49 protein-coding genes, 1 tRNA gene and 1 riboswitch (2 of these 51 cut by a window edge) are annotated in these 57,671 nt (G+C 38.5%); of the genes, 15 read left to right on the top strand and 35 right to left on the bottom strand.

The window, feature by feature from the left end; genetic code table 11:
* From ACZ41W_RS00505 to recQ, 5 genes are all read right to left on the bottom strand, one after another.
* On the bottom strand, positions 1-442 hold the start of the coding sequence (locus ACZ41W_RS00505) for a DJ-1/PfpI family protein (protein ID WP_464312932.1). Its footprint begins 1,076 nt before the window's first position; only the first 442 of its 1,518 coding nucleotides appear in the window; its start codon is at positions 440-442; its stop codon lies off the left edge, out of view.
* 113 nt (positions 443-555) lie between these two features.
* A complete protein-coding gene (locus ACZ41W_RS00500; protein ID WP_464312931.1) occupies positions 556-1,215 on the bottom strand; it encodes a class I SAM-dependent methyltransferase in 660 nt (219 codons plus the stop codon).
* 36 nt (positions 1,216-1,251) lie between these two features.
* Complete coding sequence (locus ACZ41W_RS00495; protein WP_464312930.1) at positions 1,252-2,094, bottom strand: GNAT family N-acetyltransferase; 843 nt, start codon at positions 2,092-2,094, stop codon at positions 1,252-1,254.
* A 118-nt stretch (positions 2,095-2,212) separates the two neighbouring features.
* Positions 2,213-2,827 carry a TetR/AcrR family transcriptional regulator gene (locus ACZ41W_RS00490; protein ID WP_464312929.1) on the bottom strand — a complete coding sequence of 205 codons (615 nt, stop codon included), beginning with the start codon at positions 2,825-2,827 and terminating at the stop codon, positions 2,213-2,215.
* A gap of 171 nt (positions 2,828-2,998) precedes the next feature.
* A complete protein-coding gene (gene recQ, locus ACZ41W_RS00485; protein WP_464312928.1) occupies positions 2,999-4,816 on the bottom strand; it encodes a DNA helicase RecQ in 1,818 nt (605 codons plus the stop codon).
* Positions 4,817-4,884: 68 nt separating this feature from the next.
* On the opposite strand from recQ, the gene ACZ41W_RS00480 reads away from it, so the two are divergent.
* Positions 4,885-4,958: transfer RNA gene (locus ACZ41W_RS00480), tRNA-Gly, on the top strand.
* A 21-nt stretch (positions 4,959-4,979) separates the two neighbouring features.
* Entirely contained in the window at positions 4,980-5,387 is a 408-nt protein-coding gene (locus tag ACZ41W_RS00475; RefSeq protein WP_464312927.1) for a M48 metallopeptidase family protein, read from the top strand.
* 72 nt (positions 5,388-5,459) lie between these two features.
* On the opposite strand, the gene ACZ41W_RS00470 is transcribed toward ACZ41W_RS00475, so the two are convergent.
* The 3 genes from ACZ41W_RS00470 to ACZ41W_RS00460 are packed head-to-tail and all read right to left on the bottom strand — an operon-like array spanning position 5,460 to position 7,750.
* Entirely contained in the window at positions 5,460-6,509 is a 1,050-nt protein-coding gene (locus tag ACZ41W_RS00470; RefSeq protein WP_464312926.1) for a GGDEF domain-containing protein, read from the bottom strand.
* The gene (locus tag ACZ41W_RS00465; protein ID WP_464312925.1) at positions 6,506-6,961 is read right to left on the bottom strand and encodes a nucleotidyl cyclase domain-containing protein; all 456 of its coding nucleotides are present in this window, start codon (positions 6,959-6,961) and stop codon (positions 6,506-6,508) included. Before ACZ41W_RS00465 ends, ACZ41W_RS00470 begins: the two co-directional genes overlap by 4 nt.
* Positions 6,962-7,750 (bottom strand): GGDEF domain-containing protein, encoded by a 789-nt coding sequence (locus ACZ41W_RS00460; protein WP_464312924.1) that lies wholly within the window; start codon positions 7,748-7,750, stop codon positions 6,962-6,964.
* A gap of 284 nt (positions 7,751-8,034) precedes the next feature.
* Here ACZ41W_RS00460 and ACZ41W_RS00455 point away from each other — a divergent pair, with 284 nt between their 5' ends.
* Entirely contained in the window at positions 8,035-8,271 is a 237-nt protein-coding gene (locus ACZ41W_RS00455; protein WP_464312923.1) for a hypothetical protein, read from the top strand.
* 149 nt (positions 8,272-8,420) lie between these two features.
* On the top strand, positions 8,421-9,179 hold the full coding sequence (locus ACZ41W_RS00450; RefSeq protein WP_464312922.1) for a hypothetical protein: 759 nt from the start codon (positions 8,421-8,423) through the stop codon (positions 9,177-9,179).
* Between the two features lie 93 nt (positions 9,180-9,272).
* On the opposite strand, the gene ACZ41W_RS00445 is transcribed toward ACZ41W_RS00450, so the two are convergent.
* From ACZ41W_RS00445 to ACZ41W_RS00435, 3 genes are all read right to left on the bottom strand, one after another.
* Positions 9,273-9,833: a histidine phosphatase family protein gene (locus ACZ41W_RS00445; RefSeq protein WP_464312921.1), complete on the bottom strand. Its 561-nt coding sequence runs from the start codon at positions 9,831-9,833 to the stop codon at positions 9,273-9,275.
* A 525-nt stretch (positions 9,834-10,358) separates the two neighbouring features.
* Positions 10,359-13,145: an AAA domain-containing protein gene (locus ACZ41W_RS00440; RefSeq protein WP_464312920.1), complete on the bottom strand. Its 2,787-nt coding sequence runs from the start codon at positions 13,143-13,145 to the stop codon at positions 10,359-10,361.
* Positions 13,146-13,248: 103 nt separating this feature from the next.
* Entirely contained in the window at positions 13,249-13,647 is a 399-nt protein-coding gene (locus tag ACZ41W_RS00435) for a hypothetical protein (RefSeq protein WP_464312919.1), read from the bottom strand.
* Between the two features lie 641 nt (positions 13,648-14,288).
* On the opposite strand from ACZ41W_RS00435, the gene istA reads away from it, so the two are divergent.
* Entirely contained in the window at positions 14,289-15,836 is a 1,548-nt protein-coding gene (gene istA, locus ACZ41W_RS00430) for an IS21 family transposase (protein WP_464311844.1), read from the top strand.
* Entirely contained in the window at positions 15,826-16,602 is a 777-nt protein-coding gene (istB, locus tag ACZ41W_RS00425; protein WP_464311843.1) for an IS21-like element helper ATPase IstB, read from the top strand. Before istA ends, istB begins: the two co-directional genes overlap by 11 nt.
* A gap of 118 nt (positions 16,603-16,720) precedes the next feature.
* On the opposite strand, the gene ACZ41W_RS00420 is transcribed toward istB, so the two are convergent.
* From ACZ41W_RS00420 to ACZ41W_RS00395, 6 genes are all read right to left on the bottom strand, one after another.
* The gene (locus ACZ41W_RS00420) at positions 16,721-17,032 is read right to left on the bottom strand and encodes a hypothetical protein (RefSeq protein ID WP_464312918.1); all 312 of its coding nucleotides are present in this window, start codon (positions 17,030-17,032) and stop codon (positions 16,721-16,723) included.
* Positions 17,033-17,113: 81 nt separating this feature from the next.
* A riboswitch (SAM riboswitch) is annotated at positions 17,114-17,202 on the bottom strand.
* Positions 17,203-17,662: 460 nt separating this feature from the next.
* Complete coding sequence (locus tag ACZ41W_RS00415; protein WP_464312917.1) at positions 17,663-17,950, bottom strand: hypothetical protein; 288 nt, start codon at positions 17,948-17,950, stop codon at positions 17,663-17,665.
* Between the two features lie 643 nt (positions 17,951-18,593).
* Positions 18,594-19,208 carry a sigma-70 family RNA polymerase sigma factor gene (locus ACZ41W_RS00410; RefSeq protein ID WP_464312916.1) on the bottom strand — a complete coding sequence of 205 codons (615 nt, stop codon included), beginning with the start codon at positions 19,206-19,208 and terminating at the stop codon, positions 18,594-18,596.
* Between the two features lie 271 nt (positions 19,209-19,479).
* Positions 19,480-20,811 (bottom strand): hypothetical protein, encoded by a 1,332-nt coding sequence (locus ACZ41W_RS00405; protein WP_464312915.1) that lies wholly within the window; start codon positions 20,809-20,811, stop codon positions 19,480-19,482.
* A gap of 2 nt (positions 20,812-20,813) precedes the next feature.
* Positions 20,814-23,327, bottom strand: a complete 2,514-nt coding sequence (locus tag ACZ41W_RS00400) for a DNA cytosine methyltransferase (protein ID WP_464312914.1) — start codon at positions 23,325-23,327, stop codon at positions 20,814-20,816.
* A gap of 27 nt (positions 23,328-23,354) precedes the next feature.
* Positions 23,355-23,555, bottom strand: coding sequence for a helix-turn-helix domain-containing protein (locus ACZ41W_RS00395; RefSeq protein ID WP_464312913.1), 201 nt, complete (start codon positions 23,553-23,555; stop codon positions 23,355-23,357).
* 386 nt (positions 23,556-23,941) lie between these two features.
* Between ACZ41W_RS00395 and ACZ41W_RS00390 the strand changes: the two genes are divergently transcribed.
* Positions 23,942-25,081: a methyl-accepting chemotaxis protein gene (locus tag ACZ41W_RS00390; RefSeq protein ID WP_464312912.1), complete on the top strand. Its 1,140-nt coding sequence runs from the start codon at positions 23,942-23,944 to the stop codon at positions 25,079-25,081.
* A 20-nt stretch (positions 25,082-25,101) separates the two neighbouring features.
* On the opposite strand, the gene ACZ41W_RS00385 is transcribed toward ACZ41W_RS00390, so the two are convergent.
* A complete protein-coding gene (locus ACZ41W_RS00385; protein ID WP_464312911.1) occupies positions 25,102-25,554 on the bottom strand; it encodes a nucleotide pyrophosphohydrolase in 453 nt (150 codons plus the stop codon).
* 230 nt (positions 25,555-25,784) lie between these two features.
* On the opposite strand from ACZ41W_RS00385, the gene ACZ41W_RS00380 reads away from it, so the two are divergent.
* A complete protein-coding gene (locus ACZ41W_RS00380) occupies positions 25,785-26,705 on the top strand; it encodes a DegV family protein (RefSeq protein WP_464312910.1) in 921 nt (306 codons plus the stop codon).
* Between the two features lie 158 nt (positions 26,706-26,863).
* On the opposite strand, the gene ACZ41W_RS00375 is transcribed toward ACZ41W_RS00380, so the two are convergent.
* From ACZ41W_RS00375 to ACZ41W_RS00330, 10 genes are all read right to left on the bottom strand, one after another.
* A complete protein-coding gene (locus ACZ41W_RS00375) occupies positions 26,864-29,122 on the bottom strand; it encodes a bifunctional diguanylate cyclase/phosphodiesterase (protein WP_464312909.1) in 2,259 nt (752 codons plus the stop codon).
* A 34-nt stretch (positions 29,123-29,156) separates the two neighbouring features.
* The gene (locus ACZ41W_RS00370) at positions 29,157-30,896 is read right to left on the bottom strand and encodes a methyl-accepting chemotaxis protein (protein WP_464312908.1); all 1,740 of its coding nucleotides are present in this window, start codon (positions 30,894-30,896) and stop codon (positions 29,157-29,159) included.
* 239 nt (positions 30,897-31,135) lie between these two features.
* Positions 31,136-32,884: a response regulator transcription factor gene (locus ACZ41W_RS00365; protein ID WP_464312907.1), complete on the bottom strand. Its 1,749-nt coding sequence runs from the start codon at positions 32,882-32,884 to the stop codon at positions 31,136-31,138.
* Positions 32,885-32,972: 88 nt separating this feature from the next.
* A complete protein-coding gene (locus ACZ41W_RS00360) occupies positions 32,973-33,500 on the bottom strand; it encodes a 2'-5' RNA ligase family protein (protein WP_464312906.1) in 528 nt (175 codons plus the stop codon).
* The gene (locus tag ACZ41W_RS00355; RefSeq protein WP_464312905.1) at positions 33,493-34,614 is read right to left on the bottom strand and encodes a DUF6544 family protein; all 1,122 of its coding nucleotides are present in this window, start codon (positions 34,612-34,614) and stop codon (positions 33,493-33,495) included. Before ACZ41W_RS00355 ends, ACZ41W_RS00360 begins: the two co-directional genes overlap by 8 nt.
* Positions 34,611-35,102, bottom strand: coding sequence for a MarR family winged helix-turn-helix transcriptional regulator (locus ACZ41W_RS00350; protein ID WP_464312904.1), 492 nt, complete (start codon positions 35,100-35,102; stop codon positions 34,611-34,613). The genes ACZ41W_RS00355 and ACZ41W_RS00350 overlap by 4 nt, the downstream gene beginning before the upstream one ends.
* A gap of 58 nt (positions 35,103-35,160) precedes the next feature.
* Positions 35,161-36,210 carry a serine hydrolase domain-containing protein gene (locus ACZ41W_RS00345; protein ID WP_464312903.1) on the bottom strand — a complete coding sequence of 350 codons (1,050 nt, stop codon included), beginning with the start codon at positions 36,208-36,210 and terminating at the stop codon, positions 35,161-35,163.
* Positions 36,211-36,256: 46 nt separating this feature from the next.
* On the bottom strand, positions 36,257-37,243 hold the full coding sequence (locus ACZ41W_RS00340) for a GNAT family N-acetyltransferase (protein ID WP_464312902.1): 987 nt from the start codon (positions 37,241-37,243) through the stop codon (positions 36,257-36,259).
* Positions 37,244-37,246: 3 nt separating this feature from the next.
* Positions 37,247-38,182, bottom strand: coding sequence for a CPBP family intramembrane glutamic endopeptidase (locus ACZ41W_RS00335; RefSeq protein WP_464312901.1), 936 nt, complete (start codon positions 38,180-38,182; stop codon positions 37,247-37,249).
* A gap of 16 nt (positions 38,183-38,198) precedes the next feature.
* Positions 38,199-39,134 (bottom strand): NAD-dependent epimerase/dehydratase family protein, encoded by a 936-nt coding sequence (locus ACZ41W_RS00330; RefSeq protein ID WP_464312900.1) that lies wholly within the window; start codon positions 39,132-39,134, stop codon positions 38,199-38,201.
* 286 nt (positions 39,135-39,420) lie between these two features.
* Here ACZ41W_RS00330 and ACZ41W_RS00325 point away from each other — a divergent pair, with 286 nt between their 5' ends.
* Positions 39,421-39,903, top strand: coding sequence for a GNAT family N-acetyltransferase (locus ACZ41W_RS00325; RefSeq protein ID WP_464312899.1), 483 nt, complete (start codon positions 39,421-39,423; stop codon positions 39,901-39,903).
* A gap of 42 nt (positions 39,904-39,945) precedes the next feature.
* The gene (locus ACZ41W_RS00320) at positions 39,946-41,319 is read left to right on the top strand and encodes an MATE family efflux transporter (RefSeq protein WP_464312898.1); all 1,374 of its coding nucleotides are present in this window, start codon (positions 39,946-39,948) and stop codon (positions 41,317-41,319) included.
* 80 nt (positions 41,320-41,399) lie between these two features.
* On the opposite strand, the gene ACZ41W_RS00315 is transcribed toward ACZ41W_RS00320, so the two are convergent.
* The 3 genes from ACZ41W_RS00315 to heR form a co-directional block, all read right to left on the bottom strand.
* Complete coding sequence (locus ACZ41W_RS00315) at positions 41,400-42,488, bottom strand: copper amine oxidase N-terminal domain-containing protein (RefSeq protein ID WP_464312897.1); 1,089 nt, start codon at positions 42,486-42,488, stop codon at positions 41,400-41,402.
* A gap of 123 nt (positions 42,489-42,611) precedes the next feature.
* Complete coding sequence (locus tag ACZ41W_RS00310; RefSeq protein WP_464312896.1) at positions 42,612-43,721, bottom strand: serine hydrolase domain-containing protein; 1,110 nt, start codon at positions 43,719-43,721, stop codon at positions 42,612-42,614.
* 250 nt (positions 43,722-43,971) lie between these two features.
* The gene (gene heR / locus ACZ41W_RS00305; RefSeq protein WP_464312895.1) at positions 43,972-44,751 is read right to left on the bottom strand and encodes a heliorhodopsin HeR; all 780 of its coding nucleotides are present in this window, start codon (positions 44,749-44,751) and stop codon (positions 43,972-43,974) included.
* A 350-nt stretch (positions 44,752-45,101) separates the two neighbouring features.
* On the opposite strand from heR, the gene ACZ41W_RS00300 reads away from it, so the two are divergent.
* On the top strand, positions 45,102-45,758 hold the full coding sequence (locus ACZ41W_RS00300; protein WP_464312894.1) for an HAD family hydrolase: 657 nt from the start codon (positions 45,102-45,104) through the stop codon (positions 45,756-45,758).
* Between the two features lie 9 nt (positions 45,759-45,767).
* A complete protein-coding gene (locus ACZ41W_RS00295; RefSeq protein WP_464312893.1) occupies positions 45,768-46,040 on the top strand; it encodes a hypothetical protein in 273 nt (90 codons plus the stop codon).
* Here the strand turns inward: ACZ41W_RS00295 and ACZ41W_RS00290 are convergent.
* The 4 genes from ACZ41W_RS00290 to ACZ41W_RS00275 form a co-directional block, all read right to left on the bottom strand.
* On the bottom strand, positions 46,037-47,869 hold the full coding sequence (locus ACZ41W_RS00290) for an ABC transporter ATP-binding protein (protein WP_464312892.1): 1,833 nt from the start codon (positions 47,867-47,869) through the stop codon (positions 46,037-46,039). The genes ACZ41W_RS00295 and ACZ41W_RS00290 overlap by 4 nt on opposite strands.
* Complete coding sequence (locus ACZ41W_RS00285) at positions 47,862-49,679, bottom strand: ABC transporter ATP-binding protein (protein WP_464312891.1); 1,818 nt, start codon at positions 49,677-49,679, stop codon at positions 47,862-47,864. The genes ACZ41W_RS00290 and ACZ41W_RS00285 overlap by 8 nt, the downstream gene beginning before the upstream one ends.
* Before the next feature lie 181 nt (positions 49,680-49,860).
* Positions 49,861-50,610, bottom strand: coding sequence for a sensor histidine kinase (locus ACZ41W_RS00280; RefSeq protein ID WP_464312890.1), 750 nt, complete (start codon positions 50,608-50,610; stop codon positions 49,861-49,863).
* 105 nt (positions 50,611-50,715) lie between these two features.
* Positions 50,716-51,456 carry a LytR/AlgR family response regulator transcription factor gene (locus tag ACZ41W_RS00275; RefSeq protein ID WP_464312889.1) on the bottom strand — a complete coding sequence of 247 codons (741 nt, stop codon included), beginning with the start codon at positions 51,454-51,456 and terminating at the stop codon, positions 50,716-50,718.
* Positions 51,457-51,749: 293 nt separating this feature from the next.
* On the opposite strand from ACZ41W_RS00275, the gene ACZ41W_RS00270 reads away from it, so the two are divergent.
* The 3 genes from ACZ41W_RS00270 to ACZ41W_RS00260 all read left to right on the top strand — a co-directional run.
* Positions 51,750-52,436: a hypothetical protein gene (locus tag ACZ41W_RS00270; RefSeq protein WP_464312888.1), complete on the top strand. Its 687-nt coding sequence runs from the start codon at positions 51,750-51,752 to the stop codon at positions 52,434-52,436.
* Positions 52,437-52,687: 251 nt separating this feature from the next.
* A complete protein-coding gene (locus ACZ41W_RS00265; RefSeq protein WP_464312887.1) occupies positions 52,688-54,694 on the top strand; it encodes a methyl-accepting chemotaxis protein in 2,007 nt (668 codons plus the stop codon).
* Positions 54,695-54,957: 263 nt separating this feature from the next.
* Positions 54,958-57,671: the 5' portion of an S-layer homology domain-containing protein gene (locus tag ACZ41W_RS00260; protein ID WP_464312886.1), read on the top strand. It continues 256 nt past the right edge of the window; 2,714 of the gene's 2,970 nt are visible here — the first part of the coding sequence; it begins with the start codon at positions 54,958-54,960; the stop codon falls past the right edge of the window.

The following is a 57,671-nucleotide window of genomic DNA, read 5'->3' as shown; positions in this document are numbered from 1 at the left end:
CTGAATGCGGCGCAATCACCACAGGCGAATCTTCATACTGTGTTTTTTCGAAATACTTCGCAAGTGGATCATCCGATGCAATGCCCGTCGCACCAGCTGTACAGCGCACTCCCTCAAGCAAACCAAATCCAGCGAGAAGCTCAGCTCCGCCACAGATGCCCGCCACTATGCCGCCATGCGCTAAGATGGCTTCAATCAGCTGCTTCAATTCTGACGCTTCAAATAGTGGAAAGCTGTCCCCACCAGGAATCACGAACAAATCGATTTCACTGGGATTGAGCGACTCAATGTCAGAATTTACTAAAAACGTTTGCCCTTCTAAACTCTTATACGGTCTATTTTCAAGCGCAACATGACGCCAGTTCAACTCTCGAAGTTCTAAAAGCATCAAAGACACTTCAAACTGAGCAAACCCATCATAATAAAAAAGTGCAGCATTCATCTTAATCCCCCCTACCTCTATATAAATTCATTGATTATTTACATCCATTGATCATTTACATTCATTGATTATTTACATCCATTGGCACAACTCGTTATAGGCATAATTCCAACCTATATCAACTTTGTATCCTTTATCAGCACCAACTTAAATGCTTGTCCATTGATTTCGTTGGCCTCAACTCGAAGTCCATACTCCGCAGCTATGTGACACAACATGTCTGGGTTTAGCTCCCTTGTCGCCCATTTAGCCCCATAGGCCGTAAAATCCTTTTTCTTTGGAAGCTCAATTTGCACCGGTACGACAAACAATTGTTCATTCGCTACCTCTGCTTTTGGAATCACCGTATCCCAAATCACCAAACGACCTCCTGTTTTCAAAACCCGACTCGCTTCAGCAATCACCGCTCGATAATCCTCTGGCTTTAAATACATCAGAAAATAAAACGCCGTCGCACAGTAAAATCTTTCGTTTTCAAACGGTAAAGCACGCGCATCGGCCACCACTTTAAAAGGTCCATCAGGCGCTTCTTCTAGCTCATCTTGACGAATATCCACTGCGGTCACACTGCGTCCTAACACTTGTCCAATAACCCCTTCGCCACCGCCACCTAGGTCGATGATGCTTCCTCTCATTTCTGGCGCATCGCTCTTTCCACGATATTGCTCTAAGAGTTCAAACGACCTCATCGGAATGGATTGAAGCGGAACAACTTTCATCTTCGGGTTTAACTTCCCCATCATCCAAAACAAAGGTTTCATCATGATATGCATCTCAAACACCTCCCCAAAATGATTTATCACGTCTCATTACTTAAGCGACATCACCATCTCATATTGTGACAGCGCATCCTTAGAACTGCCCAAACGCTTCATTAAACTTTCCATACCCGCATGATCCGGAAAACTAAAACGTAGTCCGGTTAAATCAGGTTCCATTTGCAAAATGTGCCCCACCATTCTTTGCGCAATTCCTTTTCCCCTAAACGCTTCATCTATCGCGATAAACTGAATCGATGATTTAAAATGCGCAACCGCCCCTACGAGATGCCCTTTAGCATAGGCACCGTACTGCGAACCTGCTCGCTTTTCAATCGTCTCCATCTCATTTTGCCAATTCACATAGACATTTGGCAGCGATTCACGATACGCTTTTAACGTCTCAAACGAAATCGGTTTGATCTCAATCCCCTCGCCGAACGATTTCGGCTGCATCATCTGCTCCCTTAGCGACGTCAATACCTCCGGTTGATCGAGATGATAGTACCATAAATTTCCGCAAATCTGATATCCAAGCCGCTCATAAAGCTTCACTGCCCGATCATTGCCGTTGATCACCTCTAAAAATAGCCGATCACACTGCATCGCTTCCGCTTCTTTTTTATGTTCTGCCATAAGCCGCTTCGCTAGGTCCGTACCACGTTTGCTGGGAATGACACAGAGGCCACCACAGCGCATGGTCTTCTGATGGTCAAACATTCGAATGCCGCCTAGAACAACACCTACACCCTTGCCATTTGCCATTATATCTGCTTGATTTTTCACTCGATCACTTACCCTATCGCCGCTGTTAGAAACCTCGTCCAGTTCAATAGCAATAAACGAATGCTCCAGTTGATTGCCTTCCTTTTCAAAGAAATGGTCGAAAAACACCTCTTCTGTTAGTGAAATCTAAATCATATAGTCTGAAAATCCTTCTGTAAAAGTCTCATAAATTAAGTGTTGATCCACATCTGTGCATCGAAATAATTGAATCATATGCCCCTCCTTGCTATTCTCTTGTGTACTCCGTCAAATACGTCGTGACGATATCTACTGCAACGCTTATTTTATTTTCATCCAGTTCAAACTGCATGACGCCAGCTAAGTTTGCCACGCCATTGATAAGTGCAATGAGGATATAAGAAAACGCCTCTAAAGGAATCGTCTTCTTAAAATGCCCACTCTCCATACCGGCGACGAGGATGTTTTTAACATCTTGCTCAAATGCACGGTACCGTCTTTGATTGAGATCTGTCATTTCCTCTGTGAAATCTGCCGTTGCCCAGAACTCCGAAGCGAACTTAATCCATTGACGGTTATTTTCATCTAGAAAATTTCTCAATCGAATCCGAATATACTCCGAAATCCTTTCAACAGGTGACAAGGACAAGTCAATCTTTCCCGACAGCGTCGACTTGTTTAAGTCTGAATTTTCAACGATTGCAAAGAACACCTCTTGTTTGCTTTGAAAATACGTATAAAAGCATCCCTTGCTAATTTGCGCTTCTTTGATAATCTCATTGACGGACACCCGAGAATATCCTCTTTGAGCAAACAATTCAAACGCTACAGCGACGATTTCTTCTCTATTTTTTGACCATTTTTCATCATTTAGTTTTGGCATGTGAACTCCTATCACTCAGTACTATCTAATATCTAATATCTAATATCTAATATCTAATTTCTAAAATGTTTAATATCTTAAATGTCCGATACTCTATAATCAAAATGGACTAACATCGTCATTTCTCATTTAAAAAGACCAGTGGTCTCTTTTGCTATCAGAATAGCACACTCACTGGTCTTTGTCTAATATATTTTTATACTCCACAATCGCATTCATAAACGCTTCACCATAACTCTCAAACTTCTTATCTCCGATGCCCTTGATCTCTAAAAAGGCTTCTTTTGTAGTGGGTAGATACGTCGCCATGTCACTGAGAACTGAGTTGGCAAACACCACATAAAGCGGCACTTTCTTAGTTTGTGCAATTTGCGCCCTTATCCTAGAGAGTTCATCATAAAGCTCTGGATGTTTCGCATAGGTATTGGAACGTTTCTTCGTCGCCTTTTTCTCAAACGCCTCAAGGCGCGTTTGCTTCATCACGATGCGCTCTTCCCCTTTTAAAACGCTTCGCGAACTCTGACTTAGTTTGAGCACTGGATACTCATCTGCCGTCATGCCGATAAATCCTTTTGCGATTAAAAACATGATTTGCTCCTTAATCACCGCAGTGGATTCATCCTTTAACAGTCCATACGTCGATAGCGTATCAAATCTTAGTTCTTTTACCCGCTGTGTTTTAGCGCCTTTGAGAACATCCACCACTAGATTGATACCAAATCGCTGATCCATCCGATAAATACACGACAAGATTTTCTGAGCCGCCTCCGTACAGTCGATTTCTTCAGATTCATCGAGGCAGTTGCTACAGCTATTGCAAGACGTATAAGTGATGGCTTCGCCAAAATAGCGTTGAATTTCACCTCTCAAACACGTATTGGTATTACAATAATCAATTAAGCTCTGTAAATTCTCCATTTGAATGGTGTAGCGCTGACGATCGGTACAGTTTTGAGTGATGAGCATCTTTTGTTTCACAATGTCCGACGAATCATACATCAATATACAGTCGCTTTCAAGTCCATCGCGACCCGCACGACCGGCCTCTTGATAGTACGCTTCCATATTTTGAGGCATGTTATAGTGGATGACAAATCTCACATCGGGCTTATCAATCCCCATCCCAAACGCATTGGTTGCGACGATGATTTTCTTGTGATCCAGCATAAATTCATCCTGCACGCGATTTCGCGACTCGACATCCATCCCCCCGTGATAATAGGTCGCATCGATGCCATCTTTCACAAGCGCTGCAGCAACTTGTTCAACCGTTTTTCGCGTGGCACAATAAATAATCCCCGTCGCATCCTCAGGGATTTCTTTTAACCAATTGGCTAAGTATACGTATTTTTTAGGCGGTTTCACCACCCGATAGCTCAAATTATCTCGATCGACTCCAGAAACATAGACCTGAGATTCCCTGAGATTTAATAAAGTAATGATATCTTCTTTAACAGCCTGAGTCGCAGTCGCTGTAAACGCTGCCATCACTGGGCGTACAGGTAAACGATTCACCCACGAAGCAATCGATTGATAGCTCGGTCTAAAATCATGCCCCCACTGACTGATACAATGCGCTTCATCCACTGCCACAAAGGAGATGTTGATGCTATTTGACGCACGAATAAACGCTTCACTTTGTAGGCCCTCAGGTGCAACGTAGACAAGTTTATACACGCCTTCTCCAATGGCTTTTACCCTCTGGTTCATCTCAGACGTGGACAGCGAACTATTCAAAAAAGTCGCTGAGATCCCATTTTCTTCAAGTGCCTCCACTTGATCTTTCATCAGCGCAATAAGCGGCGAGATCACTACAGTGACGCCCTCAAACATCAATGCAGGAATTTGATAACACATCGACTTCCCGCCTCCTGTTGGCATGATCACCAACACGTCTTCTCGCGAATAGATCGACTGAATGATCGCCTCTTGTCGGTCTCTAAACGTCTCATATCCAAAATACTTTTTTAAAAGTTCATTTGCTGTCATGAAATAAAATTCTCCCTTTTCAATCCATCTATTTTCAGTTACAATAATTTCGTAGGAACATTTACGATGCGGGTGTAGCTCAATGGCAGAGCTCTAGCTTCCCAAGCTAGCTACGAGGGTTCGATTCCCTTCACCCGCTCCATTTTATTTTTTGAGGAAAACCATGTCAAAAGAAATGATCAAGCCACAAAAGGCTGATAAAGCACACTCTTCAGATTCTGACGAAGCACAAGCATTAGAAGCCCTAAAAACGAAATGCACACGGTCTTTAAAGGCGTATCTGACAAAAAAAATTGCTGAACTCCAGCCAGATTTCAAAATCAAACCCAGAGGGTTTGTCATCGAACACTCAAATGTCCGATGGGGCAGCTGTAACAGCAAAAGAGAATTGACCTTTAATTGGCGATTAGCGCTCCTTCCACAGGAGATCATCGATTATGTCATCATCCATGAGATGTGCCACTTGGTCCACCTCAATCACGATCGTTCATTTTGGCGCCTCGTGGGCAAACACTGTCCAAACTATAAAGAAGCCATGGCTTATTTGGGAAATACCAAACGGTCAGAATAAATCCTCAGAAAAATCCTCAGACCAGCTCTTAACTCGAGTTCTTAATTCAAGTACTCAGCTCAAGCTTTTATCTCAAGTCCCAATTTGATTTCTACCGTGTTCCTTCGCATAATATAGCGCATCGTCCGCTTTTTTAAAATAACTGCCTAAATTTTCGCTCACTTCACCATACGGAATATGCACAAGACCCATGCTTACAGTCATGGGTTTTTCTATGCCAAAATCGTGATGTGCAATCTCATTGAGAATACGCTGTGCAACCATATGACCACTGACTTTTTCAGTATGAATGAGCAATATAACAAACTCCTCTCCACCCCATCTAAAAGCCACATCTGTTGGCCGGATTAGCGATTGAATCACCTGTGAAAACTTCACTAATATTTCATCTCCACGCGGATGACCATACGTATCGTTGATCACTTTAAAATGATCAATGTCCAGCAAAAGAAAATCCATTTCACTTTTACCGACATATTGGTGGACCATTCGATCAAATTTTCTACGGTTTGGAAGCCCTGTCAGTTCATCTTTCTCCATAAAAAGATTGAGTTCGTTAGCTGCATGCAGTTCCCTTTCAGAAATTCTTTTCAAAAACTCAAAACAAAGTATCAGGATAGAGATGCCAACTAGTGTATAGATCATGTCCCCCCATGGAATCCAGTCGATATTGTTTTCGCGAGAAGACAGATGTTCTGTATAAAATTTTGCAACTAAAAGAACGCCTAAAATTGAATAGGTGGCAACAAACTGATATTGACGTACATACCCTGCCACAACCACCAACATAATCACAAGTAGATGAATGTAAAACCTCAAAGAAATCGGCTCTCGGAACAAATACAGCGCAAATCCAAAGCCCAATAATACGGTACAATTCGCAGCGAGTTCAAGGCGTTTCTTTTTCCAGAAAATAAAAAACACCCCCATGAGAATCGTCACGACGAGGAACTGAATCCCCATCATTAAAAATTGTCCATTCAAAACGAGGTCAATGACAAACATCAGATCCGCATAGAGATACACAAAAATTAAGATGAGCAACGTATATTCACCTTTTTTTCGAACATAAAAACTCTCGTCTTCATAAATACTCAAGAGGGATTTAAAATAGCGTTTCATTCAATTCCCTCCTTTTTAGCGGATGAAGATCGTTCTAGTTTGAGTTCAGGTTGCATGTTTTTTGGTGTGCCTTGACTATTTTCAAGAACTGTCCGGTTGCGCCCAGATCTCTTAGCGATTAAAAGCATGTGATCTGCACGCGCAAACGCATCGCGCTGATCCACAACGTGATCCTCGACAGGATCCACGACAGGATCCACGAGGGAATCCGCTACGGGATCCAATCCTCGGTGCAATAGGTGATGATTTTGAGAGACACCTATACTGACGGTAATCGTCTCATTTTCAAGCAGTTGACTCTTCATGACGCTTTCTCGAAAAGCTTCTAATTGATGGAACCACTCGCTTATCGTATCGTGTGTCGTGATGACCACAAATTCCTCGCCACCCCAGCGATAGACACTTTCGCCTTCAAACATCTCCTTCATCATTCTCGACAATTTAACCAGCACCTAATCCCCCACATCATGACCATAATGGTCATTGATTATCTTAAAGAGATCAATATCAATCACTGCTAAGCAATACGCCACATGATTGCGATTCAGTGCCTCCACATCTTGATTAAATTTATTACGGCACAACAAACCCGTGAGAACATCTAAATTGGAAATCTCAGCAAGTTGATGCGTTTCTTCAATTTCATTTGCAATGATTCGGTTAAAATAATGCACAAACACCATAATCATCAGCACGCTTGCAACGATAAACACATTTTGTTTGAGTAAAATCATATGCGCCTGATCCCCAGTATACTGAAGATACAGATGGGCACTTCGCCCAATCATGAGCAACAGTAAGGATAAAACAATCAGTCGAATTTGCAGCTGATTGAGATGTACGATATACCCGACGATCAGCACCAATAGAATCTGTACATAAAAATGAAAATTGAGCTGCATATATAAGTGGCTAATGGTCGCCAAAATCCCTGCACTTAGCAGAATATACTGCGACATCAGCAAATGACCTTTTTTAAATACCCACCACACGACCATCAAGATCGCGACAATTGCAACTATAGAGGTCGTGTACAAATAGCCCATTTCACGTTCGAAACGCATCAAAAAAATCCCCAAAACTGCATATATCGCAATGAGGACATAAGAAAACAAGGTGTATTCCGCCTTTTTTCGAATCTTGTATGGCGACACCTTATAAGGCTCTGTTTGTTTTGAAATCCATTGATCCAACTTGTTCTCTAGATATTTTTTTAATGACTTTTCAGCGCTTTTATTCATATCATCTGCCTCGTTATCGTGTTTGCTATATACCCATTATATCGCATAATGATCACAATATCCTATTCAAATTCGTCGGTTTTTTACATAACAAGAATAAGTAGAATATTCTCTTTGAAAGTGAGAAATTCATTTATTAATAGTTTGAATTTTTATCGAAAATATATTAAAAACATAAGCGAACAATAATTAATGAAATTACAGTCGCCTTTCTAAGTTTAGAATGATATACTCATTCTAAAATCAGTTCCAAAATAAATCATCTTGTTAAGCGAGGTACATGAATGAATATTATTTATGAAGAAAAAAAGCTATGTCTCAATTGTATGGAAATTCATTTAGTAAAATATGTACAGGTTGAAGAAATAACAACATATAAAAACAAGACTATTCAATTTTTCGCAGAATATGAATTATGTGATATTTCACAAAGTTACTCAGAAAACGAAAAACAGATGAGTAAAAATAAGCATGCGCTAGAAGAAGCCTACCAAGTTCAAATAAGGGATTTATATGAGTGATAACAAAAATATCAGTTATCTTTTCCTGTAACACACCCCTGTCTGGGTTTTTAGGACATTAAATAAATAAAGCGTTTGTCATGAAAATCGTTGAAAAAAATGTTAAAATGGTGAAGCATCGACATTAAACGTATTATATGGAGGCAATTTTGAGTCAAAAGAAGAAATTTAGTTTATTGAAAGCGGGCGTCATTTTAATTGGGCTGTCTGTTATCTTGCACGTTGTACATTATCTGATATTTAGAGACTTACACCATGTTTTATTATATTTCATGGGGGATTTAGCCTTTATTCCTTTTGAAGTTTTTATTGTGTCTTTGGTTATTGATCGAGTCATTGAAGGCAGGGAAAGAAAACACGTTTTAGAAAAATTAAATATGTTGATCGGACTATTTTATTCAGAAATTGGCAATTCACTTCTCATGAAATTTGCGCATGCAGACGTAGAAACTTGCTATACGATAAAAGACGAGTTTAAGTTTGACTTTGGAACAACCTCTAAAGACTTTGATCGAGCAAATCAAATCATCAAAGAACACGTCTGTAAAATTGATCTAGGCCAGATGGATTTAATCCAACTCAAAAAAGAGCTGGGTGATCACAAAAGTCTTCTCGTCAACTTATTGTCCAACCCTTCTCTATTAGAAAATGAAAGTTTCAGCAATTTGCTTCTAGCCGTATTTCATCTAAATGAAGAATTGGCGATGAGAGAACTCTTTGAAACGCCATCTGACATGTCCAAAGCGGATGCGGATCATATAAAAGTCGACATCGAACGCGCATACAGAAGTCTTTCAGTGGAATGGGTGAGCTATATGAGACATTTAAAAGTCAACTACCCATTTTTATATCTGACCGCTTGCGAAAAAAATCCATTTTCGAAATATGAGGTTAAATTACCTTATTAGGGATGGGGCGAAATGCCTTTTCAGATAAACTACATTTTAACAAAACAGGGCACTCATGATCACATACATCATAAGTGCCCTTTCTTTTTTACTTCAATGCACCACATACCCACACCACTCAAAATGTTCATCCATGTCCACTTCAAACATGCCGCAATACGCTAGATTTTCATGATACTGAAATTGTCTCATGACTACACCGTGACACACGACAATGACTTTGTCGTAGCCTAAATATGGCTTGAGCGCCTCTTTCACGCGTTCAAAGACACTTTTTAAAGTTTCATAAGGTGGCAAATACTCCTCTGGACATTCGCCTTTATGCTGCGACATAGCCTTAGCTGCCTTTCCTACAAATTCTGCGCTGTCATAATTAAAAGTCAAATCTGGTAACCATTCGTGAAGATCCGCGACCACATCGATCTCTAAATCCAGTTCTTTTGATAGGATTGAAGCAGTTTGAAGTGCACGTGTGTAGGGTGATGACACAATCACATCAGCACCCTTTAACAGTTCCTCTTTCGCTGCTTTCTGCGCTTGTTCTCTACCTTCATCCGACAACTGTGCCAAATCTCGACCATGTCCTTTAAATCCTAGTTCCGTCACTCTTGTATAATCTGGTTCACCATGTCTTACAAATATAAATTTAGTCATAAGGTTTCTCGCTTTCGTCGGTGGATTGTTGAATGTTGATAGTGATCACTTCTTTTTCTTTAAAAAACTTCTATCAATGCGTTGTAAAACGTCCATAGATTTCTGATCAGGTTGTTCCGTTAGCATACTATACATAAATTGATTTTTAAAACTCATATTAAGAAAATTTATCTATCAAATTTAAAAATTCAAAAACATATGTGTCTAGAAAATTGTTTTTAATTATACTCGAAACAGGTACAAATAACATTCTTTTTACTTAACTTGATGTAGAATTCTCCTTCTTCATATGATTTTGATGAAGATAATATCGCAAGTTGATTTGACCAACTGATTTGTGTCACCAGTGTTGACACAAATTCCTTGTCCTTAAAGAATTCTCTTCATCTGTCTTTTCAGTGAGCATTTTTAGTAAATAGAGTAGTTTTAATTTTTGATTGGAACTTTTTGGCATCGCGTCACCTCCGACGATAACATCATATCACGGGATGTGTCCAATAAACCGGACATCCCCCAAATCTACATTCACTCCTCGCTCAAGCACGCTCTTAGACCTTCCATCAATCGTTCTTTTTCCGTACTTCCATTCGTTGCGAATCGGATCATTTTTATGCCTGCTTTTTCGAAAATCCCATCCTTCAGTCTATCGCGTTCATATTGCTTTGTTCCTTTATGATGGTACTTGTAACCATCCACTTCCACAACCAGCAAAGGTTCTTTGTTCAGTTTATTGAAAATCACAAAATCTGCATGCGAAAACGGATGATGGATGAATTGTTTTTCGTGTTCTTCGAATACACCGTGATCCTTGATCAGATAACCGAGGGAAACGTGCATCGCTGATTTCAATGCATTAAACGGTTCGAGTTTCAACACACTTTCAATCAAAGTCGCCATAAGATTCTCCGAATCAAATTCAGAGACATGAACCTTTTTCTTCATCAAAGGAATCAAAGATTTTTCATATTCAGAATACAAGCAATCGAAAATAGACACTTTCGAACTCTGCTTGATATTTTCACTGTCACCAGTATACTCAATATACTTGATCAGATCTCCAATATTACTTCCATGAAGCGCCTTAAAATCACTTCCTACTACCACGATCAGTTTCTTAACAGATCTAGACACAGCCACATTGATCATCTTTTTATCATCAATAAACTCATCCGGCTCTGATTTTACTGTACTGATAATAATTGCATCTTTCTCTCTACCTTGAAATTTATGAACCGTTTCAACTAAAATATCTGATTTGCCAATTAACACCTTCGTCTCATTGGCTTGTTGTCTATATGGTGTTACAATTCCGATTTCTTTTGTATCAAATTCAAGTGTCGGCAAAATTTCATCGCGTATGACTTCCATCTGCCTAAGGTTGATAAATCCCCCATCTGGATGTGGTCGTTCGTGATTTCCAGGCGCTGTTTTAAAAATGCTGAGCACTTCATCCTCTTCAAGTTCATTCGTCATAATAACCAATTGGTTATCATAATATTTTTCATTACAAAACCGGATAATCTGTGGATGACATCGATAATGTTCTTGCAGCATCGTCATTGGAACTCTATCGCCATAAACCTCCACTAGAGATTCTATAATGCTAAACTTCGTATAATCGTACTCAGGTGCGATGTGATATCGATCCATATAGGTACTATTGAGCATCGTTACATTTGCATTGACTATATGAGGCAACTGCATTGGGTCACCAACAATCACTAGATGCTTGCAGCACGACATTGAAAGCGTCGCAGTCACCAAATCTACCTGTGACGCTTCATCAATAATCAAATAATCAAAGTTTCTACCTTCTGGAATGTTTCTTCTGATAGAATGCGTTGTACTGAGTATCACAGGAAATTGCTTAAGAAATGAATCATAATCTTTTTTAAATGTCCCCGTATCAAACGACTGGCTCTCCATGTCATGGTATCGCTTATATAGAGCATTTTTCATCAAGATTTCAGATTGCTTTTGATAATCATCCATGAGCTTCTCAAAATTGCTTGATTTAAGCTTTGATTTGATCTCTTTGAGGCGTTCAATGCACTCACTGATCGCCTTTTCATAATAAAGTTGATGCAATTTAAGCACCAATAAATTTAGCTCCTGTTCATCAAGATTGATCTTTGTAAACCTAAACTCAAAGAACAACTTTAATCGATCTAGAAAACTGGCTTTATCCGACGCCATACTCATGCTTTCAAGGGTAGCGATAAACTTTAATAGCGTCTCACTTTTCCACTTGTTAACAGGTACAAATTTCCTCACATCAAAATCTAAATTCACATTTAAATTGAACTCAGAACTCGAAACATTGTAATGTTTCTGCTCAAGTCTCAACTTTGACAGTTTTTCTTTAATCATCGCTCTCTCGTTGATGAGCTCAAGTTGTTCGTTTAAATATACTAACGATTTGATCGCCTCTTTTTTGATTTGGTCCACATCGTTATCACTTTGTGCCCATTTGGATAAATCGATTTTCTCATTTTTGAGCGCATCAAAAAAATGCTTTTGATTCTCTGTGTTTCCAAGAGGTGCAGCGAAAAAATCATAGCCGTACTTTTGCAGTTTTTCGTACACATTCTGTGTAGCAGAATTATTTCCAGACACTACCGCCACATTCATGTTCCGATTCACAATGTTGGCTATAATGTTTAAGATCGTCTGAGTTTTACCCGTTCCAGGCGGTCCTTGAATAATAGAAATCTTGTTTGTCATAGCCTTTTCCACAGCAATCTTCTGACTCTTGTTTAATCCAAATGGAAATACCAATACCTCATTATTTTTAATAGGTTCAACTGTTTTCCCTAATGAGTAATCAGCAAAAACAGACTCACGCGAAATAAACTTGATCTTATCTAGTTGCTTCGACAAGAACGAGTCTTGATCATCGCTTTGATTAGAAGCATTTGAAATGGCTACTAGATACTGTTTCAAGTCCTGAATTTTAGGTTCAACCAAACATGAATATTCAATCTTCACATCATTTTTTCTATGTATTTCTGCTTTTTTATTACTGAAGAAGATTTTATAATACATCTCAAAATCCATCATGATTTCAATATTGTTTATTTTCCTTGAACTCACAGACACTAACGCGCCTTCAATATTCACAACCTTAGGATTCGTCAATACAAGAACTCGCTCAAAATTGAACTGATAAGGCTTAGAATTAGACCTAAAAATCAAAGTATAGCCCGTACGCGTTTTCTCGTACGAGCTGACTTCATGAGTTTTATCAACAAAATTGTTTGAGGTTTTGTCTTTTATTAAGATGAGTACTTTATATTGGGTTACGGATGTCATATGAATGCTCCTGTTAATGTGAATACAAGCTTAACAATCAATTGTTTTATCACAATTTTTCTATTTCCTGAACAATTTTGGTTCTTTTCTCAACATCTTTTAACTACCACATCTCTACAATCGGTTCATTTGGATTAATTATCTTTACTTCCTGATTCTCATTTACAACGATGATATGTAAATTATTTAACTCTCTATAATAATCCGGAAGTTTCATGCATTGAGCCTTATATTTATCTTCACACGGTAATGCTAGTCCATACTTATATAAATTAGATTGCATGCTTTTTGCCAATTGACCTATACAAGTATTAAAATCAACAGTTGTTTGAGAAGTCATCCCTTTTGCTTCAATAATCCATTTTTCAGACTCGTTCTCTGCTATTAAATCTATCTGTCCATCTTTTTCAATTTGATAACCGGTATCTACAAAATAGTTTTCGATCGCCTCTTGAATAAATGCTTCATTTGGATATATTTTTTCTTTTTTGAAGTATTTCATATAAACCACCTTATCCTAGACTTCAACAATAGTTGATCACTCGAAATTTTGTTGCCTCAACGAATCAAATTTTCTGCTAGGATTCCCCAATATCACTTTAATCAATCGTTGAGTACAAACGCTTGCAGCTCAGAATTTATCTATTCAATAATTTTTTTGATAAACATCAATCTTGTGAATACCTATGTATATTTTACCAATGTCTTCAAAATATTGATATGTACATTATGTCTCTTTATTATACGCTTATATACAATTTATTTCCATATATTAGATAATTCAAGTTATTGAAAAAGCTTCCTTCATACTTTACCCAACAAAATTCAAAGGTCTTCGTATTGCCATCATCGATAAAATACTCTTCGGGCTCACTCGTATTTATATACTCTCTTCAAAAAAAATGTATGAAACAGAATTTTCTTCTGAATCATACATTTCACAGCACTATCACTTAACGACAAATGCTACCTCAAGCTATTTTGAATAATCCGCACTAAATTGATCCACCTGTCCGATATAATTGAGCCATCATTCCGTTTTAGATTGAGCCACCATTCCGTTGTGTGAGCCATTTGAAATAAAACCTTTATACTGTAATCATACATCCAAAAGATGTAAATACATGTAAAGGAGGTCATTTAATGACCGATTATAATGAAATTCTGAGACTTAAAAGTCTTGGGTTTAGTGAGCGAAATATTGCGCTCAGCTGTTCTTGTTCGCGCAACACAGTCGCAAAAATAGTTAAAAAAGCGACCGAATTAGGTGTCCAGTGGACAAAGAGTAACACAAGAACCAACCATGAGTGGCAAACATTACTTTTCCCTGCTCAGAAAGAGCCTCATGGCAAGCGCCAACCCAACTATGCGTACATCCGAGGCGAACTGCTTAAAAACGGTGTAAGCAAGAAGTTGCTTTGGGCTGAGTACATGGAAGAATGCAGACTTAGCGGTGAAACACCACTCATGTACTCTCAGTTTTGTCGTTACCTTCAAGAGGATGAACAAAAGCGTCGTGCAACTATGCATATTAGTCGAAAACCTGGAGAACAAGTCGAGGTAGATTGGGCTGGTGATCCAGCCAAAATAATTGATCCCGATACCGGCGAAGTCATAGATGCATATCTTTTTGTTAGTGTCATGACTTATAGTCAATACGCGTATGTTGAAGCCTTCATCAATGAAAAGCAACGTGCTTGGATAACGGCCCATGTTCATATGTACAACTACTTTGGTGGTGTTACTAAGATTCTAGTTCCAGATAATTGCAAAACAGCGGTAGTTCACACCAAAGATTGGTACACGCCAAAACTCAATGCCACGTATCATGAAATGGCTGAACATTATGGTACTGCAATCATTCCAGCAAGGGTTAGAAAACCGAAAGACAAAGCAAATGTCGAGGGTACCGTTGGTAACATTTCTACTTGGATTACAGCTGCTTTAAGAAATGAACAGTTCTTCACTTTAGTGGAACTCAATGCTGCGATTAAAGAAAAACTTGAGATTTTTAACTCAAAGGATTTCCAAAAGAAAGAAGGCAGCAGGTGGAGTCTCTTCCACTACGAAGAGTTGCCTTTCCTAAGCCCACTACCCACTACCTCTTACGAACTGGCAGACTGGAAACAAGCCACCGTTCAGTTTAATTATCACATATCTTTGGATGGAATGCTATATTCCGTTCCGTATGAGTATATCAAACGTAAAGTAGATGTGCGGGTAACAGATAGAGTCATCGAAATCTTTTACAATCATAACCGTATTGCCTCCCACAAGCGACTTTATGGACGCAAGGGTCAATACAGTACCATCTTGGAGCATATGCCTCTAGATCATCAAAAGTATCTTGAATGGAATGGCGATCGCTTTAGAAAATGGGCCGAACAAATTGGCACACATACACATAAAGTTATCAGCGCTATTCTTGCCTCCAGTCGCGTGGAGCAACAAACCTATAAAAGCTGCATGGGATTACTCAGGCTAGCCGAGAGACATTCTGAAGAAAGCCTTGAAGCAGCTTGTGAAAAAGCTTTGAGTTATACTTCGAGTCCAAGTTACAAGAGTATCAAAAATATTCTTGCCGCTAGGATACTTGATAAGCCAAAGCCTATACCTGAGCAGATCGTAAAGAACAAATTCGGTGTAACACGCGGATCTAACTACTATGGAGGTAAAAATAATGATAAATAATTCGACTATTGATAAACTTATAGAAATGCGATTAACCGCAATGGCAGATGCTTATCGTCAACAAATTACCGATCCTCAAATGAAAGATATTGATTTTGAAGATCGTATTGGAATGATGGTTGATATTGAGTACACAAGAAGGAAAAATAATCGACTGTATCGTTTGATAAAAAATGCAGAGTTTGAACAACCCGGCGCAAGTATCGTAGATATTAATTATTCCTCAGGTCGAAAAATCAACAAAGACTTGATTAAACGTCTTGCAACTTGTGAGTATATAGCTGAATTTAGAAATATATTTATAACAGGTGCGACTGGAAGTGGCAAAACATATCTTGCTAATGCTTTTGGCATGGAAGCCTGTAAACATAAGTTTAAAACACAATATGTGCGACTTCCTGACTTACTTCTTGATCTTGAACATTCAAGAAACGAAGGTACCTATAAAAAAGTAATGGCAAAATATTCTAATCCTTTGCTGCTGATTATTGATGAATGGTTGCTATTAAAACCTACAGCTACGGAAGCAAAAGACATATTTGAACTTTTGCACAGAAGAAGAAAACACTCATCTACAATCTTCTGTTCACAATACCGACACGAAGGTTGGTATGATCAACTTGGTGGAGATGATTCACCTTTAGCAGATGCAATACTAGATCGCATCGTACATGATTCATACAAGATAAACATCGAAAGTGTAGACCCTACAAAAGATTTATCCATGCGAGAAGTCTATGGTCTAGATAAACGATTAAGCGAATAACTAAAAACTCGCTGGTGGCTCAATGGTTCCGGACAAGTGGCTCACGCCACACCGGAACTGAGGCTCCACCGAATAGGAATATTCACTATTTTGCTTAATTTTTATTACACTTAAAATATCATTTATTCATTGCTTGTACCAAATCTGTTATGGTCGATTCCAACCATTTTTCAAAGGCGAACACATCTTCACATCGCTTTTCTTCCACAAAATCATAGGACTTTAAAATCATTGGTCGATCCTCAATTGTCAGGATAAAGTATTCCTCTAAATCTGCTATTTTAACCGATTGTGACAAATTCATCTTCTGAATTACGTCTTCACCCAAACTACGAGAATACGTTCCAGGATGTGCACCTACTCTAAACATAGCGCTCGCATAACCTACACCACCTCTAACTCTAAACTTTCCATCATACTCTTTACTCATTTTACATTCCTCCTAAATTTATTAAATTTTCTCTATCAAAAATTGGGCATAAAAAAAAGCCCTTAAGGAGGCTCTGATCTCTCCTTATCGATGTTAGCATTACCACCTTACATACTGTAGGTTGGTGTGCGGTCACTGAGCTAACTCTCTACCACAACTCTTGATAAGCGTTATTAAACTATCATAAGTTTACCAAATCAATGGTTGGAATGCAAGAACTTTTATAACTATATATACTTGAAAATCCATTGTACAATTTTAGATTTTGCTGAAATTTCTTTTATTTGTGTATAATTATAAAGAATACAGTTATTTCATTGCATAAACGGTTAAATAGACAAAAACAAACATTTTCATCCATACGACGAAATCAAATTACCTATACTATTCTCTATAGACTTAGTCCTTATTTCTTCGAGTACGTTTAACTCATATAAATTGTATAAACAATTATGATTTAAAATACAGCATATACACTGCTACTAAATAAGAAGTTTTATGAAACTGAACATACTCTTTTTTTAAGAAATAAAGAATCCGTAAATAGTCCTAAATTTAGGATATAATCAATGCCTTCACTAAAAAAAATTGTAAGTTTGTAAAATATAAAAAAATTATTATTAATTTATTTCACTTTTTCCTTAAAGCACGAAGTTCATCACATAACTCTTTGCAGTTAATTCTACCATACAAACCTGGTCTACCAGCTGTAATTTGTCTTTTCAAACAATCCGGAATACCTTCTTCTTTCTTGAAATGAATACGCTCTTCAGATGTCCACGCACCTTGATTTTGATTGTCTTCATGAACATAAATATCTACATTTTCCGAGTTAATCAGGTACTCGAATGCTTCTTTTTTTTCTAACTCGTTATTAAACACAACTTGATTATTCTTTCCGTATATTAATTTTGACATAACTATTCTCCTTAAATTATTTTTGTTTTAGTTCACTATAACTCTATTTAATAACTTTATTTATTGCCTTTTAAGATGATATAAGCTAAAACTTGCTATTATTTATTAATATCTAAGCCGTTAAACAAACTATTTACTGCAATTAAATACGGTATCTAAAGACACTATGTCACTTTCATAATCGAATTAGATCCAAATTCAGCTGGTGAATAACAAAAGAACTTTCGTCTGATCGCGAATTATCTAATTGAATGAGCATATCAGAGCATGAAAAAATAGTAAAACCCAACGAAACAAGTCATATAAGGGGATGGGAATTAAAGCTTGTGATGAGTCCTATTACAAACATATCACTTATATCTAAAAATATAATTAATTTTATTCTTTCATTAAATGAATTGGCTAAACTCACATACCGATAAAAAAATTAAACCAAACATAATTGTAGTTGTTTTTTGGCTTGTACCATTTGATTTTTCCATATAATTACAGTTGAGTGATCTATTTTTATAACCATCAATTAACTCTTAACGATTTCAGCATCCATTATAATTGTTTTTAATGCTTAACTACAAATTTATAAAACAAAGCAATTTCAAATCACACGTTCTGATTTGTCATACAAAATATTACAATTCAACAATCATTCCCTGCTATCTACAACTATCCGAACTTTTTGCCTGATTCTTGTGATTGCTGAATCAACAGATTTTATAGAAGTTCCTAATTCTCCTGAAATATTTTTATATGACATACCCCGTATATATAAATCGTATACTTTCCTTTCATACTTTGATAAATTTTCATGTATTTGATTTTCCAAGAAGCTATAGCTTTCATAATTTACTAATTTATGCAAAGGATCATCATTTGGAGAAGACCTGAAATTTAGCATCTCTTCAAAATTAATATGCTCATTATCCATAAAAGCATCATAACGGATAGATGAATTAAGCACACTGTGTTTATTTCTATTATCTGATTTTACTGCGGTGATAATTGCTCTTTCAATACATAATTTTGCAAATGTTTTAAAACTAGATTTTTTACTGTCAAATGTAAGAATGGCTTTATAAAGCCCTAAAAATCCTTCTTGAAATAGATCTTCGAATTCTCCACCATTTAGATACATTTTCCGTGCACAGTACTTTACCAAATAAACATACTTTTCAAGAATATAAGGTATAACCTCTGGGTCGTTTTTGCATCTTTGTATCAAGAACTCATCAGGTTCATCAAAAATATCTACTGCAATCATTTTGACCTCCTATTTATTATTTGAGTCTATATCAATAAACAATTTATTAAGTCAATTAGCTTTGATAAATTTCTTGATAAATAAAACTAGCTATAAACACCTACAAATTCATAAATCATTCATTTCCGACATGCTTATATTCGACAAAAGTCCGTATTTTCCTTTAAAGTTACAACGAATTTCATGTAGATTTAAAATTTATATATCTTATGTCGAATAAACACATCAATTTAAACACTAAATTAGAAAATACAAAGCAATTTTACTGGTCTTAACATAGGCTTTCTGCAACCATGCCCTCATTTTCAAACACATTGGAATAATAATTATGTGTTCTATTTATCGCCTCTTTTTTAATTTCTAAATATTTATTAGTCAAGTGATCCATATAAAAAAAATCAATTTTATTAATTAAACTCGGGATATCCAAGTATTCAACAGTATTAAATTCAATAGTTCTTAGTCCCGTATTGAGCACAAATTTCAAATTTTCAAAATCATAAATCTCTTCTTCAAAATTGTTAACAATATTGCTGTATACAGAACATGCTTTTGACAATATGCATATATATTGATAGTCAATATCTATATATGATGTATTATTATTAGGATGCGCAAAGCTTAGATGTTGAGTCGGAGTTAAAGCAATCAAATTTTCTAAATAAGCACTAATCTCAGGATATTCTGCTTGTGGAAATATATGATGCATATGAATTGCAGAATCTAACATATGAGTTTGTTTAACTTCTGATTGCTTATTTCTGTACAAATCATTGAAAACACGTACAGTTTTCTTAGCTTTAGTAATAGTATAATTCACATAAGCATGTCCTTGTTTGATTTTATGCTCCTCGTGCTCAGTTCTAGGTACAAATTTATTTTTATTAGCTAATATATCACGCCAATTTTGTCTGTTATATTGAAGCTCTTCTAATTTTATAGGGTACTTTGAAATTCTTCCGCACTCCGAACCACATTTTTTTTGCTCAAATGCAATTGGATTCAGAATCTTTGTGAATATTCGTCCACATTCTAATTTCTGATTTATAGGTGTATATTGAATGGTAAAATTTTCGAATTTTTCTTTAACTTCTAAATATGATTGTTTAGTTTGAAGTCTAAAGAACTCACTGAAATCTTCCCATAGAAAACTATCCGATAAGACTTTTTTGATGTATTTAATCAAGAAATCTAAAGCATTCATTGGTCTTATTGATATATACTTTAACAATTCTTTGTTAGCTATTTTATAAAAATATCTAGTTCCACTTTTCCGTGTACTTAAAACATTACTATACGCCAACAATTTTATTGGTTGTCCAAAGTACTTATCATATTCATTGCCCGCTTTTAATTCTGGGTCAGGTTTAGAAAAAATTGTAATTACATTATTTCTCGCATATTCACTATGCCATATATCTGATATTGTAAACTCTTTATAAGTATCCAAATCAGTAAATTCAACTATGCAATCAGCAATAATATTAATAACATCAAAAGTACATTTTTGATCAATCCAGCGAGCATCTCCAGACTTTCTGACGTCATAATCATAACTATTCAAGAACTCATCAACTTTCTCTTGAAAACTTATTTGTCTCATGCTTAATCTCCCTTATAAAATCCAAACCAATAACAACTTGTCTTGTCAATATTTAATGACCTAGTTTGGTAATTTCTTGCTATTTGGTAAAATTCCCTATATTCATCACTAGAAAAATATTCTAATTGTTTCTTATCTAAAACTATTTCACTTTTAGGTATTAATATTGCAACCGATCCATTAACTACATAACCTTTCTCTTTTCTCATAACTCTAGGCTTATATGTCATATTTGGCGTTAAGTACACATTGTCTTCATCCATAAATTTAAATACAGCTTTATCCGTTAGATTCGAAAGTTTAATAAACGAGTCATATGTTTCAATATCTATTATTTTATCTCCAGTATTATTAATATTTCTTGACTTAATAACTCGAATCGTACCCTCTTCAGCTTTACTTGTTGTATTGGAATTTGACAATTGTCGATCTCTAAACGGCTCAAATATGTCAAACTCCATTTTTTTTAAAACCTGATCAAAAAAATCATTTCTATATATTATCCAATAGGGTAATTTCTTGTCCATAATATATTTTTGTTGTTGTAATAGCACTCTATTTAGAGTCATAGAATAAATTAGAGTTTTACCAATTTTCGAATTAGTGTCAATAAGAATGCTTATAGTTTCAACAAGAACGCCATAAAAACCTTTTTCTCCAAAATCATTGATGACATCAACTTTCATTTTTGAAATCAACTCTCTTGTTTCAGAATATTCAGGAGTATTCAACAAATTTTTAGGCATAACAAAACAAACTCTATCACTATTCTTAAGAGCTTTTTCCAAAAAAAACCCTGCTAAGTTTGTCAAAGAGTTACTATAACCCATTTTGACATATTGCTGGCGTTTAAAACCCGTTACTTTGGTAAAGGGTGGATTACCAATTATCAAATCCGCTTTGGGGTGATTAAATAACAAATAATCTTCATTGATATAATGCAATTTAAAATTTTTTGGAATATCAATTGATGATACTAAAATTTTCAAATGATTTAGTACTTCTTCATCAATATCACATAAATATAAATCTACATTATCAATATGCTGATATGTTTTTAATAACAAAGGAATAAAATTGCCTGCACCAACAGATGGTTCAATAATAGTAATTGATTTTTTTTCACTAAAATCAGGTAAAGTTTTCACCATTTCATTTATAATAAATTTATTAGTGAAAAATGCAGAATGATGCTCTCTTTTAGAATTTGCAAATTCTACGATACTTGATAAGGATGCGTATCCAATTAGCTTTTTTTTCTGTTTCAAAAATGATACTAAATTTTTTCTTTGATACAAATTGTTGTCTACGATAATTTTCTCTATTTCTGACTTTTTTATTTCTTCTTTTTTCATAAAAAATGAAATATTTGATGCAATTTGATAAAATATTGCGGTCGGTACTGCTTCACCAATACTCTGCCTAATATTAATTTCATCCTTAGCCGATATCATTCTTTTTTCATTATAGCTTAACTGATTAAGTTCTTTCATTGATTGATCTACCCACTTGAAATCAATAGGTATAGTCATCATTTCCATTAATTCTCTTATTGAAAAAACACGATCATCCGTTGGATGTACAGTATTTTGACTTGCCAATTGATCATTTCTTGTATGAATACATGGTGCAACTTTTTCCCAAACTTGTCTTGTATATTTATCCGCATTTTTTTGCTGATTAATAACTATTTTATCATCAATAATTTTGTGGGGTTTTTTAAGAATGTCTCTATTGTCAAAAGCACATTCTCCCTCTTTTAAATCTGTAATCCACGCTCTCATATGGTCAGGATAAGTTCTAAAATGATGATAAAAATCTAGCTCATCATATTCTCCCCATTTAAGAGATTTAAATTTACCTATAACGTCTTTTAAGCATACTTCTTCAGTGTAGTTTGGTAATAATTCTATTGGAGAAATATAATCTGACAAATCCATTCTAACTCCAATAACAAGAGTACGTGTTCTTGATGATTTTGAACCATAGTTTTTAAAATTAATAATTTTATTTACGATTACATAATCCCTAGCTAATTCATTTAATATAAACTCACCGATTGCTTTTACACTTCCATCATTAGTGGTACATCCTGTTTTCCAAAACTGTGCTACGTTTTCGAAAACAAAAAATCTTGGTTGTCTTTCTTTTACAAAATTCACACTTTCTACAACAAGACTATTACGTTCTATTTCTGAATCTGTCTTCTTATGATTAGCAACACTCATGCCTTGACATGGTGGTGTTGCAATGATTACATCAACGAAATCATTACCTAACCTTTTCCACCGTAAAACTTCTTGATTGATTTTCTCTTTTATTGATTCTTGCTTAATATCTCCCAAAACATATCCGTCATCAAAATCACATTTATTATTTATTTTTTGAATATTTAATCGTCGTTCAACAAGTTCATTTGTAGCAATACACTTGAATCCAGCCTGCTTAAATCCAAAACAACCAACACCCGCAGACGAAAACAAACTAATATATGTTAAAGTACCATCTTTTAACAACTTTAATCCTCCCTATTTTATACAAAATCACTTGATCGAATCAACAATATCACTTAATTCACAATCAAGAACATCACATATTTTACACAATGTATTCATTGTTACATTCTCATTTCTACTTAATTTTGCAAATGTACTTGGCGAAATTCCAGCTTCAATCCTTAGATCGCTCTTTTTAAGATCTCTTTCAATTAACAATTTCCAAAGCGGCTTGTAACTAACTTTCACAATATATCCTCCTTAATTAAAGCTACAAAGTACTATACTGTACAAAAATACAGAATTCTGTATTTTATGTTCAGTATATCATAATTCATATTGTAATAACAGTCAATTCGCTAGTTTTCAACTAATCTGATTCACATATGATAATGTCCTGAATAAACACTCTACTGTCTTTTAAGTAATGATGGCATAATAAAAGCTATCATTAAACTTAAATTTTCTAATTCTGCTCATGGTATAATACCATCCTTTTTATTTTGCATTCTCACTTCTCTCATCCAAGTTTTACCTCTCCCTATTTGGGTATACACATTTCATCATTGTGAGAAATTATGTTCGTTACTAATTTATGTAAAATACCTAATATGCTTAAAATTACGAGGTGCGATATGACGATAAAACAGAAATATTTTGTGGCTGGGTTTGTGTTTGGGTTGATGTTTCCGCTGATGGCGATTCCGTTTGAGCTGTTTTTGAGCGGCTTTTCATTTTCGTTGAGCGGGATTGTGGATGCGCATATTCACAACAAGCTTTTATTTATGATCGATACAGCGCCTATTTTTTTAGGTTTATTTGCTTATGTTGGCGGTATGAATCAAGCTAAGGCGGTTGCGCTATTACAGCATAATGAACAGCTACTTTCACAAAGCAATGAAGTTCAGAGCGGTCTTGCAAGTCTTTCAAATGAGCAATCTGCACTTTTGAAAGAATTATCCGTTCATGCCTCACATCTCTTTGATGGCATTCATCAAACGAGAACGAATATGAATGAAATCAAAGCCATTGACAATCACGTTAAACATCAGAATGAAGAAATCGATCAAATTATGGGGCATCTGAAACATAGAGTCAATGAAACCAACCGATTGACAGATGCGATGTCGACGGATCTCAAACAGGTGCATCTGAAATTAGAGACGGTTCTGAAAGACATTCAAAAGAATCAACCTGTGTATCATCAGTTAAGCCATGGACTTGAAGAGACGCTTAAATCAGGCGAACTCTTAGTTCATATTTCAAATAACATCACCAGTGAACTCACGGGGATATTTGAGATTTCGTCTCAGATCAATCTACTGGCGCTCAATGCGTCTATTGAAGCAGCTCGTGCTGGCGAACAAGGTCGAGGCTTTAGTGTCGTTGCGGAAGAGGTTCGAAAACTCTCTGAGCAAACTGAAACTGCACTTAATTCCGTCACTCAAGTTCAGAAAACACTGGTTGAGGATGTCGAGCGCATGAGCCACGATACCAGTGAACTGTCAAAAATTGTCCATCAGATTTTAAGCATTGTGGAAAGCAATAAATCAGAAATGCATGCTCTTATGGAGACCATGATTCACCTCGATGCCAGCCTTGATTCAATGGTCAAACAGAAAGCCGATCAAGCGAACAACTTTACACTGGTTCAAAATTATTCGACGACGGTCTTTAAAGATATTGAAGCCCTATCTGTGAAAATCGAGGCGCTGTTTAAGCACTTAGCATCACAAGAGAAAGTGGTTCATCAGCTTAATGAGTTGGCGTCGTAGCTATGACTGTGATCTCGCCCCTAATCCACCCTCGTACGCTTTCCGCTGTTGCCTTTGACGGCATCCACTGGGAAGCGTTTTTGATTGCGACTAAGTTTGTCTAGCATGATGGTTTCGATGTCGGCTCCGATGGCGTCTGCCAGTAAGAATGAGTAGATGAGAACATCTGCGATTTCGTCTTTGAGACCTTCTAGGTCAAGGGCGTCACCCCACTGAAAATGTTCGAGGATTTCTCCGGATTCGATGGCGATGGATTTGGCGAGATTTTCAGGGGTGTGAAATTGCTTCCAGTCGCGTTGATCGCGGAACTCTAAGATTTTGGCGAGTACAGAGTTGATTGAGTCGTTTTCTAAATCATCCAGACTTGTAATAATTTTAGCCTCTTTCGCATTCTCTTGCACTATCTCTTTCGCTTTCACCTTCACATTCTCGTGTCTTTCCTCTTCCATATCATTCTTCTTTTCTCGACTCATACTTTCCCTCACATATTTTACCAATATTTTCCATATTGTAATTTTACCGTCAAACACTATTATTATAACATATGTATTTAGGATTTCGTATTTTATATTTCAAAATAAATGCGCTGATATAGAAAAATTTCATCATTTTTCTATACATTTTCACTGGCTGGGTATAAATAGATATTGATTGATGTGTCTGTTATTGTTAGAATAAATCAACTGACTATATGGGAGGTAACATGTTTAAGTTAATTGCGGATTCGACGTGTGATTTGAGCGATGAGATACTTGAGAAATATGAGATTGATCTAGCACCACTGAGCATTATTATTGATGGGAAGGTGTTTCGGGATCGTGTAGATATAGATGCGGATACGTTTTTTTCGAGAATTGCGGAATATAAGATGCCACCTAAGACGGCGCTACCTGCTCCGACGCTTTTTATCGATCTTTTCGAGAAGGCGTTTGCTTCTGGAACCAGAGAGATTCTCTGTATCTGTATGTCGAGCAAGACCAGTGGGTCTTATCAATCTGCGGTGATCGCCAAAGAGCATTTTGATAGCGAACACGAAGGAATGGACTACAAACTTCACGTGGTGGACAGTACGTGCATGAGTCACGGAAGTGGCTATTTAATTCTTAAAAGCGCACGTATGCGTGAGAACGGAGCGTCATTTGACGAGGTCGTGGACTACGTGGAATCTTATAAAACCCGTGTGAAACACTTTCTTTCGGTGGATGACCTCGATAATCTCGTGCGAAGCGGTCGTCTGAGATACGGCAGCGCTTTGATCGGAAAACTCATCAAAGTCAAACCGATTATGACCATGAAAAATGGCGAAGGCGCTATTGTCAACAAAGAGCGAGGACGTAAAAAAGTACTTGAACACTACATTGCTGAGTTCAATGCACGTGTGGAGATGTCTGAGACGGATTTTGTCATCGTGGGTTACACGTCGGATCGGCTCTATGCTGAAAATCTCGTTCATATGATTGAGGATGAGACAGAATTTAAGGGCGAGATCTTCCTGATGCAGATGGGCGTCTCTGTGGGCAATCACGTGGGACTTGGCGGCCTTTCATTTTATTTTATTGAAAAAGAACAGGAAACACATCGCTTGATGCGTCTGGCTAATTTGGTGGGGCGACATACGAAGTGAGGGTAACATACAAAAACTCTGAGAGGCGTTGACTTCTCAGAGTTTTGTTATTTATACAGAGGGGATCTATATAAATCCGTTTAGGAGTTAGCTATTGTTTAACATGATGCGGTTACTTTTAAACATGATGCGGTTACTGGTTAAGCATGATACACCTATTATTTAGTTGAATCCACGTAGATTTTGCTCAAGCGGGATGCGACTTGATCGGCATCGAGCGGCTTTTCAAAGTAGTAGCCTTGTACAAAATCAGATCCGTATTTTTTAAGTAGTTCAAATTCTCCATGCGTTTCTACGCCTTCTGTGACGACTTTGAGCTGCAATCCATGGCAGATGGAGATGATGCCTTCCATGACAACTGAATCATCTAGGAATAAAAATTTATCCTTTAAGCTCTTATCGATCTTCACTTTGTCCACGGGCATAAACGTCAGATAACTCAGCGAGGAGTAGCCAGTTCCAAAGTCATCAAGAGAAATCCGAATTCCCAGCGCCCGTAGTTTGTCGAGCTGTTCGATTGCATAGGTGGAATTGTCGATCAAGACGCTCTCTGTAATCTCGATTTCGATGAGATGCGGTGGTATCTGGTGCGTATTAAGTGCTTGTTCAATACACTCAATTAGATGACCCTCATAGAGCTGTTTGGCGGATATATTGATGGCGATGGGCTTAAGAATCGTCTCATTCATCTGCCAACGATTTAGCTGCGCACAAACTTGTTCGATGACCCACTGTCCCATAGGAACGATCAGTCCAGTGCTCTCTGCGATAGGGATAAATTCCACTGGAGAAAGAGCCGTATTTTGAATTCTAATCAACGCTTCTAAGCACTCAACGCCTCCTGTTTCACTATTTATAATCGGTTGATACAGAAGCTTAAAGCGTTCATTTTCAATGGCGTTTTGAAGTTCTTTTTCGATTCTCACTTGATGATCCAAGCTCGAAACCAACACTTTTGAAAAGTAGCAGTAGCGATTCTTGCCACTATTTTTTGCTTCATACATCGCAATATCCGATTTCATCAAAAGGTCATCTACGTGTACTGAGTCATGTGGGTACTTTACAATTCCCACACTTGCGGTGATATGGTTTTTGATGTGTTCGATGAAATTGCTCATTTTGAGTGATTTGAACAGTGATTTCACGATGGTTTCAATGCGTGTATTTTCAACTATTCCAGGCAAATGAACGGCAAACTCATCTCCACCAATTCGATAGATGGTGGTATCGCTATCTAAGGCATTTTTGAGCACCCCACTGATATGCATCAACACTTTATCACCATAGTGGTGCCCCTGTGTATCGTTGATATTTTTAAAGTTATCAATATCCAACAGCAGGATGGTGCCACTTTGACCATTTTTCATGTGATCTGTGACATCTTCAGTAAACCTTCTGCGATTAAACAGATTGGTTAAATAATCACAATCTGCTAAAAATTTTATTTGTTCTTTTTGCCTCGAAATTTCGTCATATTGAGTATATAAAAGCTCTTCATTTGCCTTAAGTTGATGCACCAATGCCGCAAGTTCTTCATTATTCGCTTTGAGTTCTGATTTTGATTGAATCAGCACGACGTTCATATTCAGAAGATTATACGTCATGAGACTCGATACAATCGCAACGATCAGACCGATGAGTAAAATTAAATAAAATAATAAGGTTTTCCCGTGATACGCTACTTTTGGAATAGATTCCAGAATCATCTCGGAATCGTAAAGGTTCACAGTTGCGTGGTGCTGAATCTTTTCAGGAGCATAAGCCTCAGTCAAGTTACTAAAGATGACCTTTTTTTCATGGTCGAACTCGTCTGTTTTACTTAACTGGATATAATAATCCTCGGCAAGTGCTTCAAGACCACAATCCTTAAGGAGCTGATCATAATTAAAAACGATGGATACTTGCCCAAAATACTCGTTTTGTCTCAGCACAGGCATCCGAACTATGACCCCTATTCCACCTTCCACCAAATTGACTGGCGCTGTGATGATGGCCTTGTTGTACTCTTTAGCATAGAGAATCCAATCTTTTTGCGCTTCATTTTTCCCGAGATCAATTCCCACGACATCTCGATAGCGCTCATATGGATAGATATGAGTAAGCGTTGTATCCGTTAAAAACGACATGCTTTGCACAAGATTTTCTGAAGATGCATAGATTCCCTTGGCAAAGAAATCAAACTCATTTTGATTAAACTCTGGATTGATTTCAACATGTGCTTTTAAGCCGTTAATGGACAGCATCCTCGAGGCGATTAAATTCTCTAGATTCACTTTCACATATGTGAGTTGATCTTGACCATTTTCATCATGGTTGTTGTAACTTCGATGATATTCAATCGCCGAGGTAAACAGAAACAAAGCCATCACCAGTAGAAACACCGTCGTCGTCAGGATAAATTTCTTTTTTAAATGCATCACATTTGCCTCCAAATTTTTATGCCGATGGATGTTAGAGAATAAATTTGGATAGCAAGGTTCTAAGCGTCACTGCAAGTTCTGCTAAATTCTCGCTCGCACTGGAGATTTCTTCAATTGCATGTGTTTGTTCTTCAATGGCTGCGGTGGCTTCTTCAGTTGAAGCGGCATTTTCCTGTGCCACAGCTGAAAGACTTTGTAACACGTCTTGCACTTGTTCCTTTTGAACCGCCATCAACTGGCTCGCTTGTTCGATGCGTTCAACAATGGTTTGAGCCAATCGCATCGCTTTCGCAATTTCATTGAACTTATCACGTGTTAATTCGACAATTTCTTCTTGATTCTTGACGATTTCACCTGCTTCTGTCATCTTTGCCACGGCTGTCTCAGCGTCTTTGACGAGGTTGACTAACATTAAGTCGATATTTTTAGTCGATTGTGTGGATTGTTCTGCAAGTTTTCGGATCTCATCTGCAACCACTGCAAATCCTCTGCCGTGTTCCCCTGCTCTCGCTGCTTCAATCGCTGCATTCAGTGCCAACAGGTTGGTTTGATCTGCGATGGATGCGATTAATGCACTAGCATCACTAATCTTACTCGAACTTTCATTGGTCTTTAAGATGCTTTGGAAGACAACTGCCGCTGCATCGCCATTTCGTTTGGTTGCATCGCTCAAATCATCAACAATCGACAATCCATCGCGAATGTTGCTGGCCACTTGGCTAGTAGCGGATACAAGTGTTTGGATGTTCTTTTGATCTTCATCGATCAAATTGCCCAATGCATTTAATTTTTCGGCACCGCGCGTTGTACTTTCTGCTTGTTCACTTGCACCTTCTGCTATTTCATTTACCGTCTGAGCCACTTCTGATGCTGATTTTGCAGATTGTTGAGATGTTGCTGTGACTTGTTGAGAAGTCGCCGCTAAATTCTCAGCTGAAGCGGTTGCGCCTTCAATAAATTCGGCGACGCGATCTCGCATCTCTTTAGCGGATCGAATCATCTTTCCAATCTCATCTTTTCGCCCGATGTATTTTACCGCTGGATCGGCTGGATCAAAATGAAAATCTAGTTGACTTAGATTTGAAAGGACATTTGTAATGGCGATGATCGGATTTGCAATGGAGCTTCCAAGATAATAGCTTGCAATTGCAGCAACTATCACGATTATGAGTAGTCCAATGCCGACAAATTGAATGATCGATACAAAGCCCTCAAAAATAATGGTTTTAATGGACTGACTTGGCACACCTACAAAGTAAATGCCGATGATACGACCTTCTGTATAAATGGGTTTGTAAATTGTTGCATAATCCGTTCCAAAAATAGTTGCTGTTCCAATATATGAAGAGCCACTTTTTACAGACTGAAACGCTTCACTTTTTTGATCGAGCGGCGTTCCAACTGCACGTTCTCCTTTTTCATCTTTTATTGACGTCAAAACGCGAATAAAATCATTGCCGTCTTTTTTGAATATAGTCGCCTTAATCCCCATGGCGTCTGATAACTGATCAATTGATTCATACTGACCCTCAATGGATGTTCCATTTGAATCCACTAGACTGCCTTCAGAAAGTTCTAGTGTGCCAAAAGCTTGAGTCATCTGTATTTCAAGCATACGTTCTGCACTTGTGAGCATATCAGAGAACTGCGTATCCACTGCTTGATTCATCACTTGATTGCTTCTAAACAAAACCAAAGCGCCCGTTGCTAATGCTGAAACGATTACAAGTGATAAAATAATCGCAATGGTCTTTTTCTTAATACTTCTCATTCTACTTCCTCCACCTATCCCATTATTCCGTATCAAAATACTTCTTTTACTACCCTTTATTATATATACAGGCAATATTTTTGTTAATAGAACAACTGTACACGTGTGCATAGTACAAGTGTACTATTTAAGTCCTATATAAATCATATTTAAGTCCGATTTAGGCACAATAAAAAGCTACTGCCTTCTAGATTGAATCGGCAATAGCTTAAAATGTGAGTCATTTAATTAAATTTTTTCTAATAATGAGATTTTTGAACGGCTTGAATCAACTCGAAGCGCGTCTTAATCTCAAGTTTTTGAAAGATCTTCGATAAGTGATTTCTGACGGTATGTTTAGAGATCATCAATGCTTCGGCAATTTCGTTATTGTTAAGCCCTTTATTCACAAATTGACAAATTTCTTGCTCTCGCTGAGACAACTCCGACAGATCGATATGGCGAAGTGAGGTGTCTAGATGAATAGGGTTGGCATCACAAGGTAATGCCGTGCAGCCTGTTAAGAGCAACATGTGATTGAGATAATGATAAATATTCTCTTTTTTCTCTGTTGCCAGATTTGATGCATACTTTCGTCCCGATTCATTGCTTACGATGCACATCACACCTTGTTTAAGTGGATTGATGCAAGCAAACACCAATTGATCCTGATTGCCGAGATAAAAATGTGACTTGTGTACCGATTGAAGGTCCAGTGTTTGAACTGGCGGGATATGTGTCTCCAGAATTTTATAATATGAAACACTGTTTAACCGCTTCACTTCTCCATTTCTAAGATTCTTCAGGCTATTTCGATGCAGATCCATCAGATACAGATCACTTACATCATCTTTAAAAATCACTTGCATCTGTCGATCAAATTCAGTCAAAACAGACTCTAAATGATGATTATATTGAATCTTTTGATTGAACTGAATACACTGTTTCAGATCACTTGATATTTTTTCAAGTTCTTTTTCTTTTTCACTGAGTTGAGCCACTTTTGCTTCATTATCGATGGCACGCATCGTCAAGGTATAACTACATGTTTTTCCTCTTAAGTACGCCTCCACGGATCTCAGCTGTTTCAAAGTGCGTATAATATCCTCTGGTTGATTTAACGTCTCATACAAGCTAACACATTCCATTAAAATCGCTTTTTCAAAAACAAAATGGCGTATTTTTCTTGCAATCTCCAGCGCGTGGTTATAGTGACGTTCTGCCAACACATAATCGTTCGTTTTAAAAAAATATCCACCAGCGACCCGATTAAATTGAATTTGCGGCTGAAGCAAGTTGATGGTTTTCAGATGAATTTCTGCCTTGGATAAATGATCATATGCTTGAGAAATTTGATCGTTTTGAGTATACATTTCACATGCCACTACGTGATAGTAGAACCAATCTAAAGCATCAAGGGACTCGTCTACGATACCGCTCAGATCACTAATAAAGATCTGTGCTGACTGTACATCTTTTTTCATGAGTTTGATTTCTGCCATTTGAATATGTGCCTTCACAATCAATCTTTGATTGTGAATGAGATGTGCGTTTTGTTTTGCTATATAAACGTATTCCTCTGATTGTTCATAATTCTCCATGTTGAGAAACACTTCAGATAAATTCATTGCAATGGTGGTAACTGCCATTAAATTTTCATTTTGAAGCGCTAAATCGTAAGCCCTTGTAAAACTTTTAACAGACTCATAGAATTGATTGAGATAGCAACTCCCAATACCGATTAGGCATTTCGACCGGATGAGATGATCCATATCCTGATATCGCGTTGCGTAATCCTCCATTTTCAATCCAATATCCACCACAGATTCGTACTGCTCTAGAAACATATTGGCGATGCCCTTAAAGTAAAGGGCTCGAAGATAACTTTCACGATTCAGTGAGACTTCTTTTTTTAAGATCGCGTCAATCTCCACTTGAGCCTCTGCGGGATTGTATTGCAACTTTTTTCCAATTTGATCTAATTCTTCTAATATATTTTTTTCACTCATCTCTTAAGGTCCTATCTTTGACAAAATTCTAACAACACTTTCTGTTGGTAGTATTCGACAATTGGCCCTGTTTTCCTTTAATTTTTCTTCACACACCCAATCGACACTCAAATACATGCGTCATCGGCAGTTTGTCCATCTTGTAGATGGAAATTTTGTCTATAAAGATCGGTTCGTGATATTCGAGTGTAAGCAGTGCATCGGCTTCCTCTTCTGTGACTGGTGAACGGCTTCTCAAAGTGCAGTGTGGGTTATAGTCCGTGTGTCTGACCGGTTCAAAGCGAATGCCAGATTGAGCGATGAGCGCGTGAAGTTCTTTCAGAGGCGTTTCATCTACGAGCTTAAAGACAAAGATATCTGAGTTTGGAAAGCGTTCAACAGCTTTAAACTGAATCGTAAACGGTTTGGCATTGGAACAAATTTCTTGTAATCTTGAAAATACAAACTCGGGATTTTCATCTCGTGCGATGACGCCCACACCACTTGAACCAGCAACGGTGATCTCAGCTGGCAGTTTTATACGAAAGTCGTCTTTTTGGTCAGCGCGAATCTTCATGATCATTTGCGCTGCTTCTGCTGGGAAATCAATACATATATAACTATCTTGTTCAAACATCTGCATCCTCCACATTATATTCTATAGATTTTATATGAAATTGTCCGTAGACAAAGTCTCCTTCAGGATAGCACCAAATGGCTTCTCCGTATGTCGCTAAGTTAAAACCGTTGATGTTTTTATAGTCCTTAATCGGCGTTCTAAATGGAAATTTTTCCATCTGAGCAATTGCCGTCCGGTCTAGGGACTCGAAGTCCACGAGTTGCCCCTTGTCGTTAAAGAAAAGGGTCGCTGATATGGTGATATCACCATTGGTAAAATAAGCTTTCACATGTGTGTCGTCGATGAGTTCCCAGCGAATGCGTGCATCAATCAAAGTGGCTGGTGCCAGTAAGCACATATCGTTGAAGAGCGTCACCGTCTCAGTTTCATCCATAATTGGGCCGTCTTCTGAAACGACACTTGCGAGTCCAAAGAGGCGAATGTCCATGCTTGCCTTTTGATCGACATATCGATGATAGCCAGGCACTGTCGTCCCAAACATATCTGCCTTCATAAAAAAGAGTCGAGCTGGGTTTTGGATAAAATTATGTTGCTCTGAGGTAAAGCTAAAGTAATCTTTTCCTTGATCCCGCATGTTTCCTTCAAATACGACCTTAAAATTTTCAACTCGAGGTGTTCCCACGACACCTACATATTCTAGATAGCGCTTTACAGGTGCAGGTAAGTGTTCAAGATCCTCTGCGGTAATGAGCGCATCCTCCGCGCGATTAGCATGCTCTATATTAGAAGATGAGTCAGCATGCTCTGGATTAGATGATGAGTCAGCATTTGACTGAGTCGCCTCAAGGTGATTGTCTTTCAGGTTCGCCCTGACATCCTCTCGATACGTTTTTTCAAATGTGTAGCTCGTATAGTTGAGCACCACCGCGATGAGCAACACGATGTTGATGATCGTGGTAAACTTGAGTTCCTGCCAGTTGAGGATCGCAGCAGTCTGAGCGATGAGAACGGCAATCAGTCCGATCCAGATAAAGGCCGTGTTTTGACGCCAGTATAATAACAGCGTCACCGAAAGTAATGCCACAACACCTATTAAACTCATGTGTTGCTTGACTGAGGCTGCATATAAAAGAATCTGGACGATGAGTAATGCCATCATCACAAGTCTCATAATATCCCTTCTTTCTCTATTAAATCCACTTGTTCCATGTCATTGAGATTATTGAGTAATTGAAACATCACTCTTGCGACCACTTGTACATCAGCAGATGGCACATTGTCATAGAATTTCGCTAAAAAGGTTTCTGCTGTCGGTGCCAATTTTTGTGAAAGTTGCTTCGCTTCATCTGTCATCACCAATCTCAATGCTCTAAAATCACTTGGGTCTTTCTCGATAAGTAGAAGCCCTTTACTTTGAAGTTTTAATGCCATCTGTTTGATGTTTTGATACGAACTCCCGGTTTGTTCGGCGGCTTGTTTCAGCGTCGGTGGCGCTTCAAACAAACTGTCGAGTATCATGAGCAAATACCATTGCTTTGCAGTTAAATCAAAGGGTTTAAGTGCCTTATCCAGTTGCGTATCCAGTTTGACGGTAATGTTCATCAGCGCACCAAATGTGAATGAAAACCCATCTAATTGTTTCATTTTTTCTTTATTCATATAAATCTCTCCTATTGATTTTTAATCAATCTAATTGTTCTTTCAACTTTCCTAATTGTTATGCAAATGCATTGACTTGTTTGTTCAGTTCCCAAACGCCTTCCGAGGTGTTGGATATGTGGCAAATAAAACGCTTCAAAGTTGGATGATAACTGGTTTTAAACGATACGCCTATATCCGATCCTGTCAGATATGGAATAAATGTTTCGCCAAGTTCAGTGACTTCTTTTTTAAGCCACATGCCAAGTCCATAATAGATCCCTAGATCTGGATAGGGACAGACATCCGGTTTTAAATATGCTTCTACCAATGGCTGCGATAATATTTTCTCATCTAAAAAGAGTTCCCAAAGTTTTTTCATTTCCATTAAAGTCGTGTAAATGCCGCCATCTCCACCTGCTTGGTAAGGCATTTTTTCTGTATTTTCATATTCTACGCCGTCTTCTTGATAATATCCTTTTGCTGCGTTGAAAGGTAAATTATTCACTGTGTAAACCCCTGAACGACTGAATCCAAGTGGTCTTAAAAATTTCTCGTTGATGTACTCTTTATACGTCATTCCGCTGAGTTTTTCGATGATGATCGCGAGGAAAATGTATGCGCCATTGTTGTATTTAAACACTTCACCTGGTTTGGAAGTATTGGCCTTATAAGGAAACATTGGCAAGTAGTCATAAGGCGTGATCAGTAGGTGATTCGGCACTGTAAGGGCACTCTCACACGCTTCTGGCGCGATGGATTCGTCCAAATAATCTGGAAGTCCCGATGTATGATTGAGCAAGTGACGGATGGTCATCCCCCGATCAAGAAGTGGATTTCCAAGGTCAAATACGTCAAGTGCACGTGTCTCGAGTGTTAATTTGCCTTCGTCGATGAGCTGTCCGATGGCAAGCGCTGTAAAAAACTTCGTTCCTGATGCGATACCAAAGAGCGTGTCCTTTTGAATCGGGGTTTGTGTCTCGCGATCGATTTTTCCATTGATATAACAATATGTTTCAAAATCACCGTGATATTCGGCGAAAATGCCTTGATAGTCATGATTTTGAACCATTTGACCAATCTGTTTTATTTGTTGTTGTTTTAATGCTTGAGTTTGTGTATTCATCATAATTCCTTTCTGATTCGAGTGAATCGAATCCTTAAATTTAAGTCGTTTATTTTAATTGATGTAGCTTAACTACGCGTTCATCGATACAACGCGTTAAGGTCATTGTGAAACGGCTAAAATATTGATCCCAAAAGCGGAGAGCATTTGGATTGGTGGTCCCATGTTCAACCCAAAGACGTGTATAGCCCTCTTTTTTGAGTTTGTCACTGACAAACTGAAGTAAACTTTGAGCAATGTTTTTACCCCGATAAGCTTCTTCAATATACAGATCTCCAATGTTCATAGTGTTTTCATCTCGATTTGCAAAGTGGTTTCCTTCTTTTGAACAATCGACAATTCCAATGATGCGATCGCCATCTTTTGCCACAAATAATCGCGTATCCTCTTGCTGAATATGATCAAGGTACACTTCGTCAGTAAATTCAGCGCCTAAGTAAAATGTTGGACTCGACTGTAAGTGTTTTACTAAGTTCCGCCAAAGCGAAATCAATTGATACGCATCCACTCGAATCTCTTGTTTTGTAAGTTCTTTGTATTGAACACTTGCCTCAAGTGACTCACAAAATGGTGTTTGAATCCATTTAATGGCATCTGTACATAAGAGTCCAAATTGATTGAAAACATAGGATTCAATGACATCACGATCATGTGCATACACTTTCATCTGATAGTTTCCAACGCCCTCTTTGATGAAGGTCTCCGATGATTTTTGAAAAAGTTGCGATATCATCTTGCCTCGGTCGTATCCTGCTTGGATTGCATACCCACATGCAGGTGAATAAATGGTTCTAACGGTGTCCGTCTCAGTTTCTTTCCAGCTCTTGTAAAATGCTAAATATCCTACTAATTTATTGTTTTCAAGTGCAACGTACCCAAGCTCATTTTGGAAAATATCAGTAACGATTTGAGTCATCTCCTCACGATAATCCTTTTTCATTAGAGCCTCTACCTGTTGTTGCTCTCTTTCATAATTTTCTTGAGCCAATGCAACGGCTTGCTCAATATAACATTTTTTTAGTGGTTTAAATTCCATTGTTTATCGTTCTCCTATAAGTATACCGAGTAAAAGTCCCGTACACGTCCCTGCAAATCCCAACAAAGCGAGATTAAGCTCTAAAATAACAGCTGCAAGAGTGCCAATGGATGTACAAACTATCATCAATAAAGCAGTGTAATTGTGTTTAAGTTTATGTTGTTGAAATGAACTGGATTTTTCAACAGTCACATACAGCATAAGCATCACAATTAATATACACACAAGTGTTATCATGCCAGTTTCACCAACAAAGTAGGCTTTATTCAATCCATTTGTTACAGGTTCAAATATCACTTGATCAAAAAAGTTGTGACTTGCATGTAAGATCACTGCTGGCCAAACACTATTTGATTTCATTCTCAATATCGCGAGAATCACGGATATCAAGATGACTTCAACTGTAAAAACGGACAATTGATAAGGGAGTGGTGTTCCTGCATTATACTTACCTGCAATCATCAACGGATAATGCCAAACTGCCCAAATCGCACCTGAAATGATCGCGCTTTTTAGAAGGCTGTAGTGTCTACATAATTGAGGTAATAGAAATCCCCTCCAACCAATTTCTTCCCCTAACGCTGTGACAATTGACGATAAAAACATACTGACTAGCAGAATAATCGAATCAAAATCGTAGGTTTGATTGAGCGACTGATCGAATGTTAGCCAATAAATGGCATAAGAAATCGCTAAATAAGCGAGAGGGATCACAAAACCAAGGAAGTTATCCGAGAATTTGCCTGTAGTTAAACCCAGTATTTTCTCATTTTTATAGTATTTTTTTTGGACGATAATAGCTGAAATTCCTGGACACCACATTAAGATCGCCACCATTCCAGACGCAGATGCTCCTCCACCATTTATAAGGTAATAGCATGGCATACTGAATAAAAATGTCAGGAACAAAAAGTAATGTATTGCTTTTTTATGATTCATTTCATTGCCCCCTTACTCAGTCTTTGTGAGTCTGTTCATACCGCTCCATCCTATTCTGGTTTTCACAATACCAGCGATAGCTCATTTTAAGGCCTTCTTCTATATCAATTTCAGGTTGGTACAGACCATCTTCGATACTCTTGAGCATGCTGAGTTCATAGTGCTCGTCGTAAAATGGAAAGTAGAACTTTTCTCCCGACTGGATGCGTTCATAGGATACATAATCCACTTCTAAACTTTGCTCTGTTGCCAGTCTCAGCGCTACGACGTACTGTTTCCAAGTCACCGGTTGCGTCATCGTGGCATTATAGGCTTGATTCAGGGCTTTATCAGATGTCATCGCCGAGTGAATCAACTTCACCAAGTCGTCGATGTAGATAAAATTCACCAGATGATTGCGACCGTATGGAATTTGTAGCGTCTCTCCGCGTAAAATTTTATCAAAATAGAACCCTTCTCGCTTTTGATTGTTCCCTTCTCCATAGATATAGGTAGGTCGCAAAATCGTATATGGGAAACCAATTTGATGATGATAACTCAAGATCAGATCTTCACAACACTTTTTGTTATAACAATACGCGCCTGCGCTTAAATCCGTCACCTGTGTGGCATTTTCATCGATGATTTCATCAGAATGAACATACACACCACCCGTACTGATGAACACATATCTCTTAAGTTGACTTTTATCCAGTACTTGATAGAGCGGTTCAATATCTTGAGGTTGATAAGCTGAAATGTCGACGACATAATCATACACTTTATTTCTGAGTTGAAATGCCACGTCGCTCACCAACTGTCGATCCCCTTTGAGGTGCTCGCGGACACCGTCATATGTAACCGGTCTTATGCCCCTAGTAAAAATATCCACGGTATACCCGCGTTCAATTAAATGCATGGCAACTGCTTCTCCAACAAATGCCGTACCACCCATGATTAAAACTGTTTTCATATCATCACACTCCTATGGTCAAATCTTTTCACGATTAAATTAGACATTTGAATCTTTAATCAATCTCATGCGATTCTTAATGAGAATTGCTCTGCTTTCAACTACATAATATGTTATGTATTTTGAGTTGTCAATATGATTTTACAAAAAAAATAGTGAATTTCATTTGCCGAACACGTTGGTATGTGCTAAAATGAGGCAGATACATAACTTATTATGTTTTTGTTAAATTTCGCAGCATACATGTTATAACGCTGCATAAACACTATAAAAATTGAGGTGTAGAATGAGAATTGAAACCCATCGACTGATTCTTCGGTCGCTAAAAATGAGTGATTTTGAGGCACTTATGACCATCTGGGGAGATGCCACTGTGATGAAATTCTGTGGCGGTACTACTTCAAGAGAAAGTGAAGAAAAATCGCTCTTATTCTATTTGAATTATGAAAAAGAAAATGGATTTGCACCTTATGCGGTCCTGAATCAATCAACGAATGAATTAATTGGTGTTTGTGGATTCAATCCTAAGGGAATGAATTACGATGGAGAGTTGATGTATCACTTTCACACATCTGTTTGGGGCAAGGGGTATGCAAGTGAAGCAATAGAAGCCTGTCTGGAATACGCATGGAGCGAACTTCATTTTAAGCGTATCTACGCAACTGTGGAAAAGGGAAACGACGCATCTGTGAAACTGCTGAAAAAATTTGGATTTCAGCTGTGTCAGAGTTCTGATACTGAAGCTGCTTATCTTTTAGAAAAGATCTAAAATTGACACACTGAAACATTGACCCACTATAAGGAGTGAAATATGTTAAAAAAGCTCAAGTCATTTAATCCACTCAAGCAATTGAAACAATATAAGGGCATCACATGGAGCATTTTACTTTTAGCAGCTCCAGCGATTGTAGAAATGGCGCTTAACACGCTTCTTGGTGTTGCAGATATGATTATGATTGGTCAACTCATTGACTCTGATGCCATTGCTTCCATTGGATTTGCCAATCAAATTATGTACTTGCTCATTTTTACGTTTTCAGCGTTTAATACGGGCGCAGTGGCCATGGTGTCCAGATCGTATGGTGAAAAAGATTTTCCACGGTTAAAGCGCATCGCCGAACAAAATGTTCTACTCAATGTCGTAGTGGGATTGCTCGTCATGCTGCTCGCGTTTGCTTTTAAATCGTCTATTTTTAAAATTTATGAGATTGAACCACATATTTTTGATCAAGCGCTTTCTTATTTTACGGTTATTCTCATGGGATTTGTTCCGATGTTCATGTGGTTTGCATTTGCATCCATTATGAGAGGGGCTGGAGATACGAAAACGCCTATGGTTATTACCGCGATTGCCAATGGATTTAACATTATCGGAAATTATGTCCTCATCACAGGTTGGGGACCTTTTCCAGAGATGGGGGTTGAAGGTGCTGCGCTTTCCACGACTTTATCTCGCGTACTTGCTGTAGGAATTTTCATCTACTACTTGTATATCAAAGAAAGTCCAATTAAACTGAAGTTTATTTTGTTTATTGACCGTGAAATTTTAGCGCCTCTGTTCCGAATTAGTTTGCCCGGTGGGATTGAGCAGGCGTTGATGCAACTGTCTTTTGTTGTAGCGGGAATATTCGTTTCCTATCTCGATACTTCATCCGAGGCTGTTTTTCGAATCCTTATTCAGATTGAGTCGCTTTCATTTATGCCAGCCGTTGGCATCAGCATCGCTGCTGCCACTTTAGTGGGTAAATCCCTCGGCGAAAAAGATATTCCGCATGCCTCATTAGTGGGAATGGTCTCGTCAGGACTAGGAATCGTTTGGGGACTGTTTGTGGGGATCTTGTTCGTGACACTTCCAAGTTTCTTGTTGATGGTGTTCACAAAAGAAGCCCAAGTGATTGCACTTGGTGTACCAGTAATGGCTTACCTCGCATTGAATCAACCTGGGCTTAACTTTATGATTATTATGGGTGGTGCACTTCGTGGAGCGGGCGATACGTTTAGACTCATGCTTTATACGCTTATGCGACTTTGGATTTTCTTCGTCCCATTGAGTTATCTATTTATACTCGTTCTGGATCAAGGAGTTGCGGGACTTTGGCAAGCTGAAATCCTGTCTATTTTCATCGTTGCTACTGTTGTGTATCGCCGTTTTAGAAGTCAAAAATGGGCGGATATTTTGCTTTAAAGGCGGATATTTTGCTTTAAATATGAAAAGCCTGTACGCATCAATCCTCGTACAGGCTTTTGTTTTATGCTAAATGTGAATCAATCTTTCCACTCATACGTATACATCACTGAATAATTGCGTCCAATGACGAGTTTAATGGTTCTAATTGCGCCAGCTTTACCTTTTTCAATTGGCTTTTCTGCTGTTAAGAGACCATTGAAAGCTTTTGTGATGTATTTTGTACCATCCGCTGCTGAAAAATAAACTGTCATGCCTTGATCCATAGAAACCGTTTGTTGAGCAACACTGCCCATGTTCCAAGTTGCAGAACTAATTTGCTTTGTTTCATATTGAATACTCACTAAATCCCCAACTTTTAAAAATGCTGGTGGATCCGTCCAAATCGTCTGATGCGTCGAAGATGCCACGACATTGCCTTTGCTGTCATAACGCGTATGAGACATGGTCATGTTGTTTTTCTCGCCTGTAAAGCTTGATTTGTCCGATCCGTAAGTACCAGTTCCATCTGTTAAAGTGTACTTCACAAAATACCACCCAGCACCTTGACTTGTAGGTGTTGTTGTTGGCTGTGTTGCCGGTTGCGTCGTCGGTTGTGGCGCTGGTTGCGTCGATCCAGATTTGGTGATTAACACTGTTTTGGTTGGGATGTCATAACCAATTCCGAGACCAAGTAGATACCCAATCGCTTTAATTGGCAAATACGTCGTGCCATTATACGAGATTGGAAGAACTGCTGTCCCATCATCCCCTACCGGAATAACCGATGTCCCGTTTAATTTAAACTTCAATTGACCATTGAGCAAAACGTTCTTAATTGGAATGAGCGTATTGGTTTTTGGTGTTGCTACCACTGCCGGCATAGGTACATTCGAAACGCTCGTTATCAATACGGTCTTCGTCGCACCATCATAGCCAATTCCAAGTCCTAATAAATACCCAATTGCTTTAACAGGCAAATAAGTTGTGCCATTATAAGAAATTGGTAATACAGGAGTGCCATCGTCTCCCACTGGAATCACTGCTGATCCATCCAGTTTAAAACTTAGCTGATCATTGAGCAGTGCGCCAGAAATCGGCGTCAATGCGTTATCCGCATATGCAGTCATCCCCATGAGTTGAATCACCAGTGCCAAGATGGTGATTATTGCCATTAATTTGCGTTTCATTTGGTACCCCCTTATACTGTAACTGTTAGCCGTGCACGTCATCTTATGTGTTTATACCCAAATTTGGAGACTTTACTTATATGATATTCATCAAACGTTTCATAACAACTTATATCGAAACAACTAATTCTCATTCCGATTCATTTCACCTAACAATTTGATTCCCATAACGGTTGTTGGAATCTTTTTATGAGGGGATTGATTCGACAAGATGACAACTGCCATCTGCGTCTTTGGCTGAAAACCCACATAACAGTTGAAATTTCCTGTTCCTCCATTGTGCCATATCACTTCATTTTCACGATCAATGATCCAACCCGCTCCAATTTCATCCATCCGGATGCCCATCATCTGATAATTTTTAGAAGTCCCCTCAATTACTGCAAGCGACTCATGACAGGTTGAGAAAAGCGCACCATCCGATAGCTGTAACTGTGCATAGCGCATCATATCAGAAATGGTGGAAGTCATTCCCCCTGCTGAAAGATACGCATCCGCATTCTTCCATTCCCAGTAATCCTTCAAATCGCCTTGTCCAGTTGAAATGTGTGTGTGACTGAGTTCAAGGTCTTCCAAAGCAAACTGATTGACCAGTGTTTCATAATCAACTTCATAGACAGACTCAAGTATGAGCCCTAGCACTACATAATTAAAGTTCGAATACTTAAATTTATACGCTTGATCCGGTATTGAAAGTTTCGTCAGTCTCGCGAGTACAGTCTCTTTTGTGATGCCACAAAAATCATTTCGACCACTAAAAAAATTTCCCACCATTGGCCATTCAAAGTAATAATCTTTGTAACCTGAAGTATGAGTGAGCAGCTCTTTAATAGTTGGATATGTGTGATCGGAAGTGAGCTTGAGATATTGATCCACGGTTCCATCCAGCGAGAGTTTTCCTTCAGAGATCGCTTTTTCAATCAAAGCAGCTGTAAAAGTCTTTGTAAGTGACCCAATTTCATACGTATATTCTTCGCTAGGAAGTATTTGACCATCCTTCCCGTAAACCGTAAATTCAGCCTTTCCATCTTGTATGATGCCAACGGTAATCACTGCGTTCTCCTCACCCTCAAGTGAATACTCAAGGCATTCTTTAAAAGACAATTTAGGAATCTGACGCATCTGATAATTGCCATAGAGGACCAGTCCTCCTATGATGAGTAGCGCTACGACTAACAATACTAAAATTATTTTCCATATAAATTTTTGATGTTTTTTATGACGAGTTTTCATGATTTTCCTCTTTCAAGTGTCTGGCTATGTGGTGTTATCTGTATAATTGAGCAGTATATAAGTCTTGTTAATTTTATCATAGATCGGATTACTAAGCTGTATCATTTTAGCAGTTGACATGATGAAATTGACTTACACATAAAAATGGGATACTGTCTTTCTAATATTATAGAAAAACAATATCCCATTTTATTTAAGTTTATCTGTGTATTTATCTGCTTATTCCTGTATTGATTTCAATGTCTCCTATCTATGGCTGCATCGCTCCAAATAGCACCAGCCATGCGAGGATAGATTTTGCGATTAAACTGAGCCAGATATACACGCGTTCGCCGTATAAATAATCTTTCCATTTTCCTACTTTTTGATACTGCAAGATCATGTTGATTGGGAAGGTGTTAAATGCGACAAAATACGTTCCGATAATTGCCCATACAAACCAAGGTACTTGATCGAAATTGCCCGTTCCAAGCATGTAAAACAAAATGGCAATCCATGGTGCGATTCCTGCGACCGAACCCCATACAAATGGTTTCCAGTCCACCTTTTCCTTCTGAACCCCAGAATTCATCTCCTCCATGACCAGACCGAATATGTTCATGGCTGCATTGGCTGTAAAAATCAAGATCAATGACACGATGTCATAGATGCCAAATAGTGTGGCGATGAGCATGATCATTATAGAAGAACTCAGCGCATACTCATACCATCTGAATCGATTGATCCCTTTCTTAAGTCCTTCAACATAGGATTCGCTCTTTAAGACAATGATAAAATGTGCACCGGCAGAGATAAATAGAAAACATGCAACGAGTACGCCAAACGGCAACTGAAACAGTTGCTTACTGGCAGTTTCAAGCGATCGTGTACTGACGTTAAACGTTTGGTAATACTGAATAATCTGCGGTTGAAATTCAGCGATTTTCTGAATAACCGTAGATGCTAAAATCAGCATAATCACTGCTTGAACGAGATGAACCATTCCCATGACTAAATTGAACTGTTTGAGTTTTTTGAATTTTTCTTCCAAAATAAACCTCCTCTAGTGGCAATCCTCGAATTACGAATACTCAACTATTAATGCATTTATAACCGAATATACACAAATCAAACTGTTTCTTTCTTTTAATTTAGCGCAGTCCATATTGACTCAAAAATTTACACATTCCTAATCTGTCTTTAAAACACATCATACATCCGTCTGTTACGATTAGATTGTCCATAAAGGATATTACATGACACTATTCATTCAACTATTTATTCAACTATTCATTCAACTATTTATTCAACTATTCATTCAACTATTTATTCAACTATTCATCCAACTATTTATAATACAATCCATTTATAGGTTATGGTACACACAACAGGAGGTTATCCATGATTAAAACCACTCTCATTTTTGACTTTGACGGAACGATTATAAACACCAATCAGCTGATAGAAGAAGGCCTCAATGTCTTCGCAAAGACCTATAGAGGGTCTGAACTCACAAAAGAGGAACACAAATTCATGCTCGGTCGTCCACTTGAAGAGCAGATGCGCTATATCAATGAAGATGCGTACCTTGCCATGACTGAAATTTTCAAACTTTGGTACCTTAAAGAACACAATCACAAAACAACTGCTTTCGATGGCATGGAAGCGTTGATTCGAGTGCTCTACTATCAAAATTATCAACTTGCCATCGTTTCAAACAATAGCCGCGAAACAGTTATGCACGGACTCAAACATCTCAATCTAACGAACTATTTTGACCTCATCCTCACTTGTGATGATGTCCAAGAAAAAAAGCCCTCACCAGAAGGACTTTATCAAGCATTATTTCGCTTAAATGCCACTATGGATGAGGTGCTTTTTATAGGCGATAGTTCAAATGATATTTTAGCTGCTAAGGCTGCAAACGTCGATAGCGTCCTCGTTGGATGGACCATGATGGAACGCGCAGAAATGGCAAAACTGAATGCAACCCACATCATTCATCACCCTTCTGAACTTTTAGTGTTACTGGAAAACAAACAAAAAGTCACAGCTTAAGGAGACGTTATGTCGAGAGTAATTGAAGTGATTGGCTCATATAAAATCCTCGCAACAAACCGAGATTACGTGGTAGTGAATACCCGTCTTGACTATGAAAATCATGCACATTTCAAATCTCTTCAAACGCTTCATCAACTTCTAAACATCATTGAAAAAGGGCTCGTTCCTTCTTCACCTTATCTGATCAAAGCGGCTAAGCGCTTATTGGGTGAAGAATACGATGCCCTTCATGTCAAACGTAAAAAACTTTCTTATTTTAATCATTCTCAGCGGCACTAGCACGCTTCATCAGAATAATACTGCGCCTGTGCAAGCCAAAGTTCACGGTATTTTCCGTCTTGCTGTGCAAGAAGCGTTTCATGATGGCCCCTTTGAACCAGCTCCCCTTCGTGAAACACTGCGATGCTATCACAAAAGCGACACGAGCTCAATCGATGCGAGATGTAAAATGCCGTCTTTGTCTTGACGATGTCGTTGAATTTCGAATAAATCTCAAATTCAGCAATAGGATCCAGCGCTGAGGTCGGTTCATCTAAGATCACCATCGGCGCATCACGATAAATCGCCCTTGCCAATGCCACTTTTTGCCCTTCTCCTCCCGACAACTCTTCTCCCGTCACATCAAAGTACTTATACAGATACGTTTCCAGCCCTTTTGCCATCTTTTCAACTCGATCATTCATCCCCACTTGGTCTAAAACGGTATGCACTTTTTGCGTGTCATACTGCGTCGTCGTTCCAACATTTTGCCCCAGTGAAAATGAAAACAATTTGAAATCTTGAAACACGACTGAAAACAGCTCTAAATATTCTTCATAATCATACTTTTTAATGTCAATTCCGTTGAGCGTGATCACGCCTTCAGTCGGATCATAGAGTCTACAAAGCAGCTTGATTAGCGTCGTTTTCCCAGATCCATTCATCCCTACAATGGCCATCCGTTCGCCGATTTGAAGTGTCAAGTTGACATTCTTAAGCGAATAGACATCCGATCCCGGATATTTAAACGATACATTTTTAAAAGCAATTTCATACGCGTCATCATCTCGTTTTTCCACGGGAAGCGTGCCACGATACATGGTGCTTTCGATCTCAAAGAAGTCATAATAATCCTGTAGATACTGAAAGTTGTTCATAATTTCAAATAATGACCTTACCATCCCTTCGAGCCCCTTCATCAGCTGCATAATCCCGCCGATGTACTTGAGAACCCCAGAAGCGGCAATTGCACCCGTCGTCGCCTTTAGTGCCACGAAGATAAAGATCAGTCCCGTTGACAGCGATGAAAAGATCGTCGAAATTCCCATCATAAGCGCACTGGAGTTGCCGAGCCTATCAAAAATCGACTTCATGTATTTGTTCACAAATGTGCTCACACAGCCGAGAAGCAAGGACTCCTGATGATAGATGCGAATGCCTTTTCCCGAATTATAATCCGATACGTGATCCATGTAATAGCCATAAATTCGGTTGACGTCCATCACCTCGCCAAAGAAACCATAGAGTTTTTTCGCGTTAAGGCTCTGAATCCAGATACTCACGCCCATGCTGAGGAAAATCATCCCGATAAATCCAGCGGTAATGAACCATCCACTAAGCTCACTATTGATAAATAATGCTGGCATCATAACCAATGCAAGGATGATGGAAAAAATGCTTTCCATGGCATTTGAAAATGAGTACATCATCTGATACGCGCCACCTGAATTCATGTTTTCATATTCTTCGATTTTTTTGCGAAGTGCATGTGTCTTAGGATCTTCAACAGCTGAATAATCCATGCTCATGATCTTGGAATTGATGGCCATGTCGCAGTTATAGGACATCACCCGTTGGCAACGTAGCTTCCAAAGGGAGGTAAACTTCGAACTGACAAAGATGACAAAATTCACTGCTACCGTCATCCCTACAAGGCGGACGAGTTCATCTGTTTCAGCACGTCGGATTAAAGCGTCAATAATATAAGTCGACATCACTAAATTGATAAACGGTACCACAGAGCTTAAAAAAGCATCTAGTACTGTGACAGCCAAAATGCGTTTGGAGAGCGAATGGACGAATTTGAATCCTTTGATGAGTTCTTTTATAGTCGAGTTTGATTTACGCACCCAATTCACACTCCTCTCTATAATAATGGCTCTGTTTGTCAAACATGTGTTTATAACGCGTTTCGTCTTTCATGAGTTCTTCATGTGTGCCCATTTCAACGATTTTTCCATCCTCTAAAAAGACAATGCGATCGCAAAATCTCGTGGAAGACAGTCTATGAGAAATGAAAACCGATGTACTGGACTGCGTCAATTGATTGTACTGCTGATAAATCTCATTTTCAGCAATTGGATCCAGCGCAGCCGTTGGTTCATCTAGTACCATGATCGGTGCAGACTTATAAAGTGCTTGTGCCAGCATCAATTTCTGATTTTCTCCACCTGATAACTCCACAGCATCTTCATACACGGATTTGACGAGTCGCGTTTGACTGCCCTTAGGGAGACGGTCGATTTTTGAGCGAAGTCCCACTTGATTCAGAATCGACGCGATTTTTTGTTTCTCGATATCCGAAAGCTCCGCTTCATTTTTTAAGGCGATGTTCTCTTCAATGGTCATCGGCAATACAAAATGATCTTGGAACACCACTGAAAACAAACGGTAGTAGTCGTAGATATTAAATTCCGAACTGGATTTGCCATCTACTTTGATTTCCCCACTCGTTGGGCGGTACAGTCCACAGATGAGCTTGACAATCGTGGTCTTTCCAGCGCCATTGACCCCTACAAGTGCCAATTTTTCTCCTTTTTGAATATGTAGATTCAAATGCGAAATGGTGTCTTTTTCCGCACCGGGATATCGAAAACAGACATCGATGAGTTCAATATCAAAAGGCCACTGTTCATGACTGGGAAGTTCCGCCCCAGCATCCCTCTTTTGATACTCAGGTAGTTCCAGATAATCCCTTAAATACTGGGTTTCCATCGACATGCCGTCAAATGACGTCAAGTCTTTTACGATTCCAGAAAGCCAAGTGGAGATGCCCACGACAGCCCCAAAGTAAAATGCAAAATCGCCAATGGACAAGCCTTTTTCAAGGACTGCAATCGCCAATATGCCGTATGTCAGAACATCTCTTATGCCAATGAGCGCACCATCTGTTAAGTGAAGATACCATTTTCGCAGGTCATTTTTAAAATCCACGTGTATCCGCTTTTTCAGATGTTCTTCATAATTGTCATCGAACCACGGTTTTGTTCCGTAGAGTCTCAAATCCTTTGCCGATTTAAACTCACCCCCTGTTTTACCGATATAGTTCAGTTTTCGTCTCAGGTCGGCGAGTTCTTCTTTATTGCTTTCAATATAACGATTGACGCGTTTGCCACCTTTCAAATTAATGCCAGCTGATATGAGTACAAATACGACGATTGCCGGATGAAGCGTAAAGATAACCCCCGCATACAGTAAGAACCCGATCATGTTAGAGATCAGAGACACAAGTACGAGTACGACTTTTTCAGTGGCACTGTCATTGCTGTTTGTGGCAATCATCGCAAGGTTAAATCGCTCCTGTCCAATAGCGCCGTCGATATTTTCATAATCGGTGTAAAGGCTTTTCTCAGTCAATCTCGTGGTGTAATTCATTCGAAATATGATTTTGCGTACCCACGTCCACTGCTCAAGCGTAATTTTAACCACACTGATGACGATTAAACTCAACACAGGTAGAAGAAGTGCTTGAGTCAATGCAGCAAATGATGCACCCGACTGAATGCCATCGAGAATCATCTTTGGGATAAAGATTCCAATAAATGAAATGACCACCATCATTGGACCTTGTACGGTGGATAAAAGGAACAAAGTTCGATCCCATCGCCACATATTTTTGATTAAATACAGCATGTTTTCTTTTGTGGTATATTTTTTCATAAGACCTCATCAGATAATGTATTGCGGTGAGTTGATTGATGCACAGTGCTTTGCCTATGCGCACAAACCGAATTTCAGCAGAATGTCATTGCTAGCTGAATATCGGTTACGTTCACCGCTTGAGGATAGGATATCAACATCCCCTCATCCTCAGTGAAAATTTGGACGAATGGTTCATTTTTTAGGACGAAAGGTCATCGGTGAGTTGACGACTCGTCATTCGAGCAAAAGGCAATGAAATCTCACAGGCAAAGACACCTTCTTCTGCCTGCCGATTCACGTAACCGCCGTATTTGGACACGAGTTGATCAATACGTCTGATGCCAAAGCCGTGTCCACCTTCTGCTTTAGTGGTTAAAAAGCCCTTCTGAGGTTTCACCGCGGATGCATTCGAAACAGAAATATAGAGTTGCCCCTTCATCGGACGGATGTAGATCCGCACAAATCGTTCATTTTCAGGTACTTTCTGAGCAGCTTCAAGTGCATTATCGAGGACATTTCCAATAATCGCACACAAGTCCACATCCGATATACTGTGTTTTTCTGGAACCGTGGCCTTTGCATTGACTTCGATGTTCGATGCCATCATCAGGGAGACTTTGCTGTTTAAGATCGCATCCACCATGACATTGCCCGTCTTGATCACATGATCGACTGTCACAATATCCTCTAAAAGTTGCGCCAAATGCGCTGACATCTCATCTACACGATTCATCTCGATATACGCCATCATCAGCTGAATGTGGTTGTGATAGTCGTGCTTCCAGCCCCTCATCTGCTTATAGATGTTCTCAACTTCTTCGTAGTGACGATTTAAAAGTTCCGATTGATAGGTGGAAACATAGGACTCAATCCACCTTTTGATTGCCCATTTTAAAATAAAAACAAGTGCAATCACGCCTGCAACTGCACTTATAAATATGCCCCACATCTTCATTTCCCCCTGTGTACAAATTGATGTAAATTTAACCTTATGAACATTGTATCATGACCTTTTAGTGAAAAATCATGTAAGTAAAATCCAAATTGGCTCTATCTAACGCCGATCGGCCTCTTTAAAATACCGTATAAACGCCTGTTGAACTGCTTGCCTTTGATTGCGGCTCAAAAGAACTTTTGCCTGATTGTCCAACACGACTTCTTGATGATCCACAAACTCAATATGACGAATCCCGACAAAATACGAACGGTGCGTCTTGATAAACTCACTGTCATCCAGCTCAGAGAACACTTCTGTAAAACTTTTCTTTAGCAAAAATTCGCTTGTCTTCGTCACCATTAGCGTATAGTTTTTTTTTGCTTCACCGTATAAAATGTCACTTTGGCTCAAGCGATGGGTCTTTCCATCACACTCAAAAATATACACGGCGTTTTCTTTTTCTTGAAGAGACTGTCCAATGGCCTCATGAGCGCGCGATAGACAGTCAAAGAGTTTGTCTTTTGACACGGGCTTCAGGAGATAATTTAGAGCGCTCACTTCATACCCCTCATACACGTAATCCGCGATTCCCGTAATAAAAATAATGCGCAGCCACTGATCCAGCTTACGAATCTGTTTTGCAAGCACAATGCCACTGGCACCTTTCATCTGGATATCTAAAAGCACGACATCGTACGCGCGACTCGTCTCCCATTCAAATGAAAATGCCTCCGCACTGGTAAACAAGTCGAGTACAGCCTCTATCTTTTTTTCTTCACACCACTGACGAGTATAATGTGCCAGTAGATCACAAATGACGGGTTCATCATCTACGATGGCGATTCTAATAGGTTTCATTTATATGACCTCTGTTTTTCCTTTAATTATTGGAGCATTTTCAACTTAATAATATGCTTTATTATGATTAACTACGATTTCACATGTAAATCAGTTACATTCTGCTATCAAAAATTTTGTCTATTATTATTTTATAATACAATTGCTTCAATTAAAACAACATAAGAGAAAGATTAAAAAAGGAAATTGTGGCAAAATCGTAACATCTTGTGCTACACTATTTGTAATCACATCTATTTAATTGTAATCACATCTATTCATTTGTAATCACATTTATACATCAGGAGGATTTCATGCCTTTAATCGGAAGCGAACTATACTATAAAGACTTTGACGAAATGACAGAAAAAGAAAAAGAGGAAATTTCAGCCACTTACGGCAGTAGCGTTTTTTCAAGTGGCGCTTGGTCGATGGCAAAGTTTGAATTGGCGTATCGCGAACAACTTGCACGCGAAGAAGAAGAGCAAAGACTTTATGATGAGCGCTATGATACTTGGGATGATCCGGAGCCTGAGGTAGAATCCTACAACAGTTCAATTGAATTCCCATTTAATTGGGACGATGAAAATTTGCTTTATGGGGATTCATCGATACTTTCAGAAGGTTCAAAGTCATATGTTCCCTTCGAATATGAGTCTTCAAGCAGCTCCGATAGCGACTCTATCGATCCGGATTATCTTAAAAAACATGGGTATGATTTTAATAAAAAAAGACGTCTCGGCGATAAGATTACGCTCCTACAGCTCGCTGTTTATTGGGTCATTGTGCCCCGAATTCCATTTTTAATGACTCAATTTTTCCTGTTTTTCAATATGAGGCGCATGCTGATGTCTTCAGCGTTTCTCCGAGATTCTCTATTTTTATACTATTATCACCATTTTTGTACACTCTTGTTTATTGCATTGATCTGTCTATACGCATACAGCAGAGCTGGACAGTATCTTGATCGGAAACAGACTGTTGACGATCATTCAGTATGAAGCAGTATGTAGTAAATAGAGAAATCACAAAAAAGAAAGCCAAAGTGAAATTCACATCAAATGAATCTCACTTTGGCTTTTGTTGTTGTTTTCTTCAACATTTCAATGACGATATTGCGATATCTGAATTTAATCATTATTTTTGTTGCTTTAAGTCTGGTTCGCCCGTTAAAATAATAACATACAATAAAATGAGCGTTCTACATCCATAATATGTATATAGGACAAAATACCTAATGGAGGTCATTTCAATGAAGAAGAGTTTACTTGTAAGAGTCACCGTTCTAATTGGTCTAGCGATTTTATTTGTTTCTCTAGGTTTGGGAATAGCAAGTATCTTATTCGGTTCAAAAGCAGTTGAAGCTGAAGCAGAAAAAGCTTTACTCAACATGACGAAGCAAGGCGCGACTCAGGTAAACATTAGAGTTCAATCTATCATCGATGTTTTGCAAGAAGTTGCAAGAGATCCACGTGTACAGTCTATGAATTTTGATGAACAAAAAAATGCATTAAAGGCAAATGTCGAAAGACTAGGTTACCTCGATATGGCAATTGTAACCCCAGATGGTGAAAGTAAATATGTCATGAGTGACGATGTGGCTCAACTTGGCGACCGTGCTTATGTTCAAAAAGCACTTGCAGGTGAAGCCAATGTATCTGACGTTCTCATCAGCCGAGTGGTTAACGATGCAGTTCTTATGTATGCGACGCCGATTGGAACAGGAAGTTCTACAAAAGGGGCTTTAATCGCAAGACGCGATGGCAATGCGCTCAACAGTGCAATTGAAGACTTGAAGTACGGAGAGCACGGGTATTCTTATGTAATCAACACAAAAGGTGTGGTTGTCGCTCATAAAAATAGAGATTATGTCATGGAACAGCTGAATATCATTGAAAAAGCGAAAGAAGATACGAAATTTGAATCTGTTGCGAAGATGGTCGAAGTGGCGATTCAAGAAAAGACTGGCGTTGAAGAGTATACTTTTGACGGCGATGATCTGTATAGTGCGTACGCTGAAATTCCCGGTACTAGCTGGATTCTCGTGACAGTTGCCAATAAAAATGAAGTTTTAAGCGGTGTGAGTGATATGAAATTTTTGCTTGGCGGATTAACCATCTTATTCTTAGTTGTGGGGATTCTCTGGGCATACCTTCTCGGTCGCTCTATCAGCAAACCGATCAAATCGCTTTCACTAAACATCAACCGAATTGCGGATTTTGATCTATCGGATCACGCAATGGATGAAGCGAGTTTACGCTACTTGAACAAGGAAGATGAAGTCGGTGTCATTGCAAAATCCATTGATACCATGAGAACCAATCTTAAGTCTTTAGTTTCTCATATTTCTGTGGATGCTCAAAGTGTGGCCGCGTCATCTGAGGAACTCACTGCAACCAGTGATCAAGCGTCAAACTCTGCTGAAGAAGTGTCTAAAACAATTGAAGAAATTGCAAAAGGTGCAACCGATCAAGCCATCGAAACTTCAAACGGAGCCAACCAAATTGAGGTACTGGGACAACTCATCGAGCACACGATCCAGCAGTTAAAAACGCTCAATGAATCCGCTGAGGTGGTTGACACGTTAAAAAATCAAGGCTTTGTCGTTCTAAATGATTTAGAAGAAAAGACGAAAGAAAATGATGCAGCTTCACAGTCGGTTCAGCAGATTATTCTCGAAACGAGCCATAACGCTGGAGAAATCTCACGGGCGAGCGAAATGATTATGAGTATTGCGGATCAAACTAACCTTCTTGCGCTAAATGCAGCCATTGAGGCAGCACGTGCAGGTGAAGCTGGTAGAGGATTTGCAGTCGTTGCTGATGAAATTCGAAAACTCGCAGAGCAGTCGAATAATTTTGCGACAGACATCACTAAAACGATTCATAAATTAAGCGTTAAAACGACTGAAGCAGTAGACATGATGAATCAGTCAAGAGAAGTCAGCGTGGCGCAATATCATAGTTTGGGTCAAACGCGCAACCAATTCGTGGGCATTTCAGATGCTATAGAATCGGTAAAAGGAATTGTGGATTTACTCAATGCTTCTAGTGCGGATATGGATGAAAAACGTCAACAAATTATCAGCGTCATCGAAAACCTCTCAGCTATTTCAGAGGAAAATGCTGCAAGTACGGAAGAAGCATCTGCATCGGTTCAAGAACAAACGGCTTCCATGATGCAAATTGCAAATGCGTCTGAAGAACTTTCGAAACTGGCTGTAGAAATGCAAGCGGCGATTGCGAAGTTTAAGTTATAAAGTTTAGGCTATAAACCCTAAGAATTAACAACTGAGCAACAAGACTTTATTAAAAAAACACGGATTCTCCTTTGGATGGAGCCGTGTTTTTTTTTAGATATTCCAATCCTTCACATTTTCAAATTTGACACATGTGGTTGAAAACATAGACACTCACGAATAGAAAATAGTCTCCACCAGAAAGTATTTGATAGATTCACAAAAAAAATGGTAAAAGTAACTCAGATATCATTGAGTAATGGTTGCATAAGGAGGAGTTTACAATGAACAGTAAAAGAACGATGAGTATTTTTCTTATTTTTGCGTTAGTTTTCGGCCTAACGATAGTTCCAATGTCACTTTCATACGCGGATACGATGCCCTATTCAGGTATGGATATTTCTACTGGGCACCAATTTCCAATAAATGTCATCAAAGGGCCTGATGGCAAGCTGTATGTCACTGAATATTCAGGTAATGTCATTATTAAAATGGATATAGACGGTCAGAATAAAACCACTTTTGCGTCTGGGTTAAATCAACCGATTGGTATGACTTTTGATGCTAGTGGTAACTTATATGTTGCTGAACACTCTGGTTCTGCTGTAAAAAAAATTGCCCCCGATGGGACTGTTACTGTCGTTAAAAACTCAGGAATGGGGATATTAACTGGCATTGTAAAAGACTCTTCGGATAAATTATTCGCAATTGGTTATAGTACTGGAACCATCTACAAAATGGATTTAGATGGATCCAATTTTACGACCTTAAAATCTGGACTTCAAACTAGCTCATTAATTGGCCTCACAATTGATGCCAACGACAATTTATATGCCACTGATCGCTATAATAATAAAGTCATCAAAATAACACCTGATGGCACTACAACTGATTTTGCAACTAACATCACCGGCGCTCAAGGTATAACACTTGCGGATGATGGCTATTTCTATGTTGTATCAACTGGTCGATTGGTTACAAAACTGGATAGTAATGGTACCCTAGTTACGACTTATAGCACAGGTACATTTACACCATGGGGCGTCGCAGTTGACGTCGATGGATATATTTACTTCACCGAATCAAGTTCAGCTGTAAAATGCCTAGTGGGTTATACTGAAACACTTGACAAAACAACAATTAAACTCACAATGAACAAAGACATCGCAGGAACAGTCGCTGATCCTGCTGCTTTCTCCATTACAGGCGTCGCTACGAATCCAAATGTTACCGCAGTCACTACCTCAGGCGCTGTTATCACCATTTCTCTAGACGCCCCTATTTCGCCTCTTGAAAGTTCTGTCAAAGTTCACTATGCGAAGACAGGTACCAATAATTTAACCGTTTCAGGCAGTGCGACAGAATTCAAGAATTTTTCAAATGTTCCCGTTAAAAATAATATTTTACGCGTGTTAAGCACTGCAGCAATTGAGAATATTAACGTTGCTAACGGTACACTACTAGCAGACCTCAACTTACCGAGTACCGCAATCATTCAGTTAAGTAATATTACATCCGATACAGTCAATGTAACTTGGGATAATGGCACACCTCCATATGATGGCTCAGTTGCTGGGACTTATGTGTTTACTGGCACTTTCTCTGTCGGTGCAAATGTTGGCAATCCAAATAATGTAACGGCTCAAGTAAATGTCGTCGTTGCTGAGGTTACAACGCCACACGTCATCTCCATTGATCCAATAACTGACATCTCGGTGGCGTATGGTACTGCCTATAATACAATCGTTTTACCTAGTCAAGCAGGTGTCCATTTAAGTGATTCTACAACACTACAAGTTCCTGTGATTTGGGGAAATCCAACACCGGATTATGTGGCGACTTCGCCAGGTGTCTACGTGATTACAGGCACATTAAATTCAAATGCATTCCTCAATCCAAGTAATATGAAGGCATCTGTCAATGTGATCGTCGGCAATGCTCCACCAGTTGTCGAACCAACTCCAGAACCGGATAAAACAACCGAACCGAAATCAAATACAATTGTCAAAGTCAATGGTGAAGAACAACCCATTGGGATAGAAGTAAAAAGTGTTCAAGACGGTGTCACAACGGTTGAAGTTTCGGTGATTGCGCGAACCATTGATCAAATGATTGAAAATGCTATAAAAACAGGAAGTGAAACTGAGCGGAATTTAGTTGAAATCACTGTTGTCGATACCACTGCTGCAAAAGCTGTGGTCGCATTAACTGGCGATATCGTCCAAAAATTGAATGACAACGACTTCGATATTCTCATTAAACGCGGCGACACAACATACAACCTCCCAGCAGAAGAATTGTCAATCGCCTCAATAGCAAGTCAATTGAGTATATCAGCAGATCAAATGAAATCCATTCAATTTGAAATTGTCATGGAACTTCTCCCAACTTCGCAACAAAATATGTTAGCCGGATCCGTTCAGTCAAACAATAGCGAAATCTTGTTCCCTGCAACTGAATTCAATGTTTTGGCAAAAGTAACAACTGCAGACGGTACGGTCAAGGAAGTTCCTATTGGTACATTTACTCAATATGTTGAAAGAACATTTGAACTCCCTGCAAATGCAGACATCACCACAGGTATCGTGTTCAATAGTGATCACACTTACTCTCACGTTCCAACGTATGTCTTTACAAAAGACGGTAAACAGTACGCTCGTATCAACTCCCTTACAAATTCAGCGTATGCTGTGATCCATAACAGCGTTAAAGTAAAAGGCATCTCAGGTCACTGGGCAGAATCCATCGTCAACAATCTGGCATCTCGTTTAATTATCGCGACACCAGATTCGTTTAAGGCGAATGCGGTTATAACAAGAGCTGAGTTGGCTGAGTATTTAGTAAGAGCACTTGGACTTTATCGCGCAGATCACACCATTCAACTTCCATTTTCAGATGTTTCAAAAACTTCTGAGCACGCACTTGCAATCTCTATTGCAAACGAATGGGATATTATCAATGGATACACAGATGGCACATTTAAACCGGATGCACCTCT

The organism is Fusibacter fontis, assembly GCF_055378735.1.
This window is presented reverse-complemented; position numbering and strand designations above follow the sequence as displayed.

What these genes read in the sequence shown, in the direction of transcription:
- istA (WP_464311844.1), top strand. Translation starts at nt 14,289, where the DNA reads ATGACCGATTATAATGAAATTCTGAGACTTAAAAGTCTTGGGTTTAGT.
- ACZ41W_RS00360 (WP_464312906.1), bottom strand. Translation starts at nt 33,500, where the DNA reads ATGTTTGAACAAGATAGTTATATATGTATTGATTTCCCAGCAGAAGCA.
- ACZ41W_RS00330 (WP_464312900.1), bottom strand. Translation starts at nt 39,134, where the DNA reads ATGAAAACAGTTTTAATCATGGGTGGTACGGCATTTGTTGGAGAAGCA.
- ACZ41W_RS00390 (WP_464312912.1), top strand. Translation starts at nt 23,942, where the DNA reads ATGACGATAAAACAGAAATATTTTGTGGCTGGGTTTGTGTTTGGGTTG.
- istB (WP_464311843.1), top strand. Translation starts at nt 15,826, where the DNA reads ATGATAAATAATTCGACTATTGATAAACTTATAGAAATGCGATTAACC.
- ACZ41W_RS00455 (WP_464312923.1), top strand. Translation starts at nt 8,035, where the DNA reads ATGAATATTATTTATGAAGAAAAAAAGCTATGTCTCAATTGTATGGAA.
- ACZ41W_RS00350 (WP_464312904.1), bottom strand. Translation starts at nt 35,102, where the DNA reads ATGAATAAAGAAAAAATGAAACAATTAGATGGGTTTTCATTCACATTT.
- ACZ41W_RS00340 (WP_464312902.1), bottom strand. Translation starts at nt 37,243, where the DNA reads ATGGAATTTAAACCACTAAAAAAATGTTATATTGAGCAAGCCGTTGCA.
- recQ (WP_464312928.1), bottom strand. Translation starts at nt 4,816, where the DNA reads ATGACAGCAAATGAACTTTTAAAAAAGTATTTTGGATATGAGACGTTT.
- ACZ41W_RS00380 (WP_464312910.1), top strand. Translation starts at nt 25,785, where the DNA reads ATGTTTAAGTTAATTGCGGATTCGACGTGTGATTTGAGCGATGAGATA.
- ACZ41W_RS00420 (WP_464312918.1), bottom strand. Translation starts at nt 17,032, where the DNA reads ATGAGTAAAGAGTATGATGGAAAGTTTAGAGTTAGAGGTGGTGTAGGT.
- ACZ41W_RS00335 (WP_464312901.1), bottom strand. Translation starts at nt 38,182, where the DNA reads ATGAATCATAAAAAAGCAATACATTACTTTTTGTTCCTGACATTTTTA.
- ACZ41W_RS00270 (WP_464312888.1), top strand. Translation starts at nt 51,750, where the DNA reads ATGCCTTTAATCGGAAGCGAACTATACTATAAAGACTTTGACGAAATG.
- ACZ41W_RS00385 (WP_464312911.1), bottom strand. Translation starts at nt 25,554, where the DNA reads ATGAGTCGAGAAAAGAAGAATGATATGGAAGAGGAAAGACACGAGAAT.
- ACZ41W_RS00325 (WP_464312899.1), top strand. Translation starts at nt 39,421, where the DNA reads ATGAGAATTGAAACCCATCGACTGATTCTTCGGTCGCTAAAAATGAGT.
- ACZ41W_RS00475 (WP_464312927.1), top strand. Translation starts at nt 4,980, where the DNA reads ATGTCAAAAGAAATGATCAAGCCACAAAAGGCTGATAAAGCACACTCT.
- ACZ41W_RS00375 (WP_464312909.1), bottom strand. Translation starts at nt 29,122, where the DNA reads ATGCATTTAAAAAAGAAATTTATCCTGACGACGACGGTGTTTCTACTG.
- ACZ41W_RS00435 (WP_464312919.1), bottom strand. Translation starts at nt 13,647, where the DNA reads ATGAAATACTTCAAAAAAGAAAAAATATATCCAAATGAAGCATTTATT.
- ACZ41W_RS00315 (WP_464312897.1), bottom strand. Translation starts at nt 42,488, where the DNA reads ATGAAACGCAAATTAATGGCAATAATCACCATCTTGGCACTGGTGATT.
- ACZ41W_RS00405 (WP_464312915.1), bottom strand. Translation starts at nt 20,811, where the DNA reads ATGAGACAAATAAGTTTTCAAGAGAAAGTTGATGAGTTCTTGAATAGT.
- ACZ41W_RS00285 (WP_464312891.1), bottom strand. Translation starts at nt 49,679, where the DNA reads ATGAAAAAATATACCACAAAAGAAAACATGCTGTATTTAATCAAAAAT.
- ACZ41W_RS00415 (WP_464312917.1), bottom strand. Translation starts at nt 17,950, where the DNA reads ATGTCAAAATTAATATACGGAAAGAATAATCAAGTTGTGTTTAATAAC.
- ACZ41W_RS00295 (WP_464312893.1), top strand. Translation starts at nt 45,768, where the DNA reads ATGTCGAGAGTAATTGAAGTGATTGGCTCATATAAAATCCTCGCAACA.
- ACZ41W_RS00500 (WP_464312931.1), bottom strand. Translation starts at nt 1,215, where the DNA reads ATGCATATCATGATGAAACCTTTGTTTTGGATGATGGGGAAGTTAAAC.
- ACZ41W_RS00320 (WP_464312898.1), top strand. Translation starts at nt 39,946, where the DNA reads ATGTTAAAAAAGCTCAAGTCATTTAATCCACTCAAGCAATTGAAACAA.
- ACZ41W_RS00470 (WP_464312926.1), bottom strand. Translation starts at nt 6,509, where the DNA reads ATGAAACGCTATTTTAAATCCCTCTTGAGTATTTATGAAGACGAGAGT.
- ACZ41W_RS00300 (WP_464312894.1), top strand. Translation starts at nt 45,102, where the DNA reads ATGATTAAAACCACTCTCATTTTTGACTTTGACGGAACGATTATAAAC.
- ACZ41W_RS00460 (WP_464312924.1), bottom strand. Translation starts at nt 7,750, where the DNA reads ATGAATAAAAGCGCTGAAAAGTCATTAAAAAAATATCTAGAGAACAAG.
- ACZ41W_RS00355 (WP_464312905.1), bottom strand. Translation starts at nt 34,614, where the DNA reads ATGAGACTTGTGATGATGGCATTACTCATCGTCCAGATTCTTTTATAT.
- ACZ41W_RS00345 (WP_464312903.1), bottom strand. Translation starts at nt 36,210, where the DNA reads ATGATGAATACACAAACTCAAGCATTAAAACAACAACAAATAAAACAG.
- ACZ41W_RS00275 (WP_464312889.1), bottom strand. Translation starts at nt 51,456, where the DNA reads ATGAAACCTATTAGAATCGCCATCGTAGATGATGAACCCGTCATTTGT.
- ACZ41W_RS00310 (WP_464312896.1), bottom strand. Translation starts at nt 43,721, where the DNA reads ATGAAAACTCGTCATAAAAAACATCAAAAATTTATATGGAAAATAATT.
- ACZ41W_RS00490 (WP_464312929.1), bottom strand. Translation starts at nt 2,827, where the DNA reads ATGCCAAAACTAAATGATGAAAAATGGTCAAAAAATAGAGAAGAAATC.
- ACZ41W_RS00370 (WP_464312908.1), bottom strand. Translation starts at nt 30,896, where the DNA reads ATGAGAAGTATTAAGAAAAAGACCATTGCGATTATTTTATCACTTGTA.
- ACZ41W_RS00265 (WP_464312887.1), top strand. Translation starts at nt 52,688, where the DNA reads ATGAAGAAGAGTTTACTTGTAAGAGTCACCGTTCTAATTGGTCTAGCG.
- ACZ41W_RS00410 (WP_464312916.1), bottom strand. Translation starts at nt 19,208, where the DNA reads ATGATTGCAGTAGATATTTTTGATGAACCTGATGAGTTCTTGATACAA.
- ACZ41W_RS00280 (WP_464312890.1), bottom strand. Translation starts at nt 50,610, where the DNA reads ATGTGGGGCATATTTATAAGTGCAGTTGCAGGCGTGATTGCACTTGTT.
- ACZ41W_RS00445 (WP_464312921.1), bottom strand. Translation starts at nt 9,833, where the DNA reads ATGACTAAATTTATATTTGTAAGACATGGTGAACCAGATTATACAAGA.
- ACZ41W_RS00440 (WP_464312920.1), bottom strand. Translation starts at nt 13,145, where the DNA reads ATGACATCCGTAACCCAATATAAAGTACTCATCTTAATAAAAGACAAA.
- ACZ41W_RS00365 (WP_464312907.1), bottom strand. Translation starts at nt 32,884, where the DNA reads ATGAGTGAAAAAAATATATTAGAAGAATTAGATCAAATTGGAAAAAAG.